Raw genomic sequence first — 45366 nt, forward strand, 5'->3', positions numbered from 1 at the left:
TTTGACAACTATATATTGATAAAAAGAAACCCCGATTGTCCGCGGGGCTTCTAAGGGTAAGTGCCAAGTAATGACGTACTCGACTAATTAACCATATCATGAATTTTTTGGTAAAAATACTGGTAATTGTGTCCAAATGGGTAAGGTCATTATTTTAAACCAAAACGCTATTTTATAAAAAAAGAACCCGCTAACTGCAACGAGTTCTAAAAAAGAGTTTAACTCTCTGTGAGTGTTTCTTTTCTATAATTGTACAGGCCAGATATTGATCCCAAAAGAAGTGAGATGGAGATTATCATGATGAGATACTGTCTGAAATAGATAGTATTTGTAGGCATCCACAGAATAAAGATGGCTAATAAGACAAGTAGTGAAGTACACATTGTATAAGATATTTGGAGCTTGATTCTAAGCCTTTCTGTGTCGTTGGTACCTATTTTCTTAAATGTTATAGAGAATAAGATGACAGATGCTAGAGTAAGAAAGGTTGTTATACCTACAAATGAATTAAAATGAAGAATGTCACTAGATAACCAGGATTCTAACCATTGAAAAATAACCATTTTATCATCCTTTCTTAAATGTCTAAATGATAAATGTTGTTAATCTATGTATATATTAACATATTTTGGGTTTTGAGAGGAAGTATAACAAAAACTTCATTTGGCACAACAAAGTAGCTAGCTTAATTAGCTAACCACTTGTTGTACAAAAGAAAATTAGGCCCTACAAGTAAATGCTATGTAACTGTAAGTTACAGCTATAGTATTAAACGGAATTGGAAATGTTATGCGGGAATGAAGGAAGCTTAATAAAAATTTCATTTTAATAAGAAGGACAGATTTCTTTATTAAGAAACCTGTCCAAAAGTAAAAGATGCAGATTAAGTTATGATAAATTCAACTGTAACTGGAATTGCTGGATCGAATGCATTTCCACCAGGAATTGTGATAGCTCCAGTTGGGCCAGTAGTAACACTGGAGTCTCCGCCTGGCTGAAGTACACCGTTTAGGTAGAAATTATAATACGTGAAGGTTGGGAACGCTGTAGCAGCAACTCCAGCATCATTCAAACAAGCTGTAGCAGCAATTGCAAACGTAGCACCTGTACCTGTACCCGCACCTAGTGTAGAAGTAAATCTTCTAGAAGCTATAAATGGAGGTATGATCGCCATTGATATTCACCTCCTATTCATTTTTATTAGGACTATTTTAAAAGAAAGTTTGTCCTATATTGTATTCTATGACGTTTTTTTATACTAGAAACGGCGTATGGACTAGTATATGAGCATAAATTTTAATTCTATTTTATGGATGTTGGAAGGTAAGAAAGTTTTTAATAAAAATTTCATTTTGTAGAGAAATGAGGTGGTTCGATGAAAGGCTCCACAAAGTATCAATTATTGAAGGATGACTTTAATTTTGCAGTCAGAGAATTAAAAAATAGAAGAAAACGTATTGAAGAGCTCGAGAAAGAATTATACGAATTGAAAAACGATGTCACTCAAGAAGATATCAAACGAGTAGAAGCTATCTTAGATCGAGCTGAAGATTTATGTGAAGAACATGCAGATGATAAAGAATGGTTAATTAATAAATTCAAACAAAGAGCAGCTAGCAAAAGCTAACTGCTCACCCAAGAAAAACAGAGGAAAGATAACCATGTGACTTTAGTATTTACGGAATATTGAGTTTTATTCAGGGTCAGATATATATTGTAAAAAAATTCAAGGCTAAACCCAATAAAAAATAAGCATTGCAGTAAAACAAGATAGAGTCGTCAACAAGGTAAACTTTGCTGCAACTTTCCATTGTTCACTTTTAATATTTGAAGAGGAAAAAATATATTTTCTAGCGCCAAAACCTAATAAACAACCTCCGCATACTAAAGTTAACAGTCCAATGAGAAATCTTGAAGTTGGAAAGCCAGTAGTAGGATCCATAGCGGTTAAAATCAACATTTTAAATGATAAATGGAGAACGAGTGTTAAAACAAAAAAGTAGCTAATAGCTAGTACCCATTTATTCATACTTTTCATAAAAGTCACCTCATTTCTTTGGGGTTAATAAAGTGAATTTTTTCTAATTGACTATATTATATCATCTGGGAACACTCGGCTTTGGGTATGTTTAAAACTTAATAAAATAATCCTTTGAAAAGTAAGCAGATCGAACGGAGGGGAACCGTATCGTATGAATTAAAAGGAAATTCCAGATAAGGAAATAAGCATTATGTATGAGCGTAGCTTTACCTATGTTGGAAAACCCAAGAAGAAGTGGGTATGTGAAGGGAAATGGGAAGGTCCAACTAATATGAGAGAAATCTATGATTATAGAAAATAACTGGCATGGTGAATGGGTAGGAATAACTAAATAATAATGGATAAAAAAGAATCCTAGATATCTAGGACCTTTTTTGGACCTTTAACAACAACTGTCGTATTCGTAACAAATAAGAATTATAGACAGTAAATTTAAACGATTTATCTTGGTATTAAAAACAATTTCAATTATATTTTCGCCTAATTATTGAATATTTGGATTTAATGATATTTTATCAAAAAGTGCTTTAACGTTTCAGTAGAATCGATAGGTTTATTATTATCAGTAGGGATAGTATAAATCGACCAATAGAGCCAGTAGGACCAGTAGGTAATGAGAATGGCCGAAGAGGTGGAAATGTTGGACCAATAGCATTAGGTTCAAGTGCAGCAGAGTATAAGAAATCACTAGTTGAAGAATTCTCAGAATTTTTTTCGTTAAGCATATATTCACCTCCTAAAAACTTGTATTAGCTACAGTAAATGCATTGATTTTTATTAAGCAATTTGCGCAACTGTTAACGCTGCAGCAAGAATGTCTACTGTACCAATTAATTCAACTGGTACAATTTGAATTAAATCACCAGGGTTTAAGTTAATAAGAATAACACCGCTGGATACATCTACTTCACCAGTTTTTATACAAAATTTCATTTTATAGGACATGAAAAAGAGCACCATTATATGGTACTCTTCTATGAATCAGTACACCATTCATATATTGTTAATGTTTGTGAGTCATGAACAATTAAATGGTTTGACAAGTAAGGATTCAAGATAATCTATGTAAGATGAGTATAAATTGTTACAAAAAATAAAAATTAGTCAGCAAAAGCAAAATGATTAGCTCTCAATGGAAAATACAATGCATTATTAGAAACCCATGATACAAACAACTATGTTATGAGGATTAAACTTTTTCAAAAAACTTCATTTGATATTACTCTAGAATGGAATTATTGAACTTATAAATTAATATGTTTTTCGTTTATTGATAAAATAAACACGTTGATAGGAGTAATAGCGTATTCCTTTAAAAATATGCGTTTTTATTAGTAAATTAATCTAAGCACTATATAAATAGATGCGTATACTTATATTATGTGAGTTGTGAATGTAATTAAACTAAATTTTTATAGTTTAATTATTTGTAACTATTTTTATACTAAGAAAAATGAATATTTAAAAATATTCAACACCATTACAATTGAGTGTTTCTTAGTATAAGAGTATTCTCTCAAAATTATTAAATAAGGAGGAAATAAATGAAACATAATGATTGTTTTGGTCATAATAACTGCAATCCGATTGTTTTTTCAGCTGATTGTTGTAAAAATCCACAGTCAGTTCCTATTACTAGCCAACAATTAAGTCAATTAATTACTTTACTAAATTCATTAATACCAGCTATTTCAGCATTTTTTGCAAATCCAAGTGATGCAAACAGAGTAGCGTTACTCAATTTATTTAATCAATTTTTAATTTTCTTAAATTCCTTACTATCTTCCCCAGAAGTTAATTTTTTGAAACAATTAACTCAAAGTATTATAATTTTATTACAATCTCCAGCACCTAATTTAGGACAATTGTCAACATTATTGCAACAATTTTATAGCGCCCTTGCACAATTCTTCTTCGCTTTAGATCTTATCCCTGTATCCTGTAACTCAAATATCGATTCTGCAACTTTACAAGTTCTTTTTAATTTATTAATTCAATTAATCAACGCTACTCCAGGAGCGACAGGTCCAACGGGAGCAACAGGTCCAACGGGAGCGACAGGTCCAACAGGAGCAACAGGTCCAACGGGAGCGACAGGTCCAACGGGAGCAACAGGTCCAACGGGAGCAACAGGTCCAACGGGAGCAACAGGTCCAACGGGAGCAACAGGTCCAACAGGAGCAACAGGAGGCGGAGCTGTTATTCCGTATGCATCAGGTACACCAGTAGCATTAACAACTGTTTTAGGTGGGTTGGCAAACACAGGGGCACTTGTTGGATTTGGAAGTTCATTCTTCCCTGTAATTGTCCCACCTGGTGGCCCAATTACTATAGGTCCTGTACCTCCAGTATTAGATTTCGCATTTGTAGCTCCTCGCGCAGGTACAATTACTTCGTTAGCAGGATTCTTTAGTGTAACGGTAGCGGTTGCTTTAGCATTAGGAAGCATACAAATTCAAATGCAGTTGTACAGTGCACCAGCAGCAAGTAATACTTTCACTCCAGTAGGTACACCGTTACTATTAACACCAGCATTTAGTGGTCTTATTGCTATCGGTGCTAATTCAAGTGGTATTAGTGCACAAGCAATTGCGGTCGCTCCACAAGATAAGATATTACTTGTTGTTTCATCAACTACACCTGGTTTTGATATAGCTACTGCTATTACAGGCTTCGCAAGTGCAGGTATAACATTCGTATAATCACTTGTAAGTTTTGTAGTTGAAAATTTTGATATAAGAAAAGAGATTGTCAAAAAAGTATCCACAGATTAACTTTTGAAGGCAGTCTCTTTTCTTTAATTGTTTTTATACTTTATGCCTGGTGAAAACCATTAAATATGCTTAGAGAATCTGGTGAGATTTTGTTAAGTTAAATGATCACTGCTAGTAAATTACATAATAATAGACGTAAAAAAATAAAGGTTTATAGCCGATTGTGGATTACGAACTAATTTCATACACATATAAAGGTATATATCTAAAATATTTAAAGTTTTAGCCTTATATATGTAAGGATTGAGACGTGGGAGGATTATATTTGGACCAATTATCATTTTTCAAGCATATAGAGGAGAAAGAAATACGCCCTTTCGTGATAGAAGAGTTACAAGAATACCGCGTATTGAAAGTGAAGTTTAAAAATATTGAAGAGCAAGCGGCGTTCGGTGTTGAATTGTTATTTCCAGAACTCAAGAAGTGTACGGAAGATGAAATTAGATACAGACAATTAAAAAGAGCATTTGAAGAAGCGCTTGACGAGAACGAGCAACAAATACTCAAAATGAAATATATGAATCGTAAAGAGTTAAATGATGAATATATTTATACGGTACTTGGGATGAAGAGAGGGAAGTATTATAGAAAGAGGAAATCGGGTGTTTTTGCAAACGTTTGGGATCAAACAGAAAAGCGTATTAAATGGTATTTCAAAGCTATGCATTTTAATCAATCAACAGGAATTTACACTGGATGTTATGAGGGACAAAAGTATTAATATGGAACATTAATAAAGAAGCGTGTTCAATTAATTGAGCACGCTTCTATTTTTGTGACGCTTTATATTGATGATAAAAAGATTATTATACATTACTAAAATGGATTGTTTAGGAAGATAAGTAACAGCAGACCTTGTAGCTGAGCTATAGCAGCTTCAATCAAAGATGTTGTCATTAAGAAAGAAACGCTTAAAGGAGTGAGATAAATGGATTAAATTAACCAAACAAGAACAAGCGGTTGCAATCGGTACATTCATTTCAATGTTAGGACAGGACCTTGTAAATGAGCGTATTGATAAACAGAAATTAGAAAGTGTGCTTCCTATCTTTAATGAAATGCAAGATAACACAACACCAAAGCAAAAGAGAGAAGCAATGATTAGTTTGCTTGGTAAAACGGTGGATGAATTCCTAAAACAATAGCCATAAAAAAGGAAAAGCAACTCGCATGGGGGCGAATTACTTTTCCAGATGGCAATGTTAATTCTATTATATTAACTTGGACATATTTGTAAAATGTTTATTTGAATTTTCTGTTAAACAATTCAGGAATTACCGCGAGGTGGTGAGTAGCGTGGAGAAATTAAAACAAGCATTAAATGAAATTCGCAAAGTGAATGAAGTCCATAAGATAGGGATGACTAAAGAAGAAATTTATGCTGTTATAAAAGTATTTGATAGCAAACACTTTAGAGAATTACTTTTTAAATATCTCGGAGCATTGTGTTTACAATTTAATATCAACATAGATGAAGTTGGACGAGATGTAGAAAAGGTGATTATGCGTTCTGAAACAGATGACGAAATGGTTATGTGTGATTTCCGGATTATAATAACTAAAATGTGTTATAAACGAAAAGATAACACATCTTACTCACAAGTAAAGGCAGATGTTTATGATGTAATGAAGAAACTAAGTAAACCAGAGAAGGTTTCCTTTGCTCATAAGCTTGTAGGTGGACATTGTTATTACGTGTTGCTCTACTTAATGGATGAATATGAGAAAGAGCAGTTAGTGTCAGAATAAGTTTTATTATTTATTTTATAAAGAGATTATCGTGAGGTGGTGATTGTGGCACGACAACGTAGCCCAGACAGAGATAAAGCATTCGAAATATATAAAGCAAGCAATGGTGAGAAGCCGCTTGTTGAGATTGCGAAAGAATTAAACTTAAAGCCATCTCAAATCAGAAAGTGGAAATCACAAGACAAATGGGATGAACAATTAAAAGGTAACGTTACTATTGCGAAAAGGAGCGTTACCAATGTTAAAAATCCCAAGACAAAAGCCAAGTTAAAAAAGATGCTAGATGATGAAGAGCTAACGGAACAAGAACGGCTCTTTTGTTTGTATTACGTGAAGTATTTCAATGGTACGCAAGCTGCATTGAAAGCCGGCTATGCCAAGAGTAGCTCGCATGTTACAAGTAGCCGTTTACTGAGAAGAGAACGTATAGCAACATATATTCGAGAGATTAAAGGTGAAATGGTTGAGAATATCTTTGTGGAAGCGATGGATGTATTGAATGAGTACATCAAAATTGCTTTTGCTAATACGAAAAAAGGTCCTGTTGTTTCCAACAGGACCTTTCCTAAAATGGCAAAGAGTAACTCTTACCTTACTCTTCTCGTATATAATACCTGAAAAAGATAGATGTGTATACAACAAGAAATTCCAATATAATTATTTGAATATAGTGTTTAAAAATAAAGAGGCAGAATTTAAAATAAGGAATTAAATTACAAACGTTGGTTTATCAATTAGTTTTAATGTTTTTTCTATCAACTTGTAGTAAATAAAGTGATATTGAGATAATAAGATATGTAATTTTGCATACCGAATTGTAAAAGCTGAATAAGGGTGTAAATGACTTAAATGATACGGAAGTTGAAGGAGAGTAATACTAAAATTTCCGTTTATCTGTTTGCTGGATGAAATAAATTCATTTGAATAGAAGTAAAAATAGAGGTTTGCCTTAGACATTTATGAAGGTTAAGAATATTTATAACGAAAGGAGTAAATACACAGGTCTAATTTTTGTAATGATGGAGGGAATTGATGTGGACATAACTGAAAGTATGGCAAGAATAGTGGTTAATGGGAATGATCTACCTTTTAATTCAGTTAGAACTTCTGTATGGAGTCAAGGACCTGTAAATGATTTAATTGTTTCGACAAACCTGAGAGTCGAGGAGCTTTATCAGTTTATGTGGTCGCAAGTGCCAGTAATGCTTGTGATGTATTTTCTTCAAGGGGCGGACTTAATGAGGTTTGCTAGAATTACTGGGATTAATCAAAGTGTAACGGGGGAATATATTTATCATTTGTCTTGGGGATAAAATGAATGTAAAGTAGCTTAACAGATTTTTCAAATGATATGGAAGTGGGTGGGGAGAATGTTTTATTCATATTTTGCTTCTCAAGCGGGTATGCGACCAGCATATGGTACATCTATAACGTATAGCGGAGCACAAAGTACAGTTCAAGCTGTTCAACAAGCGTTACAAATGCAACAACAAATGCAAATGCAGCAACAAGGTATCCAGCCGTACTATTCATCCATGGAGTATTTTTATCCAGTGCATCCTATTACACCGTACGGAAGTTCTTTTCTTACGATCCCATATGGAACTGTATTTAATCTATAAAGAAAAATTTTTATTAGTTGGGGGCAGGTTCAAAACCGATTATTAACTCTTACCAAATGGTCAACAGGGCCCCCACCTAACTTTCGCGTATGTGCCGAATTTTGAGGTGTGAGTCTTATTGCTTACAAATGGCGGGCACAATTGAGGGGGATGAAATTGTGTTTATGTAAGCGTCAAATAGTCCCCACATATAATTTGTAAATAATCCATGAGATAATCCCTGTACATACTACAAGTGAAGTTTTTTTGTGAGAAGGAGACGGTTAAAGAAAAAATAGGAACTATCTTATCATGACAAATGATGGTTAGTGGCTTTGTACAGAAGGATACATGAACATTTACTTACGTGAACCAGGTCGAGATGCAACACCGAAGTCCTATCTGTGTTTATATCGTATAGGACTATTTTCTTATGACTATGAGCCTACAAGAATAGAAGAAGATCCGAACCGTCTTTTAACTGGTTTTGAAGGATATTTACAGACATAACATCACATATTTTGTTTATAATTGTAAATAGTTATTAAAATGTATAAATTTTTTCTTTTTAATAAATAAAAAAAGGAAAAATAATGAAACTTTTTGATTTGTTTATTCGTGTTATATATGAAAGGAGGAGGGGATGGAGATTGAAGAAATATATAAGGTTTATATAAACGACGTGTACAGGTATTTATTTTCCCTTTCCCGTAGCCATCACGTAGCGGAGGACTTGATGCAGGAGACTTTTTATCGGGCGTATCTTTATCTAGAAGACTATGAAAAACCAAAAGGTAAAATCACGGCTTTTTAAAGTGGCATATCATACGTTTATTGATTTTGTTAGAAAAGAGAAAAAAGTAATTTTTGTAGGAACGGAGGAATTAGAGGCAATACAAGCAGGAGAATCTACAGAAGAGTATGTAGTCGCAAAAAATAGTTACGAAAAGTTAATTCAGATTATTCATACTTTACCTATGGTAGAGGCACAAGCTATTTTATTATGTGACGTACATCAATTAACGTACGAAGAAGGTGCGTCTGTATTAGATTTAAAGTTAAACACGTATAAAAGTCACATATTTCGCGGGAGAAAGAGATTAAAAGAATTGTTAAAGGAGGAAAAGAGTCATAATGACAAATGATAAACCTCATTCTGAACAAGAAGATTATAAAGAATTGTTACAAGAAGCTCTTCATCAAAGACCGGATTCACTTCCTGATGAAAAACAGGAGCAAGTGTTGAAAACAGGAAAAAAAAGAGCGCGTATTACGAATGTTTTAATTGTATTTACTTTTTTATTACTTGTTCAACCTATTATATATATATCTACACTTGCATACTATATATTTGCACCTACAAACGCAATGGAGATACGGAATGTAGTAAACCAAACGTTAAGTGTAACGGAACCAAATGTATATATGAAAGAAAGAGACATGGAGCAAACATTGTTACCGCTTAGTTTACAATTGCATTTCGATTTGTATAAAAGGGTAGGAAAGAAAGATATTCGAATAGGTGAAGAGAAAACATATTATTTATTAAGTAAAGTAGCAAAAGTAAGCCGTGAATACACAACAGATGAAAAAATTCTAGAAATCCCATATATAGATAATGAGGTATTGTTTCATCCTAATAATTATAATACGTCCTATAGTAGTAGTGAAGAAGCACAGGTATTAAAAGGTCTTCCACAAGAATCTGTTGTAGAAGCATTTGTATCTTTTAGAGAATTATTAAGTGTACAAGAGGTAACGAATATGTTTCCTACTATTGATATTGTTTGGTACGCCGTGAATACAGGATTTGAGGAAAAGCAGAAAAATGATGAGGGTCTGTATGTTGCCCCGATTGGTTTTCCAGCAGATACGATTTCAAGTCTAAGTGGTCCTTTTGTAAGTGATTCACCTCATGAGGAACAATTTATCAGGGTGTTAAAGTCATTACAGAAGCATGAAAATTTAGCAGTGAAGCTATCGAGAGCGAAAACATTAGAGTTGTCAAAGCGTATTTCTTTTCTTGAAAAAAAAGGGATAAAAACATATGGGGCAGTTGTAACTGGACCTAAAGGTGAAGTCGAAAAATTGATGAATCATGAAAAAGTTAGAAAATTGAAAGTAGGTGAAGCGAGATTATGGAACTGGCATTCTTAAAAAAAAGAAAGAATCATATTTATAAACAGGAAACATGGATGGGGACTATTTCATTAATTATTGCTTTTCTAGCGTTATTGTATTTGAACATTATATTGCTTATTCCAGAAACATTTATAGGCGAAGGTTTTCTTCAAATAGTTGGTGCTGGGTTGCTCTGTTCAGTCGTAGGCATGATCACAAAAAGTAAAAGTCGAAAATATGCATTGTGGGCATGTAGTTTATTTGTTTTTATGCAACTGTTTGCTATATTTGGATTTATGTTAGGTTGGATGATAAGCTTTGGGCCATAAATATGTGTGAAAGAGCGAATGTAGATTCGTTCTTTTTTTATGCATAAAAAGTAAAATAGATAAGGGAAGAATCTATCAAAATTGAATAGAGAGCACTATACATCTAGGTTGTGGTTTTATGGATATATTTTCTGTTCACGTGTATATAAATAGGCGACAAGTATAGGGCTAAAACAATAGCTCGTCCAAACATTACGAATCCCCCTTACATAATATGTAGTAATAAGCATGAAAGGGGAACTGTTATGTCTTGCTATTACTATTGTAAGTATTGTAAAGAGTGTAAAAAGAAACAGCATAACTGTTGTAAGAACACCAGTAAGTGTAATGACAACAAGGATAGTCTTGTTAGGGCATCAGCATTTAGAGCTAGAAATACGGTGAATCAACCTGTTCCTGCCAATACTTTTGTAAAAGTATTGTTCCAAAATGAACAATTTGATTTAGCAAATGAGTATAATCCAGCAACTTCTATTTTTACTCCAAAGACTAGAGGGGTTTACTCTATAATTGGAACGATTGGTTTTTTTTCGAACGATCCTAACTTAAATTATAGAGCTCGTGTAGAAATTCGTGTGAATGGAAACGCAGCAATAGCTATAGATAATGACTTTTTTGGTCCAATAAGTTTTGGAAATGTAGTAAGTGTTTCGACGATCGTTCAATTGGATGAAGGAGACCAAGTTGAGGTTTATGCACAAAGTAGCATAGACGGAGTTTTAAGTTCTTCGGAAGATGGCTCACATTTTGAAGCTGCAAGATTCCCTTCTCCAACTGAATAATGAAGACAATAAAGTACTTTTCAGCAGGTTTAGTTAATCCCTTTCACCAAATGGTGGGGGATTATTATTGCTTTTCTAAAATATATAAGTAAATAGGTTGAATGTAGTTTATTTTAGGAGCATTTCGCATGCTAGGATGTAGTGATGAAAGTGGAAATAAAAACGTCAATGAAGTACAACATAAAAATGAAAGAAGAAGTTTCAAAATTAGTTTTTGCAGTTTTGGGGTGGAAAGAGGATATCTTATTTTAAGTATTAGATCTTCTACAGGAAATAAAAAGAGTGTAATGAAACAAGTAACATGGTGGTGAAAGTTTTTTGGGATTACATTTGCTAGTCGTCTTATGGAATAGAAAAACATCATAATTTGGGAATACATAAAAGTCCATATAAATACGGGCTTTTTCTTTACTATATAGAAATTACATATTTAACATATGTTTGTGTAGGTATTGCTTAATGTACTGAAAGGAATAGCATTAAGGCGATTATGCTATATAAAAATAAAATAAATCCTAAGATAAGTAGTATTGGATGTAACTTGAACATATTTGACCTCCTTGAGTATATAAAGAATTTTAATACATCTTTGGCTAATTTAGAAGGAGAATTTCAATTTCTCAAAAATTGAAAGAAACTGCAAGGATTATAGTGAATGTATAATAAATAAAGGAGTGTTGTTGAGTACACATTGATTAGGTTGTTTATAAGCACCAGATGGGTTTACCACTCATGAAATATAATAGTGAACAGGTTTATTTGTACAGAATAAGGGGTAAATAAAAAAAGAGCATACATAAAAAGTACGCTCTAAAGAAAGATAGGTTTTATGAGTGGATAATCTCCATACGATAATATATGCTCGGTTAATAAAAACGTGTAAAAAATCAATAGATTATCAATGGAATCTCATGAAATGAGTAATTTTAGTCTATTACCGAAGTCGTCTAGCTAACTAAATTGTAAGGATTGTGAATAGAACAGATTAACAATTGGATAATGATCGCACTTCAGTTTCGTATTTTTTATAGTTTGGATATTGTGTAATAGTTTGACATTTAGGTGTGGAAAGTTGATTAATTATAGAAACATTTGTAATTACCTCGTTACAAGGACCGAAAAATGTAACTTTTAGCTTTGAATTTGGTGGAACTTTGAATACGATAGGTTTTTTTTCCATGAAATCAGCTCCTAATATGCAGTATCGTATACTGCGCTTTTTCGTTCAGATTATAAAGGCGTATTAATATAATATGAAATTTTAGTTGAGTTGATAATGATATGGAATTTTATGGCGTGGTAAGAATGTGGAAAATACAGTGGAACCTGAGAATATTCTATAAAATGTTTCATTGATATAATAGGCAAAAATAAGTAACTTATCTAATATACTTTTTTCCTTGGTACATATTATAATAGTAAGAATTGTATTAGGAGGTAATGAAAGAGTGCAAGAAAATGTACAAGCTCAGCTTTCCCCACCGTGGATCACATATTTCAATGAGTTGAAAAATTTAATTGGTGCTGATCCAACTGTTTCAGTTGGTCCGTTAATTCCAGTCGGCGGGAATTATATTATTTTAGTGCACGCGTTAAGTAATGAAAAAGCGATAGCGTTAGCGACGTTTCTAAAAAATGTAAAATTGGAAATTTAAGTGTAACAGTTATTGTAACTAATAATGAAAATGACATTGTAAACCCACTTCCATGTTCACTAGATGCATTTGAAATTGCTCATTTATTTCAAGTGGAGTTAGAAAATAATCCTTATTTTGAGCAAGTTGTTGTACAGCCTCAGCTTCCTGGTGGGCCAAATGTTATCTTTCCGGTTTTTGCTGCGCAAGTAATTCAATTTTTTAACGATGATATTTCAAATTTATGTCAAACTTTTGAAAAATAATTTAGATTCTCTTTATTTATATTATAGATCGCTAGTATTAGGCATAAGGAGCTTTCAATAAAACTAGCTTTGAATATGATAATAAAAAGTATATTGGGAAATGTGATTTGAATCAATTAATTAGAAATAAGCCGCTTTCTTGGTTTATAAGTTCGGATCAAGTAAATCAATCTATTCAATTTAACAAAGAAGATACACAGCGATTAAATGGTATCGGTATTGCAGTTTCAAAATATCCTGATGGATATGCTATAAACTTATATGAAAATCCTGCGAATCCTCAGTTTACAGGTACAATCACTCAAAAAACTCCATATTTAGTCTTACATGGTTATTGGGGAGGGGCAGATAAAGATATGATTTGCTTAGGTAACGATAAACAGTGGGTATATGTGAAATGGTTTTATGCATCCTCAAAATATCCTGTTGGGTATGGAGTTAACTGCTATGCGGAGCCTGAATGTATAAATTATAAAGGTAATATTGATGGATCAAAATCTTTTCGTGTGTGGGGCAGAGCCAAAAATGCGATAGATATCGTGCAAAATAATTGGATACCCGAAGAACATGTAACTATTAAGTATCTATAAGTAGTTACATGCTTTTAGGGATACGTAAAGGGTCATATTACTGATACATAGTAAGATGACCTTTAATATTTGAACAAAAAGAATATGCTGCATAGTTTTTTCAAATGAAATGAATTACATTACATGTAGAAAACACATTGTATACACAAGTACATTGTATAGTTATTCTTGTATAATAATAAAAGTGAGGTATTTTGAATTGAAAAAGAAAAAGCTATTTTTAGGAACAATTATTTCATGCGTAGTACTGGCATTATCTGCATGTGGTTCCTCAGACAACGTAGTAACATCGAAAGTAGGAAATGTTACAGAGAAAGAGTTAAGTAAAGAATTAAGACAAAAATATGGGGAAAGTACTTTATACCAAATGGTGTTAAGTAAGGCATTGCTAGATAAATATAAAGTTTCAGATGAGGAAGCAAAAAAACAAGTAGAAGAAGCAAAAGATAAAATGGGTGACAACTTCAAATCGACTTTAGACCAAGTTGGGTTGAAAAATGAAGATGAATTAAAAGAAAAAATGAAACCAGAAATTGCATTTGAGAAAGCGATTAAAGCGACTGTCACAGAAAAAGATGTAAAAGATAACTATAAACCAGAAATGAAGGTAAGTCACATTTTAGTGAAAGATGAAAAGACTGCTAAAGAAGTGAAAGAGAAAGTAAATAATGGTGAAGATTTTGCGGCTTTAGCGAAGCAATACTCAGAGGATACTGGTTCAAAGGAACAAGGCGGGCAAATAACTGGTTTTGCTCCAGGGCAAACGGTGAAAGAATTTGAGGAAGCTGCATATAAATTAGCTGCAGGACAAGTAAGTGAGCCAGTAAAAACAACTTACGGTTACCATATTATTAAAGTGACGGATAAAAAAGAATTAAAGCCATTTGATGAAGTAAAAGATCAAATCCGTAAAGACTTAGAACAGCAAAGACTACAAGATACGACAGGCAAATGGAAACAGCAAGTAGTCAATGATTTATTGAAAGATGCTGATATTAAGGTGAATGATAAAAACTTTAAAAATACATTTGAATTTCTAGAAAAGAAATAATGACTGTAATTAGAAAAGGGAACCTATATAGGTTCCCTTTTCTAGTTAGTGTGTGAGTTATAAATAGATAGTAAGACAATACAATATTACATTTAAATATTAAGAATTACAATGGGAATTTATGTAATTTTTTTAAGGTGGAATAATCATTACTTCATAAAATGTTGATATTATAATGTTTTGTTTGTTTAATTTCATTAAATATAAAACGAATTTATTAACTTTATCCCGTAAAAGCCCGATTGGTGTGGATTAATTATTAGTGGGGATGAACAAAAGCCTAATTGATTTAAGTTTTACTTTATTGAAGTGGATAAACATAATTCGTAGAATGAAACATACAATAATATTGAAAAAATATTGACGCTAAATGAAGTGGAAAATAGAGCATTCTATTAAAATGGATGTTCTTTTTAGTATGAAATTTTAAGGAGAAGAATGAATACTTTGAAATGAATTATTGAATAGATAAATAAATTATGCAGGGAGGAAAAAATGTGAAAGTAATTTTTCAAAGAGAAGGCGGAGCGAAAATTTTTGAATCGTATGATGAAGATATAAGTAATTTATTAGCTATTTTAAAAGAAACGAAAGGGATTAAGATCGGGATGGTAGATTATGCAGTATTAAAATACGAATTAGAGTATTTTCGTCACCCAAAAAAAGCAGTAACAGAGAGGGAATTACATATAATAGTACAACCAAAATACATTTAATAATAAGGATTAATTATTTGTTAATAGTGTTATATAGTATGTACGAAAAGAGAGTGTTTAAATTGTTCCCTTTTCATAGAAATTCATAAGGAACGAATTGTGGTTCATTATAAGTCTCTAAAATTTTGTGAGTTCATTCTTAATAATATATGCTTTCATTTATAGATGGCTAATGAATTCGAAAAATTTAAAAAACAGTTTAGGCAGGGATTTTATATTTGAGTAGATAAATGTTCATGTGAAGTATTTTTTTACGAATATTTGAGGAGTAAAAATGAGTTTAGCAAGTTATATAGGGTGCAATGTAGAAGTTCCGTTAACGGATCCAGATTCTAATGATGTAATTGTTTTTGGACCGTGTTTTTTAGATGAAAGTATGCTTGAAATTGTACAAGAGTTTCAATTTCAAACAAGTTACACGTATGAAGTTTCAACGAATTGGGGCATTGAACTTGTTGAGTGGCAAAATACAAAGGAGAAGAAAGAAGCTAAAAAAAGCTATTAGCTTTATGCTCGATTATGGAAGGGTATTTAAATGAAGGGGACTATTTTGAATTATTCAGTTGTTGGGTTGGTGATGAAGATAAGGAACGAGTGGGAGAATTAAAATTAAAAATAAATCATTTTCATATAGATGAAATTTGTATTCCAGGAAGAACACTTGTCAGGATAGAAAAATAAATATAGAAATTTATGTTATTAGAAAAAAAGCGACTTCACTTTGTATGAAGTCGCTTTTTTTGTTGATATGTGAACGTCGTCCTACTAAATAGAAAGTGAAAAGCGTATTTGATGAAGAAAGAATAAATGGTGGATAAATGTATAGTGAAATGATTTAAATTATATTTTATTAATAATATAAATATATCTCTTCTCAAAGGAACATAAGTTCGTGTATAATTAGAACGGATGTTCCTTTAGGAGCATATAGTATACGATTTAGAAATAAAGTGAAACTTTAATTAGTAAGGAGTATTCATTCCCCACTGGTTATTAGTCTTCACCAATGCCGCTTTTACGAGCAACCTGCCTTCTATGAATTTCGAGGTGGGAGTCATACTACACATTAATGCGGTACAAATATGAGTGTAACAATTATTAAAGAATAATCGAGTAACAATATGTGTGGAATAGAATGGATAAATAATCAAGGAGATAAAGAAATGAATGATGTAAAGGTGCAAAAAGAAGAAAGAGAATGGGTTCCATTTACAGTAATGTCTGAACAGTTGTTAAGTATGCGAAAAGTTATTGGAGAGAAATTTAAAGTGCAAAAACCGCTCTTAACAAAAGAAGCAAAAGAGAGAATTTCTGATAAATTATTAATGTCATTGTTGACTGAGAAAGAAATATTGGTGACATATTTTGAAGATGGCTACATACTTACTAGCTACATGACAGTGGTGCATATAAATCCGCTAAAACATATTATAATGTGCACTGACGCATTTTATAAAACTTACGTATTTAATACTACGGATATTATTGAAATAACGTAAAGTAAGCTAAAATTTAACTTTTAGCTTACTTTACGTTATGTTAGATGTGGAACAGAAAACATGAAACGAAAAAGCAGCTAGCTTCATACTAGCTGCTGAGCCCCAGGGAAAGGGAGAAAAAGATAGGGTACTCCAAAAATCAACACTAGCTGTGTAACAGCCTGATTATAGTATAGACAAATTTAAAATTCTTAAACAGAACGATGAAAAAATAGGATTAGGCTGTACCAACTTGATTTTGATCTGCAAGGTCAGAATCAAACGTATTAGTCGCACTAACACCGTTAAAAGTATTAACAACAAAACCAACGTTTGAAGCACCAGATCCATTATAAGCCTTCGTATTTTCTTTCGGAGAAACGTTGTAGAAATCACCTAAGTTAAATGAACCGTTACTATTTTGTACAACTAAATTCCCTACAACTGAGGGCATAGTTTTCACCCGCTTTACAATAATTTGTTAACACCAATATATGGTGTTATAGTCCAAATGGTTCATGTAACAAAAATTGTGGAATAGTAAAACGTTTGAAGTGTAGCTGAATCCCATAATAAAAGTGTGTTAAACTGAATGTAAGGTTTAGTAATTAAAAAACAATTGTATAATTATTATATATGAAAACAAGGGAGGCAAAATGTAATGAATAAGATTATAAAAAAAGTAGATTTAACAGATGCAAAATCAAGTAATCTTGTTGCACTTATTTATAGCAATGAAGTTATATTGGTTGAAGAAGCATTTTGTCCAAATGAAATAAAATTAAAGTTTAATGAAATTGCAATTTTATCATCTATTAAAACAGCTCATATAACGAAAGTATCCATCAGAAAAGAACTTGAAGCAATTTTTCATGACACTGGGGTTTTATTGGTGAAGCATAGTATTGAGTATGGAAATAGTCAATCTATCACCATGCATTTTGAACAATTTAAAAAGTTGCAACATGAGATTGAGAATTTAAATAAAAGTATGTAATAACGCTAGATGAAGATTTTTTCATAGAGGTGAACTGTTCTATGTTGAAAAAATGGTTCGAAAAAATTTTTGATGAATCTCACTGTAAACATAAATTTAGATTTATAAAGACACAGGATAATGAAGATTTTAAAAGAGGTGAGCTAGGTGTAGTTTATATGTATCGATGTGAGAAGTGTGGGAAAGAGAAGCTGAAATTTAAAAGCAATAACGAAATAAATAATGATTTTTTGGATATATAAGTAAGAGTAACTGTTATGGTTACTCTTTTTGTTTACATAAAAACTCCTTCTAAAGTATGAGATGAGTTGATACTTTAGTAAATGGATGAATGAAAAGGAAGAGTGTAAAATGTTGTAAAGGAGGAGAGATATTTGAAGCGAAACAACATTGGGAAAATAGTATTTATTACAGGAGTGACGCAAGGGTTAGGACGTGCAATGGTTGATCGATTTCATGAATTGGGATGGAGTATATTTGGCTGTGGACGTTCAAAAGATAAAATTGAAGAATTAAAAAAATATTATGGTAATACACATGATTTTCAAATCATTGATGTTTCAGATTCTCAGCAAGTAAGTAATTGGGCAAATGATATACTTAATAGACATAGAGCACCGGATTTGTTAATAAATAATGCATCGATTGTTAATAAAAATGCGCCACTGTGGAAAGTAACCGTTCAAGAATTCGAAAATGTAATGAATATAAACGTAAATGGTGTAGTAAATGTAATAAGAGCATTTATCCCAGCGATGGTAGCTAGGAAAGAAGGAATGATTATTAATATGAGTTCTAGTTGGGGGAGAGAGGGGGAAGCTGAGCTTGCGCCATATTGTGCCTCAAAGTTTGCAATTGAAGGTATCACGAAATCTATGGCACTGGAATTGCCCTATGGTATGGCAGTTGTTGCTTTAGATCCGGGCGGAAGTATTAGCACCCCAATGCTGTATTCATGTGCACCACAGTACGTAAATGAATCACCCACACCTGAAATGTGGTCACATCATGCGATTCAATATATATTGAATATAACAATAGATAAAAATGAAGATTCATTGACATGCCCAGAATGTATGTAAATATATATTGAATTGTATAAGTATCTTTTTAATTAGCATATTTTCAGTGATACACACTTTGTTTAAAAAGTACCTTTTAGGTGCTTTTTTGTATGATTAACACATTATAGAATGCACAAAATTACATATGGAAAATAAATATGGGATTAAGGATGACATTTGTTTATTGCAAATGCATTTGAAAAATTCTAAATAGGTGATGAGAATGGACCGAAGCGGTTTAAAAGTGACAGGGGCATGGTTTCAAGTAGGAGGCAATCTTACAGCGGCTATTGGGACGACAAGAGGATTTATTGGAGAAGAGAAAGTGGAATCGAAGATTGTAATTGTAGGAAGCTCATTACAAGCCCTCGGGTATATATTACAAATTATAGCGAGTAATGATACCGAAGATGAAGGCGAAAGAGAAAATCAAAATATGTGTTTGGAGAATAAAAGTGAAATGCTCGATAAAATGGGCATTGAGTTATTAGCATTAGGGAATATATCAAATGTAATAGGAACATATTTTAATATAAATGAACAATTGAAAGAGAATGATTATCTCATAATTGTCGGGAACAGTTTACAATCGATTGGAGCTTTTTTAGGAGTAGAAGCAGCTTTGCTTCAGATGAAAGCAATACAAAGAATTATTATACTAGGTAATTCTCTGCAAAGTCTAGGCGCTGGACTTCAAGCATATCAAGGTATTGTTAATGTACCGAAAAATGGAATAGAAAAGGAAGATAGTTTAGGTGATAAGAAAAATGAGAGAATAATAGCACTCATTGGTGTTTGGATACAAGCGATAGGAACTGCTATTTCTGCGATTGGATTAACTATAATAGAGAAAGAAGAAAGATTAGAAAAAATAATATGAAATTGTTCATGTAAAGGAGGTATGTAAAATTTAAATTTTACTACATAAGTAGAAAAGTTGGAGTGGCAGGTTTTTTGGCATTGGGATAGAATATATAACAGTAGAAAAGTTATTAATGGTTAATAAAAATATAGGAAATGCAAAAAAATGGTTTAAATAGCGTATGAAGAGAGATAAAAAATACAAAACAAGGAGTTTTCAAGAGATGATGTATTTACTGGCAATTCTTCTTCCGCCTGTAGCCGTATTATTTTGCGGAAAGCCATTTCAAGCAATAATTAACTTCATATTAACATTAATATTTTGGGTTCCAGGAGTTATACATGCGATATTAGTTGTACATGATAAAAAAGCAGATCGGCGTTTAAAAAAACAAATTCGAGCATATGATGAAATTAATAAGAGGAATAGAAGATAGTTGAATCGTGAAATTATTTTAAAAAGAAAGGCGGACTACCTCCTTTCTTTTTTTATTTTGTTTAAGTTTAAATTTTAGTGTAGCGGTAAGAATTTTTAATATAAGTATTGTGATAATTAGTTTTAGAGTGAGCGTTCAATAAACCGGTGTAAATGTTTTCAGGTACGTTAAAGAAATCATACATTCCATGCTTTAATTGAATGCGTAAAATCATAGAAAAAGGATTATAGCCAACAGCAACTATATTTTTTGAAATGACGGGAGATAGTTTCATCATTACGCAACTCCTCACTTTGCATTTTTAATAATTTCTTGTAGATGTTGAGGTTGTGGTGTTGAAATTCTTATAATTAAAGAGGTATTATACTTATATGTAATATATTAAATGTTCGTTATACGTAATTATAAGGAAGTTCACACGAAGTACATATCGTTGTGCTATTTTTATTTCACCTTTGATTTATAAATAAGAAAATATTGACCATTTGAAAAAAAGGTATATTATTTATACGAGGTATTAAAAATTCACTTTTTACATTCTATGCTTAAAGGGGCAGCATTATTAGGAAAAATAGAAGTGAAAATAGTTTGTATAAGAAGTATTTTAAAATTTATAATCTGTGAATTAGGAAAATATTGAATGCTCCAGGTCAATATACTTTCTTAATTAAATTCATTTTAGAAAGTGACCTCAATATTTTTAAGTAAATCAACGGGAGAATTGAAAGGCAGGAGAAAGTAACATGTCAGAAAATTATCGTTCTCGAGAGGAGCGACGACAAGTTAAAAAGAAAAAACAGCCAGCTTCTAAAACACAAAAACCAAAAGGTAAAACATCATTCTTTCGCAAGTTTTTAATTACTTGTTTATTACTTGGTATTGTAGGCTTAGTGGCAGGGGTTGCTACCTTTTTCGTAATGATTAAGGATGCACCAAAACTTGAGAAAGCAAAACTTGTTAATCCGTTATCCTCAAAAATTTATGATAAAAATGGCGATTTGGTATATGAATACGGGAAAGAAAAACGGACGAATGTTACGTATGATCAAATTCCTAAATTAGTAGAAAATGCATTTTTAGCAACAGAAGATGCACGTTTTTATGAGCATAGCGGAGTAGACTTTAAAGGTACTGCCCGTGCTGTTTTGGTAAGTCTTAAAGGAGATTACGGTTCACAAGGTGGAAGTACAATAACGCAGCAGGTTATTAAAAACTACTTCTTATCGATGGAAAAAACATCAAAACGTAAGGTTCAGGAAATATATTTAGCGTATAAGCTAGAACAACAGTATTCAAAACATGAAATTTTAGAAATGTATTTAAATAAAATTAACTTAGGAAACCGTTCATATGGTATCGCAACAGCAGCACAAAACTATTATGGTAAAGAATTGAAAGATTTAACATTACCAGAAGTTGCGATGCTTGCAGGTTTACCGAAAGCACCGAATAACTATGATCCATCGAAACCAGAAAATGTTCAAAGGGCAACAGAAAGAAGAAATGTTGTACTAGGGTTAATGAATCGACATGGTTATATTACAAAGGCAGAAATGGAAGAAGCATCGAAAGTACCAGTGGATAAAGATATTAAGAGTGCAGCTGAGCTCCAGGCAATGCCATATCCTGCATTTATGGATGCGGTTGTGAAAGAAGTAGAAAAAGAATTGCCAGATGCTAATATTGGATCTGACGGTTTAGAAATTTATACAACATTGGATCCAAATGCACAGAAATTAGCTGATAATATTTTGAATACAAATATTATTAATTATCCAAATGATAAATTCCAAGGTGCTTTCACATTTATGGATACGAAAACAGGTGAGGTTCGTGCTATAGGTAGTGGGCGCGGTGAAAATAAAGCAGTATTTAAAGGGCATAATATGGCAATTGAATTAGATCGTGCAGCTGGTTCAACTATGAAGCCAATCTTTGATTACGGTCCTGCAATTGAATACCTAAAATGGGCTACGTATCATCAAATTGATGATTCTCCATTTAAATATTCAACTGGACAAGAACTTCGAAATGCGGATAGAAGTCATTTAGGCCCAATTACTATGCGTGAAGCGTTAAAAATGTCACGTAACGTTCCAGCAGTTAAAACTGCAAAAGAAGTAGGCCTTAATAAATCGAAGGAATTCTCTGAGAAATTAGGTATTACATTTAATAAAGCGCCGGCAGAATCTACAGCTATTGGTACAAACGAAGTATCACCAACTGAAATGGCGGGTGCTTATGCGACATTTGGTAATGGTGGTAAATATACGAAACCGCATTTTGTTAAGAAAGTAGTTTATCCAGACGGCAAGTCACAAAGTTTTGGGCAAAAACCAAAACAAGTTATAGCTGACTCTACAGCATATATGATTACTGATATGCTTCGCTCAGTAGTGACATCAGGTACTGGTACAGCGGCAAATATTAGTTCTTTAGATGTAGCTGGTAAAACGGGTACAACAAACTATGATTCAAAACAATTGGCGAAATTTAACATTCCAGAAAGTGCAACTCGTGATAGTTGGTTTGCAGGTTATACACCACAATATACGATGGCGGTATGGACTGGATATATGAAAGATGGTAAAGACGAGTATATTAGTAGTAAAAATACGAAAATTGCACAGTTGATCTTTAAAGGAATGATGAGTGAGTTGGCTACTGACAAATCACGCTTTAAAATGCCAAGTAGTGTTATTCAAGAAGGTAGCGAGCTACGTATAAAAGGTGAAAAACGTGATTCTTCTCCAAACACGAGCGTACCGGACACAACGGAACAACCAAAACAAGATCAGCAGCAAAAAACTGAAGAAGAGAAAAAGCAAGAAGAATTAAAGAAACAAGAAGAACTGAAAAAACAAGAAGAACAAAAGCAACAAGAGGAACTTAAGAAACAAGAAGAACAAAAGAAACTAGAAGAGCAAAAGCAACAAGAAGAACAAAAGAAACAAAATGAACAAAATAATGGTAATGGCCAAGGAGCCACGCCTCCAGCGAATAATGGAGGAGGCCAAGGAAATACGACACCTCCAGCGAATAATGGAGGAGGTCAAGGAAATACGACACCTCCAGCGAATAACGGAGGAGGCCAAGGAAACACCACACCTCCAGCGAATAACGGAGGAGGCCAAGGAAATACGACACCTCCAGCGAATAATGGAGGAGGTCAAGGTAATACAACTCCACCAGCGACAACACAACCAGATACTGGTGGTAATGCAGGGGAGGCCCCTGCTAATAATGGGCAATAAGAAAATTTCATAAAAATATTAAAAAGCACTTAAGGTTTGTAAAAATTACAATCTTAAGTGCTTTTTTCGTTGAGATGCAGTAGCTATGAGAAGATGTAATTTAAATATTAAAAGTACCATAGAAGTTTTGAAAATAAATTGAAGGGAAATGATAAAAAACTTGAGACTGAGGTAGTGGAGGATAACTGTGGCTATGAAAGATGGTACTACTTGGATGAGTTCCATGATGCCAAAATGAGGGAGTAACTTGACCAGGAATTTGATATTGTTGCCAAGTTGCGGGAAGTTCTATTCCTACATCGGAACTCGCTGTATGAACTGCAGGAACGTGTATCCCAGGAGTCGAAGGAACTACGGCAGTTACTCTTGAAGGTACCCACATAAAATATTCACTCCTAAGTTGTGATAATAAAGTAGTATATTCTTTTCACACATATAAAGGTACATATAGATAGGACTTTAGGCTAAAACATACGTATAAAGTTGTAAGACCAATTTAAATTGAAGGTAAATCATTTATTATAAAAAGATACGTCTATTTATGGAAGGAAAAGGAACGCGGAAATTGTAAAATGGAGGTGTTAATTGCAAGATTTTACGTTTTTATGGAGGAATATTAATGGAACGATTATGGACGAAATCATTTATTCAAATGACAATTGCAATAGTTGTATTAGCCATTTCAAATAGTTTAATGGGTGTAGTTATCGCAGCTGCGTTATATGGTGTTGGATTCGGTTCAGCACAGCCGGCATTGCAAGTAGCGATTAAGTAAAAAAGAATTTGCGTAAACTTGGAGGAACAAAGATGAAAATTTCAATTGATCATAAAGCTCTACAATGGTTAAGGAAGAATTACGTATAAAGCATGGTGAATCTATACGGTTTAATGTAAGATACGGAGGAGATAGCTCCATTCAGCCTGACTATTCTTTAGGGATTGTTGCTGAGAAACCAGATGGGAAAATCGTGTCAGTTGAGAAAGAAGGCATTCTATTTTTTGTGGATATTGATGATCTTTGGTACTTTCAAAACTATGATTTAGTAGTAGGGTATCATGAGGAAACGGAAGAAATTCAATTTAATTACGTAAAATAATAACTTTATTAAAAATAAATAAATTTTATATGGAAATTATATTTAGAGAATAGTGAAATAAATATAATGCAAAAAAACGAGCTGTATATGTATACAGCTCGTTTTTTTATTTAGTAAAAGGAATTATAAAATAGATATATTTAACGGGATTATATGAATTAACTTTATATTTTGATTTAAAGATAAGACTGTCCTTTCTTTATAAAATATAAAAATTATTTTTAAAAAATTGTATTGTTACATCGGTAAAAGTATAGGAAACTTATCATTATAAAATAAATTGAAATCTTCTAAAAACTCTGATACATTGAAATAGAAATGTAGTTTCACAATATTGTAAAGGCTTACAGTTATGTGCACGAAGATCTATTAGGATTGGAGGAAATAATGATGAAAGCTGAAGAAAAATTTTCCCCGGGATTAGATGGTATAGTGGCAGCGGAGACGAAAATCTCGTTTCTTGACACAGTAAAAGGTGAAATTGTAATTCAAGGGTATGACTTAATCGAACTCTCAAAAACAAAAGAGTATTTAGACATTGTGCACCTTTTATTGGAGGAACACCTACCGAATGAAGATGAAAAAGCAACACTTGAAAAGAAATTAAAAGAAGAATATGCAGTACCAGAAGGTGTATTTAACGTACTAAAGGTATTGCCTAAAGAGACGCATCCCATGGATGGATTACGTACAGGTGTGTCAGCGTTAGCTGGTTACGATAATGATATCGAAAACCGCTCGTTAGAAGTGAATAAAAGCCGAGGGTACAAGCTGTTAAGTAAAGTGCCAAACATTGTAGCGAATAGCTATCATATTTTAAATAATGAGGAGCCAATTGAACCTCTTAAAGAATTATCTTATAGTGCGAATTTCTTCTATATGTTAACTGGAAAAAAACCAACTGAACTTGAGGAAAAGATCTTTGATCGTTCCCTTGTTTTATATAGTGAGCATGAAATGCCAAACTCTACATTTACAGCTCGCGTTATTGCATCAACACAATCAGATTTATACGGTGCTTTAACAGGTGCAGTTGCATCTTTAAAAGGAAGTTTACATGGCGGTGCAAATGAAGCGGTTATGTACATGCTTTTAGAAGCTGGTAATGTTGAAAAGTTTGAAGAGTTATTACAGAAGAAACTATATAACAAAGAAAAAATTATGGGCTTTGGACATCGTGTATACATGAAGAAGATGGATCCAAGAGCATTGATGATGAAGGAAGCTTTAAAGCAGTTATGTGATGTGAAAGGTGATTATACACTATATGAAATGTGTGAAGCTGGAGAAAAGATTATGGAGAAGGAAAAAGGAATTTATCCAAATCTTGATTATTACGCAGCTCCAGTATATTGGATGCTTGGTATTCCAATTCAACTGTACACACCAATTTTCTTTAGCTCTAGAACAGTAGGACTTTGTGCGCACGTTATTGAGCAACACGCGAACAATCGTTTGTTCCGTCCACGTGTAAATTATATTGGCGAGCGACATGTGCTTAGTAAATAAGAACAACTGGGGAGTTGTTAGCACCGCCCGCCAGATGGGTGTTTGACCGACACCCATCATTAATAATAACGAATTTTCGACAGAAAGGGAAGAATTGCATGATTAAAACAAATGAAATTAAACAAAAAGATGCGTTATTAGAAGAAATTACGGATTATGTATTAAATAAAGAGGTAACAAGTGCAGAAGCATTCAGTACTGCTCGTTACGTCTTACTTGATACGCTTGGATGTGGAATTTTAGCACTACAATATCCAGAATGTACGAAATTATTAGGACCAGTTGTTCCAGGAACAATCGTGCCAAATGGTACACGTGTACCAGGTACGTCATATGTACTTGATCCAGTGAAAGGTGCATTTAATATCGGATGTATGATCCGTTGGTTAGACTATAACGATACTTGGCTTGCAGCAGAGTGGGGACATCCATCTGATAACTTAGGCGGAATTTTAGCAGTTGCAGATTATATTAGCCGTGTTCGTATTTCAGAAGGAAAAGAACCATTAAAAGTACGTGAAGTACTAGAGATGATGATTAAAGCACATGAAATTCAAGGTGTACTTGCTTTAGAAAACAGCTTAAACAGAGTTGGTCTTGACCACGTATTATATGTAAAAGTAGCAACAACTGCAGTAGTTGCAAAAATGCTTGGCGGAACACGTGAAGAAATCTTTAATGCATTATCACATGCATGGATTGATAATTCTAGTCTTCGTACATATCGTCATGCTCCAAATACGGGTTCACGTAAATCATGGGCAGCAGGTGATGCAACGAGCCGCGGTGTTCATCTTGCAATGACTGCTCTAAAAGGTGAAATGGGTTATCCAACAGCATTATCTGCGCCAGGATGGGGATTCCAAGATGTATTATTCAATAAACAAGAATTAAAATTAGCAAGACCATTAGAGTCATATGTAATGGAAAATGTATTATTTAAAGTTTCATATCCAGCAGAATTCCATGCACAAACAGCTGCAGAATGTGCTGTGAAACTACATCCAGAAATTAAAGAAAGATTAGATGAAATTGACCGTATTACAATTACAACTCATGAATCAGCAATTCGTATTATTGATAAAGAAGGTCCATTAAATAACCCAGCTGATCGTGATCATTGCTTACAATACATTACGGCAATTGGCTTATTAAAAGGAGATATCGTTGCAGACGATTATGAAGATGCAGTAGCAAATAATCCACGTGTAGACGAATTACGTGATAAGATGGTTGTTGTTGAAAACAAGCAGTACAGTTTAGATTACCTTGACCCGAACAAGCGCTCAATCGCCAACGCTGTTCAAGTTCACTTTAAAGATGGCACAGTAACAGAAAATGTGGAATGTGAATATCCACTTGGTCATCGTTTCCGTAGAGATGAAGCAATTCCAAAAGTTGTTCAAAAATTCACTGCAAATATGGCAGGTCATTATTCTAGTAAGCAACAAGAACAAATTCATGAAGTTTGTTTAAATGAAGAAAAACTAGAAAATATGAATGTAAACGAATTTGTAGATCTATTCTTAATTTAATAATAGGGGGAATTTAGAATGGCTTGGGTTGTGAAAAAGCAGTCAACACAAGAGGAGCTTGCGAATCGATTCCGAGCTTTAGTAGAAGCAAATGAAATTTTGCAAATTCCAGGTGCTCATGATGCAATGGCGGCTTTAGTTGCAAAAAATACAGGTTTTTCAGCTCTTTATTTATCCGGAGCTGCTTATACTGCAAGTAAAGGTTTACCCGATTTAGGTATCGTGACGTCTACTGAAGTGGCTGAGAGAGCAAGAGATTTAGTAAGAGCTACAGACTTGCCTGTTCTTGTTGACATTGATACAGGATTTGGTGGTGTACTAAATGTAGCGAGAACAGCTGTAGAAATGGTGGAAGTGAAAGTGGCAGCTGTCCAAATTGAAGATCAGCAATTACCAAAAAAATGTGGACATTTAAATGGTAAGAAACTTGTTACTACAGAAGAATTGGTTCAAAAAATTAAAGCGATTAAAGAAGTTGCACCGAGCTTATACATTGTAGCACGTACAGATGCTCGCGGAGTAGAAGGCTTGGATGAAGCGATCGAAAGAGCGAACGCCTATGTAAAAGCAGGTGCAGATGCGATATTCCCTGAAGCGCTTCAATCAGAAGAGGAGTTCCGTCTATTTAATAGTAAAGTAAATGCACCTTTACTTGCGAATATGACTGAGTTCGGGAAAACGCCGTATTATAGTGCAGAGGAATTTGCGAATATGGGCTTCCAAATGGTTATTTATCCTGTAACTTCACTTCGTGTTGCAGCGAAAGCGTATGAGAATGTGTTTACTTTAATTAAGGAAACAGGTTCTCAAAAAGATGCACTTTCTAGTATGCAAACGAGAAGTGAATTATATGAAACAATTTCATATCATGACTTTGAAGAACTCGATACTGGAATTGCAAAAACAGTATTATCAGAGGATCAATAGATAAAACAACTAAGGCGATGAGGATACATCTTTGGCAAAACGAACTGCTTGATGTGAAAATTCATCGTCTTCTGTTTTCAAAAATAAGATATTCCACTCATCGTAGACGTGCATAAGTAGTAGCAAGTAAGGCCGAAATGATAGGGGGATTCAGATGGAGAAAACGAAGTTACCATGGGATGAATTTTTTTCACTTAATAAAGATGTGCATCATACTTTCTTTACGCCAGAAGATTTTTCAGGAGATGAAGATTTAATCGCAAAAACAACAGAACAATTTGTTAAACAAGAAATTGTTCCACAAATGGAGAATATTGAACAACATAACTATAAAGTTTCTCGTCAATTATTTGAAAAAGCTGGAGAACTTGGATTATTAAGTATCGAGGTCCCAGAAGAGTACGGCGGTTTTGAGTTAGGAAAGGCAGTTTCAGGGCTTGTAGCAGAAAAAATGGGATACGCTGGTGCATTTAGCGTTTCATTTAATATACACGCAGGTGTAGGTACATTGCCTTACATATATTACGGAACGAAAGAACAAAAAGAAAAATATTTGCCGAAAATTGCGTCTGGAGAATGGATTGGGGCTTATGCTCTAACTGAGCCAAATGCTGGATCGGATGCTTTAAGTGCAAAAACGAGTGCTGTATTAAATGAAGATGGTACTGCTTGGAAGTTGAATGGTGAGAAGCAGTGGATTACAAATGCTCATATGGCAGATGTATACGTTGTTTTTGCGAAAACAAATGAAGGAATGACAGCGTTTATTGTCGAAAGAACATGTGAAGGTGTATCCATTGGACTAGAAGAAAAGAAAATGGGGATTAAAGGTTCTTCAACGGCTACGCTTATTTTAGAAGATGTTGTCATCCCTGTTGAAAATGTTTTAGGGGAAGTTGGGAAAGGGCATCACGTAGCTCTTAATATTCTTAATTTCGCTAGACTAAAGCTTGCTTTTGGAAATATTGGAACAGCAAAACAAGCAATTGGTTTGTCGGTTCAATATGGAAAAGAGCGAAAACAGTTCCAAACGGAATTAGTAGACTTTACGATGATTCAAGAGAAAATTGCAAATATGATCATTGCTACATATGGAGCAGAAAGTGCAGCCTACCGTACAGCAGGTGTAATTGATGAAGCAATTAATGAGAGCGATGAAGATCTTATGAAGAAAATGTCTCAATTTGCCATTGAATGTGCACTTAATAAAGTAAATGCTTCTGAAACACTTGGCCATATCGTAGATGAAGCTGTACAAATTCATGGTGGTTATGGTTATATGCAAGAGTACGAGGTAGAACGATTATATCGTGATGCTAGAATTAGTCGTATTTTTGAAGGAACGAACGAAATTAATAGATTAACAGTTGCCAAAATGTTAATGAAGCAAATGGAACAAATTGAAGATACTGAAGTAGAGATTGATGTAGCAAATGTCGAAAGAAACCATCGTTACATTTTATTAGCGAAAAAATTGTTGAAACAATCTTTGAAAACGCTCTCTAAAACTCCAGGGTTAAAAATTGATCAAGAGCAAGAATATTCACGTGTAATATCAAATATGTTGACGGATGTGTACGTCATGGAAGCAGCGTTTTTACGTACGAGAAAAGCGGTAAGTAAAAATGGTGAGGAAAAAGAACGTACAAAGCAACAAATAACGGATGTTATTTGTGAAGAAGGATATCGTAAAGTAGAAGAAGCGGCGATTTCTGTACTTTCAGCGGCTGTTACAGAAGAACAAGATAGACACGTAATTTTAGCTGAAATTCGTCAATTATTAGTGCCTTTATACACGAACGTATTTACAAAAAAGAGAGAAGTTGCGAAAGCTATTATAAATCGTGGAAAGTATATTGTGTAAATAGGAGGAAAGCGATATGAAAAAGATTGGTTTTATCGGTTTAGGTAACATGGGTCTTCCGATGTCTAAAAATTTAGTTAAATCGAGTTACACAGTATATGGTGTGGATTTAAATAAAAATGCTGAAGCTTCCTTTGAAAAAGAAGGAGGAATTATCGGTCTATCAATCTCAAAACTAGCAGAAACATGCGATGTGATTTTTACAAGTTTACCTTCACCTCGCGCTGTTGAAGCAGTATATTTTGGGCAAGAAGGATTATTTGAAAATAGTCACGCGAATGTAGTTTTAATTGATACAAGTACTGTATCTCCACAGTTAAACAAACAGTTAGAGGAAGCTGCAAAGGAAAAGAAAGTGGACTTTTTAGCAGCACCTGTTAGTGGTGGGGTAATTGGAGCTGAAAACCGTACATTAACGTTTATGGTTGGTGGATCAAAAGAGGTATATGAAAAAACGGAATCTATCATGGGCGTATTAGGCGCGAACATTTTCCATGTTAGTGAGCAAATTGATAGTGGTACGACTGTTAAATTAATTAACAATCTATTAATTGGTTTTTATACAGCTGGTGTGAGTGAAGCTTTAACATTAGCGAAAAAGAACAATATGGATTTGGATAAAATGTTTGATATTTTGAATGTAAGTTACGGTCAAAGTAGAATTTATGAGCGCAATTATAAAAGTTTCATTGCATCAGAAAACTACGAGCCAGGTTTTACTGTGAATTTATTGAAGAAAGATTTAGGGTTTGCAGTTGATTTAGCGAAAGAAAGCGAACTGCACTTACCGGTAAGCGAAATGCTATTAAACGTATATGAAGAAGCAAGTGAAGCTGGGTATGGTGAAAACGATATGGCCGCTTTATATAAGAAAGTTAGTGAACAATTAATTTCTAATCAGAAATAATAGACTTATATACATCATAAAAAAGGAGAGAATATAATGATTACAACTGAAATTAAACGAGTAAAAAATCATATTAATGGTGAGTGGGTAGAATCTACTGGTATAGAAGTAGAGGCAGTTCCGAATCCAGCGACTGGAAAAATTATCGCTTACGTTCCGCTATCTCCGAAAGAAGATGTTGAAAAAGCTGTTGAAGCAGCAAAAGCAGCATACGAAACATGGTCTAAAGTACCAGTTCCGAATCGTTCAAGACAATTGTATAAATATTTACAGCTTTTACAAGAAAACAAAGAAGAACTTGCAAAAATCATTACGCTAGAAAATGGTAAAACATTAACGGATGCAACTGGTGAAGTGCAGCGTGGTATTGAAGCAGTAGAACTTGCAACATCAGCACCAAATTTAATGATGGGACAAGCACTTCCGAATATTGCTAGCGGAATTGATGGATCAATTTGGCGCTACCCAATTGGAGTTGTTGCTGGTATTACACCGTTTAACTTCCCAATGATGATTCCATTATGGATGTTCCCACTTGCAATTGCTTGCGGTAATACATTCGTATTAAAAACATCGGAAAGAACGCCACTTTTAGCGGAGCGACTTGTAGAATTATTCTATGAAGCAGGTTTCCCAAAAGGCGTATTAAATTTAGTGCAAGGCGGAAAAGATGTTGTAAATAGCATTTTAGAAAATAAAGATATTCAAGCTGTTTCGTTCGTTGGCTCTGAGCCGGTAGCTCGTTACGTATATGAAACAGGTACGAAACACGGAAAACGTGTACAAGCGTTGGCAGGTGCGAAAAACCATGCGATTGTAATGCCAGATTGCAATCTTGAGAAAACTGTACAAGGTGTAATTGGATCTGCATTCGCAAGTAGCGGAGAGCGCTGCATGGCATGTTCAGTAGTAGCGGTAGTAGATGAAATTGCTGATGAATTCATCGACGTACTAGTAGCAGAAACGAAGAAGCTAAAAGTAGGTGACGGTTTCCACGAAGATAACTATGTTGGACCATTAATTCGTGAATCTCATAAAGAGCGCGTATTAGGCTATATTAATAGTGGCGTAGCAGATGGCGCAACTTTATTAGTAGATGGCCGCAAAATTAAGGAAGAAGTTGGAGAAGGTTACTTTGTAGGTGCGACAATTTTTGATGGTGTAAATCAAGAAATGAAAATTTGGCAAGATGAGATTTTTGCTCCAGTATTAAGCATCGTAAGAGTTAAAGATTTAGAAGAAGGTATTAAATTAACAAATCAATCTAAATTTGCAAACGGTGCGGTTATTTATACGTCAAATGGTAAACATGCACAAACATTCCGTGATAACATCGATGCTGGCATGATCGGTGTAAACGTAAACGTTCCAGCACCAATGGCATTCTTCGCATTTGCAGGAAACAAAGCTTCATTCTTTGGTGATTTAGGTACAAATGGTACAGATGGCGTTCAATTCTATACACGTAAAAAAGTTGTAACTGAGCGCTGGTTTTAATAAAGAGTAGACAGCGAAATCAGTTGTTAAATGAAAAACACCACTCTGAAGATGTGGTGTTTTTCATCTTGTTAATTACTTTTTTCAAAAGCTAGTTTAATACCAAAACCAATTAAGACAATTCCTGTTAATCCTTGAATATAACGTTGCGTCCTTGTTTTTTTCATAAAAGCACTAATTTTATCAATTAAAAATATATAAAAAGCGAACCATATAACTGTTAAAACGAGGTAAGTAAGGCCCATTACGAGAAGTTGGATAAACGTATTATGATTTGGATTTAAAAATTGCGGTAAAAAGGTTAAAAAGAAGACTGCGACTTTAGGGTTTAATAAATTCGTAAGAAACCCTTGGCGAAAGCAAGACGTGTGTTCGTTTTCATTATTCAAAGCTATATTATTCGTATCAACGCTTTCTTTGTTTCTTACTGCTAAAAGGGCTTTAATACCGATATAAATTAAATATAGGGCTCCAACGTACTTGAAAATAGAAAATAAAAGAGCTGACTTTACAATAAGTGCGGAAAGTCCGATTACTGCTGCTAAAGTATGAATCAACAGTGCAACACATGTACCGAACACTGTTTTCACGCCACCCACCTTACCAGCAACCAATGTATTTTTCGTAGTCATTGCAGTATCAGGACCGGGTAAAATAATAAGACAAATAGACATAATAATGAAAAGAAAATAATTTTCAATCATAGTCGCTCCTCCTTTTTTATTTTTAGAATATTAAATTAAAATTAGTGTAGCACAAAAATGGATTTAATAAAATTAAAATTTATTAAAAATTATTAAATGAAAAAAGGCCATATAGTAGCTGTAATTACACTACTATATAGCCTCGATTTTATCCCGCTATTTGCAGGTAGTAAGATTTCCACCGCACAAGATTTAGCTGAAGAAAAGAAGTGAGGTGGGGGGATGAACAAAACAACCACTTATTAAAGTTTCACTTTATGCATTAAGTAAGTTAAAGAACCGATTTACATCTTCTTCTGAAACATCACTTAACTGCGTATATTTATAATTCGGATTTTGATCTTTATCAACGACAACAGAGCGTACTCCTTCGAAGAAATCCGCATGTCTCATGAAATTTTTAGCAAGTACAAGGTCGGTAGCGAAACATTCTTCAACGGACTTATCTTGGCCATCGATAAACTGTTTTAATGTTACTTTTAACGAAATAGGGGATTTTGATAATAGTGTTTCTTTCGTTTTTATAGCAAAGGAACTTGGGTCTTTCTCCAATGAATGGATGATCTCTTCAATTGTATCGAAAGCAAAATGTGAATTAATTTCTTCTAATGAAGGAGCAAGCTCGCTTTCTAAGTTTGGAGCAGTTGCAAATGTACGAATGACTTCTTTTAAATTAGTATGTACATCATCTTCTTTATGCCAATTTATACTTTCCAGTTCAGTAAGGAAATTTGGTAATGAATCAGATGTCATAAAGTAATCGGCAGCGTTTATAAATAAAACGTCAGCAGCTTTTAAAATAGATGCCGTTAAAGCAACATAGCGGCCAGCAAACCCTGGAGCTTTATTTAAGAAATAAGCAGCACCGACATCTGGGAAGAAGCCGATATTCATCTCTGGCATTGCCCATTTCGTACGCTCAGTTACAATTCGATATTTCGCACCATTTGTAAGACCGACACCACCACCCATTACAATTCCATCTAAACAAGCGATGATTGGTTTTTTATATTGATAAATATATGTATCAATTTCATACTCTTCTTCAAAAAAATGTTCCGCATGCTGTAATGCAGCTTCATTTGAACGTGCTTCATAAAGAGTTTTAATGTCGCCGCCTGCACAAAAACCTTTTGTGCCAGCTCCTTTTAATACGATAAGCGCGATTTGCTCGTCATTTTCCCATTCTTTCAGTTTTTGCCCAATTGGTTGTAACATGTCGTAAGATAAAGAATTAAGTGCTTTTGGGCGGTTTAAAGTAATTGATGCAACTCCGTTTTCACTAACAGAAAATAAAACGTGTTCAGTCATAATTCATCCTCCCTTATATATCTTCTTATTCTTAATTCTTGATACGTACTGAAATGTCCTTTATAAAATTTGTCTAAAGTTGGCGATACATGTTAATTTGCCCAATGCATATTTTGACGAGTTATATTTGCAGGATTTTGGAGGTTGAAAATGAATATTACAACATTACTGTAATTGTAATTATTTGAAGTTATCATGATAAACACGCTATTATATAGGTATAAATTGTACATAATCACCTTAAAAAGGGTATTTGAAATGATTATGATAAAAGAAAAATTGCTTTTCATTAGAAATAGAGAAAGGAGAAATCGGAATGCCAGGACCTTTACTGTTGTCGGTGATTATTTTGTCTTCTTTAATGATAGGGATAACTCAATTTTTTCATCATACAGATACGACAGAGGAAGTGAAGGATAAAGTACGTCTCGTATTTCCGATTTTTATCATATCTATTTCTCTTTGTATTTTATTAAATAAGGATGGGTACATTGTTGCTGTATTTTCATTTTTTGTAGCGATCGTTTTAATTACAGTTTTATATTATGTAATGAAAGATTTTATACAAAAATAAAGATGTCACATGAGACATTTTTATTTTTGTATAAAATAAAATTTCACATACCGTATTATATGTAAAAAATAAAAAACATATAGCGATAGAAAAGTATGTACTTTACTGTGTATTTACTTGTCAATCTTGCATAGCCAATATACTATTAATAGTGTAGAGATTAGAAAAAGGGGTTGTATCTATCATGAAATTTGAGATGCACACAAAAATTATTTCAAATGAAAAAGAAGTAAGGTTACATATAGAAGAAAACATATTTCAATTAAAATTGGATGGTTATCACTTATTTACAGTTCAAGAAATATTACCTTTATATAAATCAAATGAAGAAAGAATTGGTAGTGCAATGATACAAAAGTTAGAGTGGGAGAACGGAAAAACTACTATAAACTATCAACTCGTATCACTAAATTCAGTAAATTAAAAGGAGCAGGAAAATATGAAGCTATTTCATACAGCAGATTGGCATTTAGGAAAGCTTGTTCATGGCGTGTATATGACTGAAGATCAAAAGATTGTATTAGATCAGTTTGTGCAAGCTGTTGAGGAAGAAAAACCAGATGCCGTAATTATTGCAGGGGATTTATACGACCGAGCAATTCCACCTACAGAAGCAGTAGACTTATTAAATGATGTTTTACAAAAAATAGTCATTGATTTACAAACGCCAGTTATTGCAGTCGCAGGAAACCATGATAGTCCAGATCGTATTCATTTTGGTAGTAGTTTAATGAAGAAACAAGGATTATTTATTGTGGGACAATTTCAATTCCCATATGAGCCAATTATATTAAATGATGAATATGGCGAGGTTCATTTCCATCTCGTTCCATATGCGGATCCAAGTATAGTGAGACATGTATTGAAAAATGAAGACGTACGTTCTCATGATGATGCGATGCGTATTTTTATGAATGAGCTTTCTGAAACGATGGATAAAGAAGCTAGACATGTCTTTGTTGGTCATGCATTTGTAACTTCTGCGGGCGAAGCGGAGGAGAATACAAGTGATGCAGAACGACCACTTTCAATTGGTGGTGCTGAATACGTAAATAGTCATTATTTTGATAAGTTTCATTACACAGCGCTTGGACATTTACATCAAGCGCATTTCGTACGTAATGAGACGATTCGATATTCAGGTTCGCCAATTGCATATTCTATTTCTGAAGAAAAACATAAAAAGGGATATTATATTGTGGAACTGGACAAGCAAGGTGAAGTAACAATTGAAAAAAGGTTACTTATACCACGCCGGAAAATGCGAACAGTAGAAGCGAAAATAGATGAATTATTACAACATCCAGTAAGTGAAGACTACGTATTTGTAAAACTATTAGATGAAAATCCTGTCTTGCAGCCAATGGAGAAAATACGTTCTGTATATCCAAATGCAATGCATGTTGAAAGATCTATTCAAAGACGAGAATTCACAGAGTCAAATGAAGTAACTGTTTCAAGACATAAAATGGATGATTTATCACTATTAAAGGCTTTTTATAAAGAAATGAAAGGCTTAGAGTTATCAGAAGAGAAAGAACGTCTATTTGTAGAAGTATTACAAACAGTGCAAGAACGGGAAGGTGAACGAGGATGAGACCGATTCAGCTTATTATGACGGCATTTGGCCCATATAAACAGAAAGAAGTAATCGATTTTAACGATCTTGGAGATCATCGTATTTTCGCCATTTCTGGGAATACAGGAGCTGGAAAGACAACGATTTTTGATGCGATTTGTTATGTATTATATGGTGAGGCAAGCGGAGAAGAACGTAGTGATACGAGCATGCTGCGCAGTCAATTTGCTGATGATAATATGTATACTAGTGTAGAACTAACCTTTCAGCTAAAAGGGAAACGTTATGAAATAAAACGACAACTTGGACATAAGAAACAAGGGAACAAGACGATTACGGGACATGCAGTAGAATTATATGAAGTGATTGATGAAGAGAAGGTTCCAGCTGTTGATCGTTTCCATGTAACGGATGTAAATAAAAAAGTGGAAGATTTAATTGGTTTAAGTAAACATCAATTTAGCCAAATTGTTATGTTACCGCAAGGGGAATTCCGTAAACTATTAACATCTGAGACAGAAAACAAAGAAGAAATTTTGCGTCGTATTTTCAAAACAGATCGTTATAAGTTAATGCGTGAGTTACTTGATCAAAAACGAAAACAATGGAAAGACGTCTTACAAGAAAAGCAAAAAGAGCGAGAGTTATTTTTCCGTAATGTTTTTAAATTACCAATACGAGATGGATCATTATTAGAGACATTAGTGGAACAAGAACATGTAAATACCCATCAAGTAGTTGAGGCATTAGAACAAGAGACAGCTGCGTATAAGGCAGAGGTGGAGCAATTACAAGTAGAACAAGATGTTCAAACGAAGCAATTAAAGGATGCTGAAATACGTTTTCATGCAGCGAAATCTGTAAATGAGAAATTTATAGATTTACAACAAAAGAATGAGAAATATAATACTTTAGAAGAAAACCATACAGTGATTGAAATGAAAGAAAAATCTTTTAAACGTGCGGAACAAGCGAAGCGCTTATTACCATTTGAACAATGGTACGAAGAAGCAATGCAAAATGAGCAGAAGGTTGAAAGTTTGTTGAAACAAATAATCGCCAGAAAAGAAGTTATAACGAATAGCTTTGAATTAGCTCAGGAGAAATATGAAGCAGTAAAGAATAAAGAACCTGAGAGAGAAGATGCAAAAAAACTTGTTCAAAGGTTAGAAGAGTTACAACCGATTATTGCATCATTAGCTGAGAAACAGTTGAATTTACAAAATGCAGAACTTCAGGTAGGGAAACTAAAAGAAAGTATGCAAAACTTAGATCGACAATTAGAAGAGCATACAAATCAAAAACAGCTAATGTCTGGTGAATTACAACAGTTAGAACGTGCGCTTGAGCAATATGTAGCTAAAGTAGAAGAACTAACGAATATGCGAGAAGATGCAAAAGTTTTAAACCAAGCATATGATGTTTGGCAAGAAAAACAAAAATTCGAGCAAGAAAAAGAAGCGGCATACAATAAGATGCAATTGGCAGTTAATGCATATGAAAATATGGAACGCCGCTGGTTAAGTGAGCAAGCTGGTATATTAGCTCTTCATCTACATGATGGCGAATCTTGTCCAGTATGTGGTAGTACGAACCATCCGAAAAAAGCTACAGAGCAAAGTAATGCAATCGATGAAAAAGAGTTAAATGATTTAAGAGATAAGAAGAATGTTGCTGAAAAATTACATGTTCAATTAGAGGAGAAATGGAATTTCTATCAACTTCAATATGAGCAAGTAATAGAAGAGGTTAAGAAGCGAGGCTATCGCTCGGAAGAATTAGCTGAAACATATAGTGAGCTTGTTCAAAAGGGAAAACAATTAGCAAGTGAAGTGAATACGTTAAAAGCAAGCGAAGAAACGCGTAAGCAAATTGCTGTGAATATAAAAAGCGTAGAAGAAAAAGTAGATGCACTTCAGAAGCAAAAGCGTGAGGTAGAAGCAGAGCAGCACCGTATAGAAATGGAGGGTATGCAGCTTCGTACGTCATATGAACATGATAAGAAAAACATTCCTGAAAATTTACAAACGGTCCAAGCTTGGAAAGTACAGTTTGACCAAGCCATGCATGAACTCAGATTAATGGAGGACGAATGGAAGAAGGTACAGGAAGCGTATCAACATTGGCAAAATGAAAATATACGTATTCAAGCAGAACAGGAAAGTGCTTCTAATCAATTTGAAAGTACAAAATTGAAGAAAGAAGAGACGTATACGCGCTTTATGAAAGAGCTTGAGCAGAGCGGATTTACAGATCAATCCACGTATAAAGAGGCCAAATTAAATGATATCGCGATGGAGATGTTACAAAAAGAAATTCAAAGCTATTATTCATCTCTTGAAGTACTTGCAAAACAAATTGAAGAGTTACGTGCTGAATTAAAAGATAAAGAGTATATGGATATTACAGCGTTAGGTGAACATATAAAAGATTTAGAAATAAATCTCGATATCATTAAAGAAAAACGTCAACGTGCACAAAATGCGGTAACATATATTTCAGATTTACATGAAAATATTAGACGTATTGATGAGCAAATTCATGAGGAAGAAAAAGCGTTCCAAGAACTTGTTGATTTATATGAAGTAATGAAAGGTGATAACGAAAGCCGTATATCATTTGAACGTTACATTTTAATTGAGTATTTAGAACAAATTGTTCAAATTGCAAACGAACGATTACGTAAATTATCAAATGGACAATTTTATTTAAAACGAAGTGAACGAGTTGAAAAGAGAAATCGTCAAAGTGGATTAGGTTTAGATGTATACGATGCATACACTGGCCAAACACGCGATGTAAAAACATTATCTGGCGGCGAGAAATTTAATGCATCGCTTTGCTTAGCGCTTGGAATGGCAGACGTCATTCAAGCATATGAAGGTGGTATTTCCATCGAAACGATGTTTATCGACGAAGGATTCGGTTCATTGGATGAAGAGTCATTAACAAAAGCGGTTGACGCCTTAATTGACTTACAAAAATCAGGCCGATTTATCGGTGTCATCTCACACGTTCAAGAGCTGAAAAACGCAATGCCAGCTGTATTAGAAGTAACGAAGCAGAAGGATGGGTGTAGTCAGACTCGGTTTGTAGTGAAGTAAGTTCAATTGTAATTTATGTTCAAAGTATTGTTTACGATTTTCCAGTATAGAACTTATGATAAAATAAATGCCTCCTCTGTATTGAGGAGGCATTTATTTGTTATTGAGAATTATATAATTCACTTATGAGTTATCTGTAGAAGGCGGCGTATTCTCCAAACGATTATAAGTTTTAAAGGCCGAAATTGCGGATATAACGCCACCTACTAAAAATAAAACCGATCCGCCGACTAAAATGATACGACTGACATACGTTTCGCGCGCTTCTTCAATTTCTTCTTGTAACATTGTAGGCATTTGAATTCCCCCTAAACAACAATTATTTTGTAGATAGTATATACAAATGCCTAAAATATGTTAAAATCACTGGATAGTGTTATGAGGAAGTATATAGTTAGAGGTGAATTGTTTGAAAAATCTTCATTACAAATTTATGCTAACTTCACATAGAGCACATATTAACATTGTATTATGTATATGTACCAAATAAATAAAGTGAATTGAATTTATTTCTGTTTTTAAAAATTTAAAATTCTATTATTTTTATATAAAGGTTTCACATCGGAGTTTTAAATATTTTGGAAATAGATCTAAATAAAAGGAATTCATATAAAAGGGGAATGTCTTATGACAACATATACGAGTGAAATGAGAAAAAGTTTAGTTTCAGAAGAAGATGTAGATATTTTAAAAATTATGGCGCACCCAATCCGCTTACAAATTGTAAATGAATTAAGTACGAGAAAAACTTGTAATGTAACACAATTAACAGAATTACTAAATATTCCACAATCGACTGTTTCGCAACATTTATCCAAAATGAAAGGTAAAGTGTTACGAGCTGAAAGAAAAGGTTTAGAAATTTATTATCACATTAACAATTTAAAAGCGAGTAAGATTGTAAGTGTTTTAGGATATATAAACTAATGAAGTATTTTCATATAAAATAGCCGCTGCTGGTGAGCAGCGGCTATTTTGTGTTGTTTTATTCCGTATTAGTTGTCTGTAAACGCCGATTAAAACTTAACTTTATGTATTCGCATTCAAAATTTTATAGTTTTTATGATTTACAATTGTTCGATCAAATTCAAAAGTACCACCGCTTACATTTGTAATTTCAACTAAGACCGATTCAGTATAAAGTTTTAGTACAGACCCTGTAATCTTTAAATTATTTCGTTGAAAAAGTATAGTATCCCCTACGTTTGCTTTCATAGTACCTCCTCATTAAAGACAGAAATATTTTTTTATTATATATATTAAACCACGTATAGATATATTAGTGAATATTTAGTTTTATTTATCAATAAAATATTTTTTATTTTATAAAAAATAAAGTGCATCGTAGTGTAAAAATAGTTTTTTTGGTTGTATAGGAAAATCAAAATTTTGTAATCTAGCCATGATATAACTTGAGACATAATTTTTATAAAAGAAGATGATAAAACAGCGGTAAGTGGTATGGATGCAAAACATGATAATAGCTATTTACGTATTTAATAATTCGTTTTTTGTATTTCGTCCTGCGTTTTCTGTAACTGATTCCATGTTTTTGACGCTTTATATTGTAATCGCTTACATAAAAAGAAACATCTTATACAATGAAAGTGTTAAATCAAAAGAGGTGACCAAAATGAACATGAAAAAAGAAAATTTAGCGAATTGCATGGAAATAGAAATAGGAGGCGGAAAGGTATGAAAAAATCAACCGTTAATCCATGGCTTGTTGTCCTTGGCACAGTCATCGTACAAATGGGGCTTGGGACGATATATACATGGAGTTTATTCAATCAGCCTTTAGTTAGTAAATACGGATGGAGTCTTAATGCAGTTGCTATAACTTTCTCAATTACTAGTCTTTCCTTAGCATTTTCAACTTTATTTGCGAGTAAATTGCAAGAAAAATGGGGACTTCGTAAACTTATTATGATAGCTGGACTAGCATTAGGACTAGGATTAATACTTAGTTCACAAGCCTCCTCATTAATATTGCTTTATGTACTAGCAGGAGTTATTGTAGGGTATGCAGATGGTACAGCATATATCACTTCATTATCCAATTTAATAAAGTGGTTTCCAAAGCGTAAAGGTTTAATTGCTGGAATTTCTGTCTCTGCATATGGTTCAGGTAGCTTAATCTTTAAATACATTAACGCACAGTTAATTGAATCAGTTGGTGTATCGCAAGCATTTATATACTGGGGTTTAATTGTTACAGCTATGATTGTAATTGGCGCTTGTTTAATTCATCAAGCTGCAGATCAAGGAGCAGTTCATGAAACAAAAACTAAGGAATATACAACGAAAGAAATGTTAGGCACAAAACAAGTATACTTATTATTTATTATGTTATTTACATCATGTATGAGTGGCTTATACTTAATCGGTATGGTAAAAGACATTGGTGTTCAACTTGTAGGGCTTAGCGCAGCGACAGCAGCTAATGCGGTCGCTATGGTTGCAATCTTCAATACATTAGGTCGTATTATTCTAGGACCGCTATCAGATAAAATCGGCCGTTTAAAAATCGTTACTGGTACTTTTGTTGTTATGGCGAGTTCAGTCTTAGTTCTAAGTTTCGTAGATTTAAATTACGGTATCTACTTCGTATGTGTAGCAAGTGTAGCGTTTTGCTTCGGTGGAAATATCACTATTTTCCCAGCTATTGTTGGTGATTTCTTCGGTATGAAAAACCATAGTAAGAACTACGGAATTGTGTATCAAGGATTTGGATTTGGAGCGCTTGCAGGTTCCTTTATCGGTGCACTTCTAGGTGGATTCAAACCAACGTTCATGGTAATCGGCGTATTATGTGTTGTATCATTTATTATCGCAATTTTAATTCAAGCACCTAAGCAGAAAAAAGAACAAGAAGAAGAGTATCGCAGCGTAGCATAAGTATATAAATCTTCTATAACACTATAATTATGAAAAAGCATCCTATTAAATAGGGTGCTTTTTTATGAATTACAACTTGTGGAATTTTCTTGAGGAAAAAAAGTGAGTAAAACATCCATTTGGATTATATTGGAATATAATAAATTGACACATTATATTCAAAATACGTATTAAATCTTAAATTATAAATCCGACATACATCGGTAATTGCAAGGAGTATTTTATCGGTATTTTCAGAAAAATGTTGAGAAAATATATACTTGAGTTTTTGGTAAGGCTTTGTAAATGAAGGCATCTACAGTTAATCTTCTTCAATTTTAAAAAGAGGAGTATGAATTAAATTTTTAATGTAAGTACTTATTAATGCTTTTGGATGTAATTGTATTGAGAAGCACTAAAATATTTTATCTGAAAAATAAAAATAGGTTGACAAGTTCATTGAGAAAGATTATCATTTCAGTGTAAGAACATTAAATGAAAAACATTATCAATGAATAATATTTTGATGAAAAGTACACTTGACCAATTAGTTTAGTAAGTGTATTATTTTTAAATCAATAATGATAATCATTATCATTATTGATTTGGTTAGATTAATTTTTAAATGAAAGGATAGAGGAAATGAACTTAGGGGAATTTGATGGGAAAACGGTTTTAGTAACAGGTGCAGCCCAAGGTATAGGTAGTGTTGTTGCTAAAATGTTTTTAGAAAGAGGAGCTACAGTTATTGCGGTTGATCAAAATGAAGAGGGATTAAACATACTCTTAAATGAAACACGTATGAAAACGTTTCGTTTAGATGTGAGTAATAGTGCCGCTGTTGAAGATATAGTAAACCGTATTGAAAATGATATAGCACCAATAGATATATTAGTAAATGTTGCAGGGGTTTTACGTATGGGAGCAATTCAATCTTTAAGTGACGAAGATTGGAATAAAACATTCTCTGTAAATTCTACAGGAGTTTTCTACATGTCCCGTGCAGTAAGTAAATATATGGTGCAAAGAAAGTCAGGGGCAATTGTTACAGTTGGTTCAAATGCAGCAAATACCCCGAGAATGGAGATGGCTGCGTATGCTGCATCAAAAGCTGCAACGACGATGTTTATGAAGTGTTTAGGATTAGAACTTGCAGCGTACAACATTCGCTGTAACTTAGTTTCTCCAGGTTCTACTGAAACTGAAATGCAAAGATTACTATGGGCTGATGAGAATGGAGCAAAAAATATAATTGCTGGTTCTCAAAGTACATATAGACTCGGTATACCGTTACAAAAAATTGCACAGCCGTCAGAAATTGCTGAAGCGGTATTGTTTTTAGCTTCAGATAAAGCGAGTCATATTACAATGCACAATTTATGTGTCGATGGCGGAGCTACATTAGGAGTTTAATAAAAAAACCAGGGGGTTACTATACTATGAATGAATTTACGGCTGTAAAGGAACTGTCGGAAAAATTATTAGATGATTATAAGACTGAATCTTCATTCTTTTTCGCCTCGCCAACTCGAACAATATTGACAGAAGGAGAGTTTACTACAGTAAAACATCGTGAAATTGAAAGTTTTCCAGAGCTTGTGCAAGCAGTATTAAGTAATGCAAAACAAGCAGGAAATCCGAACCCTATTGTTGTTGGTGCTTTACCATTTGATCGTAGAAAAGAAGTTCAACTTATCGTACCAGAATATAGCAGAATTTCTGAGCGTTTACAATTAGATACAAAAAATCAGCTTGAAACAAATGAGAACTTAACATTTGAAATGACGCCCGTACCAGATCCTGAAGTTTATATGAATGGTGTGAAGCAAGGGATTGAAAAAATACAGGACGGAGATTTAAAGAAAATTGTTCTATCAAGATTGTTAGATGTTAAATCTTCCGAAAAAATTGATAAGCAAAAACTTCTTCGAGAATTAGCAGAGCATAATAAGCATGGTTATACATTTGCTGTGAATTTACCGAAAGATGAAAACGAGAATAGTAAGACATTAATTGGAGCAAGTCCTGAATTACTCGTTTCACGTAATGGTATGCAGGTTATTTCTAATCCGTTAGCTGGTTCAAGACCACGTAGTGATGATCCGGTAGAAGATAAAAGAAGAGCAGAGGAATTGC

At 33.5% G+C, this 45366-nt stretch carries 48 protein-coding genes and 6 pseudogenes; 42 read left to right on the forward strand and 12 right to left on the reverse strand.

Annotated elements, in window-relative coordinates:
- Positions 1 to 883: 883 nt before the first annotated feature.
- A complete protein-coding gene (locus CO726_RS26340; RefSeq protein ID WP_099686216.1) occupies positions 884 to 1174 on the reverse strand; it encodes a DUF4183 domain-containing protein in 291 nt (96 codons plus the stop codon).
- Positions 1175 to 1375: 201 nt separating this feature from the next.
- On the opposite strand from CO726_RS26340, the gene CO726_RS26345 reads away from it, so the two are divergent.
- Entirely contained in the window at positions 1376 to 1627 is a 252-nt protein-coding gene (locus tag CO726_RS26345) for a hypothetical protein (RefSeq protein WP_099686217.1), read from the forward strand.
- A 105-nt stretch (positions 1628 to 1732) separates the two neighbouring features.
- Here the strand turns inward: CO726_RS26345 and CO726_RS26350 are convergent, their stop codons facing one another.
- The 3 genes and pseudogenes from CO726_RS26350 to exsF form a co-directional block, all read right to left on the reverse strand.
- A complete protein-coding gene (locus CO726_RS26350) occupies positions 1733 to 2038 on the reverse strand; it encodes a hypothetical protein (protein ID WP_099686218.1) in 306 nt (101 codons plus the stop codon).
- A gap of 530 nt (positions 2039 to 2568) precedes the next feature.
- The gene (locus CO726_RS33065; protein WP_099686219.1) at positions 2569 to 2766 is read right to left on the reverse strand and encodes an exosporium leader peptide-containing protein; all 198 of its coding nucleotides are present in this window, start codon (positions 2764 to 2766) and stop codon (positions 2569 to 2571) included.
- A 52-nt stretch (positions 2767 to 2818) separates the two neighbouring features.
- A pseudogene (gene exsF / locus CO726_RS31970) lies at positions 2819 to 2962 on the reverse strand (exosporium protein ExsF); the annotation flags it as partial.
- Between the two features lie 623 nt (positions 2963 to 3585).
- Here exsF and CO726_RS26365 point away from each other — a divergent pair.
- The 13 genes and pseudogenes from CO726_RS26365 to CO726_RS26420 all read left to right on the forward strand — a co-directional run bounded on the left by CO726_RS26365 (position 3586) and on the right by CO726_RS26420 (position 11708).
- Entirely contained in the window at positions 3586 to 4743 is a 1158-nt protein-coding gene (locus tag CO726_RS26365; protein WP_136699860.1) for an exosporium glycoprotein BclB-related protein, read from the forward strand.
- 337 nt (positions 4744 to 5080) lie between these two features.
- Positions 5081 to 5536 carry an LCI fold-containing protein gene (locus tag CO726_RS26370; RefSeq protein WP_099686220.1) on the forward strand — a complete coding sequence of 152 codons (456 nt, stop codon included), beginning with the start codon at positions 5081 to 5083 and terminating at the stop codon, positions 5534 to 5536.
- Positions 5537 to 5747: 211 nt separating this feature from the next.
- Positions 5748 to 5960 (forward strand): hypothetical protein, encoded by a 213-nt coding sequence (locus CO726_RS26375; protein WP_099686221.1) that lies wholly within the window; start codon positions 5748 to 5750, stop codon positions 5958 to 5960.
- 151 nt (positions 5961 to 6111) lie between these two features.
- Positions 6112 to 6564, forward strand: coding sequence for a hypothetical protein (locus CO726_RS26380; RefSeq protein WP_181950582.1), 453 nt, complete (start codon positions 6112 to 6114; stop codon positions 6562 to 6564).
- A 45-nt stretch (positions 6565 to 6609) separates the two neighbouring features.
- Positions 6610 to 7092, forward strand: a pseudogene (locus CO726_RS26385) (terminase small subunit); the annotation flags it as partial.
- A 431-nt stretch (positions 7093 to 7523) separates the two neighbouring features.
- Positions 7524 to 7877 (forward strand): hypothetical protein, encoded by a 354-nt coding sequence (locus CO726_RS26390; protein WP_099686223.1) that lies wholly within the window; start codon positions 7524 to 7526, stop codon positions 7875 to 7877.
- A gap of 57 nt (positions 7878 to 7934) precedes the next feature.
- The gene (locus tag CO726_RS26395) at positions 7935 to 8186 is read left to right on the forward strand and encodes a DUF3947 family protein (RefSeq protein WP_099686224.1); all 252 of its coding nucleotides are present in this window, start codon (positions 7935 to 7937) and stop codon (positions 8184 to 8186) included.
- 330 nt (positions 8187 to 8516) lie between these two features.
- On the forward strand, positions 8517 to 8675 hold the full coding sequence (locus CO726_RS31975; protein WP_169513089.1) for a hypothetical protein: 159 nt from the start codon (positions 8517 to 8519) through the stop codon (positions 8673 to 8675).
- Positions 8676 to 8808: 133 nt separating this feature from the next.
- A pseudogene (locus CO726_RS26400) lies at positions 8809 to 9310 on the forward strand (sigma-70 family RNA polymerase sigma factor).
- Positions 9300 to 10322: an anti-sigma factor gene (locus CO726_RS26405; RefSeq protein ID WP_099686225.1), complete on the forward strand. Its 1023-nt coding sequence runs from the start codon at positions 9300 to 9302 to the stop codon at positions 10320 to 10322. Before CO726_RS26400 ends, CO726_RS26405 begins: the two are co-directional and overlap by 11 nt.
- Entirely contained in the window at positions 10304 to 10615 is a 312-nt protein-coding gene (locus tag CO726_RS26410) for a hypothetical protein (protein WP_099686226.1), read from the forward strand. The genes CO726_RS26405 and CO726_RS26410 overlap by 19 nt, the downstream gene beginning before the upstream one ends.
- Positions 10616 to 10860: 245 nt before the next feature.
- Positions 10861 to 11397: a C1q-like domain-containing protein gene (locus CO726_RS26415; protein ID WP_099686227.1), complete on the forward strand. Its 537-nt coding sequence runs from the start codon at positions 10861 to 10863 to the stop codon at positions 11395 to 11397.
- Positions 11398 to 11525: 128 nt separating this feature from the next.
- Positions 11526 to 11708, forward strand: coding sequence for a hypothetical protein (locus tag CO726_RS26420; protein ID WP_099686228.1), 183 nt, complete (start codon positions 11526 to 11528; stop codon positions 11706 to 11708).
- Positions 11709 to 12382: 674 nt separating this feature from the next.
- Here the strand turns inward: CO726_RS26420 and CO726_RS26425 are convergent.
- Complete coding sequence (locus tag CO726_RS26425; RefSeq protein ID WP_099686229.1) at positions 12383 to 12577, reverse strand: hypothetical protein; 195 nt, start codon at positions 12575 to 12577, stop codon at positions 12383 to 12385.
- A 268-nt stretch (positions 12578 to 12845) separates the two neighbouring features.
- On the opposite strand from CO726_RS26425, the pseudogene CO726_RS26430 reads away from it, so the two are divergent.
- The 6 genes and pseudogenes from CO726_RS26430 to CO726_RS26455 form a co-directional block, all read left to right on the forward strand.
- A pseudogene (locus CO726_RS26430) lies at positions 12846 to 13288 on the forward strand (hypothetical protein); the annotation flags it as partial.
- A gap of 101 nt (positions 13289 to 13389) precedes the next feature.
- A pseudogene (locus tag CO726_RS26435) lies at positions 13390 to 13887 on the forward strand (N-acetylmuramoyl-L-alanine amidase); the annotation flags it as partial.
- Between the two features lie 199 nt (positions 13888 to 14086).
- Complete coding sequence (locus tag CO726_RS26440; protein WP_099686230.1) at positions 14087 to 14938, forward strand: peptidylprolyl isomerase PrsA; 852 nt, start codon at positions 14087 to 14089, stop codon at positions 14936 to 14938.
- 497 nt (positions 14939 to 15435) lie between these two features.
- A complete protein-coding gene (locus CO726_RS26445) occupies positions 15436 to 15654 on the forward strand; it encodes a hypothetical protein (protein WP_099686231.1) in 219 nt (72 codons plus the stop codon).
- Positions 15655 to 15928: 274 nt separating this feature from the next.
- The gene (locus tag CO726_RS32645) at positions 15929 to 16159 is read left to right on the forward strand and encodes a KH domain-containing protein (protein ID WP_245916766.1); all 231 of its coding nucleotides are present in this window, start codon (positions 15929 to 15931) and stop codon (positions 16157 to 16159) included.
- 658 nt (positions 16160 to 16817) lie between these two features.
- Positions 16818 to 17153, forward strand: a complete 336-nt coding sequence (locus tag CO726_RS26455; RefSeq protein WP_098760767.1) for a YolD-like family protein — start codon at positions 16818 to 16820, stop codon at positions 17151 to 17153.
- Between the two features lie 217 nt (positions 17154 to 17370).
- Here CO726_RS26455 and gerPF read toward each other — a convergent pair whose 3' ends face one another.
- Positions 17371 to 17586, reverse strand: coding sequence for a spore germination protein GerPF (gene gerPF, locus CO726_RS26460; protein WP_001141565.1), 216 nt, complete (start codon positions 17584 to 17586; stop codon positions 17371 to 17373).
- A 207-nt stretch (positions 17587 to 17793) separates the two neighbouring features.
- On the opposite strand from gerPF, the gene CO726_RS26465 reads away from it, so the two are divergent.
- The 5 genes from CO726_RS26465 (at position 17794) to CO726_RS26485 (ending at position 20491) form a co-directional block, all read left to right on the forward strand.
- The gene (locus CO726_RS26465) at positions 17794 to 18129 is read left to right on the forward strand and encodes a hypothetical protein (protein ID WP_098760766.1); all 336 of its coding nucleotides are present in this window, start codon (positions 17794 to 17796) and stop codon (positions 18127 to 18129) included.
- Positions 18130 to 18170: 41 nt separating this feature from the next.
- A complete protein-coding gene (locus CO726_RS26470; protein ID WP_099686232.1) occupies positions 18171 to 18371 on the forward strand; it encodes a hypothetical protein in 201 nt (66 codons plus the stop codon).
- A gap of 132 nt (positions 18372 to 18503) precedes the next feature.
- Entirely contained in the window at positions 18504 to 19211 is a 708-nt protein-coding gene (locus tag CO726_RS26475; protein WP_099686233.1) for an SDR family oxidoreductase, read from the forward strand.
- Positions 19212 to 19416: 205 nt separating this feature from the next.
- Positions 19417 to 20073, forward strand: a complete 657-nt coding sequence (locus CO726_RS26480; protein ID WP_099686234.1) for a DUF6944 family repetitive protein — start codon at positions 19417 to 19419, stop codon at positions 20071 to 20073.
- A gap of 205 nt (positions 20074 to 20278) precedes the next feature.
- Positions 20279 to 20491, forward strand: coding sequence for a YqaE/Pmp3 family membrane protein (locus CO726_RS26485; RefSeq protein ID WP_099686235.1), 213 nt, complete (start codon positions 20279 to 20281; stop codon positions 20489 to 20491).
- Between the two features lie 67 nt (positions 20492 to 20558).
- On the opposite strand, the gene CO726_RS26490 is transcribed toward CO726_RS26485, so the two are convergent.
- Positions 20559 to 20768, reverse strand: coding sequence for a KTSC domain-containing protein (locus tag CO726_RS26490; protein ID WP_136699861.1), 210 nt, complete (start codon positions 20766 to 20768; stop codon positions 20559 to 20561).
- A 466-nt stretch (positions 20769 to 21234) separates the two neighbouring features.
- On the opposite strand from CO726_RS26490, the gene CO726_RS26495 reads away from it, so the two are divergent.
- Positions 21235 to 23745, forward strand: a complete 2511-nt coding sequence (locus tag CO726_RS26495; RefSeq protein ID WP_099686236.1) for a PBP1A family penicillin-binding protein — start codon at positions 21235 to 21237, stop codon at positions 23743 to 23745.
- Positions 23746 to 23845: 100 nt separating this feature from the next.
- Here the strand turns inward: CO726_RS26495 and CO726_RS26500 are convergent, their stop codons facing one another.
- Positions 23846 to 24127 (reverse strand): hypothetical protein, encoded by a 282-nt coding sequence (locus CO726_RS26500; RefSeq protein ID WP_099686237.1) that lies wholly within the window; start codon positions 24125 to 24127, stop codon positions 23846 to 23848.
- Between the two features lie 237 nt (positions 24128 to 24364).
- Here CO726_RS26500 and CO726_RS31565 point away from each other — a divergent pair, with 237 nt between their 5' ends.
- The 8 genes and pseudogenes from CO726_RS31565 to CO726_RS26535 all read left to right on the forward strand — a co-directional run bounded on the left by CO726_RS31565 (position 24365) and on the right by CO726_RS26535 (position 33081).
- Positions 24365 to 24520, forward strand: coding sequence for a hypothetical protein (locus CO726_RS31565; RefSeq protein ID WP_220389088.1), 156 nt, complete (start codon positions 24365 to 24367; stop codon positions 24518 to 24520).
- Positions 24521 to 24552: 32 nt separating this feature from the next.
- Positions 24553 to 24842: pseudogene (locus CO726_RS26505) on the forward strand (HesB/YadR/YfhF family protein).
- A gap of 387 nt (positions 24843 to 25229) precedes the next feature.
- Positions 25230 to 26351 carry a citrate synthase gene (gene mmgD / locus CO726_RS26510; protein ID WP_136699862.1) on the forward strand — a complete coding sequence of 374 codons (1122 nt, stop codon included), beginning with the start codon at positions 25230 to 25232 and terminating at the stop codon, positions 26349 to 26351.
- 98 nt (positions 26352 to 26449) lie between these two features.
- Positions 26450 to 27886 carry a 2-methylcitrate dehydratase gene (gene prpD, locus CO726_RS26515; protein ID WP_099686239.1) on the forward strand — a complete coding sequence of 479 codons (1437 nt, stop codon included), beginning with the start codon at positions 26450 to 26452 and terminating at the stop codon, positions 27884 to 27886.
- An 18-nt stretch (positions 27887 to 27904) separates the two neighbouring features.
- Entirely contained in the window at positions 27905 to 28813 is a 909-nt protein-coding gene (gene prpB, locus CO726_RS26520; RefSeq protein ID WP_099686240.1) for a methylisocitrate lyase, read from the forward strand.
- Positions 28814 to 28967: 154 nt separating this feature from the next.
- A complete protein-coding gene (locus CO726_RS26525; RefSeq protein ID WP_099686241.1) occupies positions 28968 to 30677 on the forward strand; it encodes an acyl-CoA dehydrogenase family protein in 1710 nt (569 codons plus the stop codon).
- A 16-nt stretch (positions 30678 to 30693) separates the two neighbouring features.
- Positions 30694 to 31584, forward strand: a complete 891-nt coding sequence (locus CO726_RS26530; protein ID WP_099686242.1) for an NAD(P)-dependent oxidoreductase — start codon at positions 30694 to 30696, stop codon at positions 31582 to 31584.
- Positions 31585 to 31620: 36 nt separating this feature from the next.
- Complete coding sequence (locus tag CO726_RS26535; protein ID WP_099686243.1) at positions 31621 to 33081, forward strand: CoA-acylating methylmalonate-semialdehyde dehydrogenase; 1461 nt, start codon at positions 31621 to 31623, stop codon at positions 33079 to 33081.
- Between the two features lie 71 nt (positions 33082 to 33152).
- Here CO726_RS26535 and CO726_RS26540 read toward each other — a convergent pair whose 3' ends face one another.
- Together CO726_RS26540 and CO726_RS26545 are read right to left on the reverse strand one after the other, a co-directional pair.
- The gene (locus tag CO726_RS26540; RefSeq protein WP_099686244.1) at positions 33153 to 33785 is read right to left on the reverse strand and encodes a LysE family translocator; all 633 of its coding nucleotides are present in this window, start codon (positions 33783 to 33785) and stop codon (positions 33153 to 33155) included.
- A gap of 255 nt (positions 33786 to 34040) precedes the next feature.
- Positions 34041 to 35096, reverse strand: a complete 1056-nt coding sequence (locus CO726_RS26545) for an enoyl-CoA hydratase/isomerase family protein (protein ID WP_099686245.1) — start codon at positions 35094 to 35096, stop codon at positions 34041 to 34043.
- 316 nt (positions 35097 to 35412) lie between these two features.
- On the opposite strand from CO726_RS26545, the gene CO726_RS26550 reads away from it, so the two are divergent.
- The 4 genes from CO726_RS26550 (at position 35413) to CO726_RS26565 (ending at position 40353) form a co-directional block, all read left to right on the forward strand.
- Positions 35413 to 35670: a hypothetical protein gene (locus CO726_RS26550; protein WP_099686246.1), complete on the forward strand. Its 258-nt coding sequence runs from the start codon at positions 35413 to 35415 to the stop codon at positions 35668 to 35670.
- Between the two features lie 184 nt (positions 35671 to 35854).
- Positions 35855 to 36094, forward strand: a complete 240-nt coding sequence (locus CO726_RS26555; protein ID WP_000667348.1) for a DUF2584 domain-containing protein — start codon at positions 35855 to 35857, stop codon at positions 36092 to 36094.
- Between the two features lie 15 nt (positions 36095 to 36109).
- Positions 36110 to 37267: an exonuclease SbcCD subunit D gene (locus CO726_RS26560; protein ID WP_099686247.1), complete on the forward strand. Its 1158-nt coding sequence runs from the start codon at positions 36110 to 36112 to the stop codon at positions 37265 to 37267.
- Positions 37264 to 40353, forward strand: a complete 3090-nt coding sequence (locus CO726_RS26565; RefSeq protein WP_099686248.1) for an SbcC/MukB-like Walker B domain-containing protein — start codon at positions 37264 to 37266, stop codon at positions 40351 to 40353. Before CO726_RS26560 ends, CO726_RS26565 begins: the two co-directional genes overlap by 4 nt.
- A 123-nt stretch (positions 40354 to 40476) precedes the next feature.
- On the opposite strand, the gene CO726_RS31980 is transcribed toward CO726_RS26565, so the two are convergent.
- On the reverse strand, positions 40477 to 40650 hold the full coding sequence (locus CO726_RS31980) for a hypothetical protein (RefSeq protein WP_099686249.1): 174 nt from the start codon (positions 40648 to 40650) through the stop codon (positions 40477 to 40479).
- A gap of 330 nt (positions 40651 to 40980) precedes the next feature.
- Between CO726_RS31980 and CO726_RS26575 the strand changes: the two genes are divergently transcribed.
- Entirely contained in the window at positions 40981 to 41280 is a 300-nt protein-coding gene (locus CO726_RS26575; protein WP_098760748.1) for an ArsR/SmtB family transcription factor, read from the forward strand.
- A 102-nt stretch (positions 41281 to 41382) separates the two neighbouring features.
- On the opposite strand, the gene CO726_RS26580 is transcribed toward CO726_RS26575, so the two are convergent.
- Positions 41383 to 41568 (reverse strand): YkvS family protein, encoded by a 186-nt coding sequence (locus CO726_RS26580; protein ID WP_000646789.1) that lies wholly within the window; start codon positions 41566 to 41568, stop codon positions 41383 to 41385.
- A gap of 480 nt (positions 41569 to 42048) precedes the next feature.
- Between CO726_RS26580 and CO726_RS26590 the strand changes: the two genes are divergently transcribed.
- From CO726_RS26590 to CO726_RS26605, 3 genes are all read left to right on the forward strand, one after another.
- A complete protein-coding gene (locus CO726_RS26590; protein WP_099686250.1) occupies positions 42049 to 43251 on the forward strand; it encodes an L-lactate MFS transporter in 1203 nt (400 codons plus the stop codon).
- Between the two features lie 621 nt (positions 43252 to 43872).
- A complete protein-coding gene (gene dhbA, locus CO726_RS26600) occupies positions 43873 to 44643 on the forward strand; it encodes a 2,3-dihydro-2,3-dihydroxybenzoate dehydrogenase (protein WP_099686251.1) in 771 nt (256 codons plus the stop codon).
- Between the two features lie 26 nt (positions 44644 to 44669).
- On the forward strand, positions 44670 to 45366 hold a 697-nt coding region (locus CO726_RS26605), incomplete at its 3' end, for a chorismate-binding protein (RefSeq protein WP_169513090.1).

Source organism: Bacillus fungorum (assembly GCF_002746455.1).
In the GTDB taxonomy this organism is placed as follows: domain Bacteria; phylum Bacillota; class Bacilli; order Bacillales; family Bacillaceae_G; genus Bacillus_A; species Bacillus_A fungorum.

Excerpts from the sequence above, each read along its gene's own strand:
- CO726_RS26340 (WP_099686216.1), bottom strand. The coding sequence starts at position 1,174 with ATGGCGATCATACCTCCATTTATAGCTTCTAGAAGATTTACTTCTACA.
- CO726_RS26345 (WP_099686217.1), top strand. The coding sequence starts at position 1,376 with ATGAAAGGCTCCACAAAGTATCAATTATTGAAGGATGACTTTAATTTT.
- CO726_RS26350 (WP_099686218.1), bottom strand. The coding sequence starts at position 2,038 with ATGAAAAGTATGAATAAATGGGTACTAGCTATTAGCTACTTTTTTGTT.
- CO726_RS33065 (WP_099686219.1), bottom strand. The coding sequence starts at position 2,766 with ATGCTTAACGAAAAAAATTCTGAGAATTCTTCAACTAGTGATTTCTTA.
- CO726_RS26365 (WP_136699860.1), top strand. The coding sequence starts at position 3,586 with ATGAAACATAATGATTGTTTTGGTCATAATAACTGCAATCCGATTGTT.
- CO726_RS26390 (WP_099686223.1), top strand. The coding sequence starts at position 7,524 with ATGAAGGTTAAGAATATTTATAACGAAAGGAGTAAATACACAGGTCTA.
- CO726_RS26395 (WP_099686224.1), top strand. The coding sequence starts at position 7,935 with ATGTTTTATTCATATTTTGCTTCTCAAGCGGGTATGCGACCAGCATAT.
- CO726_RS31975 (WP_169513089.1), top strand. The coding sequence starts at position 8,517 with ATGAACATTTACTTACGTGAACCAGGTCGAGATGCAACACCGAAGTCC.
- CO726_RS26405 (WP_099686225.1), top strand. The coding sequence starts at position 9,300 with ATGACAAATGATAAACCTCATTCTGAACAAGAAGATTATAAAGAATTG.
- CO726_RS26410 (WP_099686226.1), top strand. The coding sequence starts at position 10,304 with ATGGAACTGGCATTCTTAAAAAAAAGAAAGAATCATATTTATAAACAG.
- CO726_RS26415 (WP_099686227.1), top strand. The coding sequence starts at position 10,861 with ATGTCTTGCTATTACTATTGTAAGTATTGTAAAGAGTGTAAAAAGAAA.
- CO726_RS26420 (WP_099686228.1), top strand. The coding sequence starts at position 11,526 with ATGCTAGGATGTAGTGATGAAAGTGGAAATAAAAACGTCAATGAAGTA.
- CO726_RS26425 (WP_099686229.1), bottom strand. The coding sequence starts at position 12,577 with ATGGAAAAAAAACCTATCGTATTCAAAGTTCCACCAAATTCAAAGCTA.
- CO726_RS32645 (WP_245916766.1), top strand. The coding sequence starts at position 15,929 with ATGAGTTTAGCAAGTTATATAGGGTGCAATGTAGAAGTTCCGTTAACG.
- CO726_RS26455 (WP_098760767.1), top strand. The coding sequence starts at position 16,818 with ATGAATGATGTAAAGGTGCAAAAAGAAGAAAGAGAATGGGTTCCATTT.
- gerPF (WP_001141565.1), bottom strand. The coding sequence starts at position 17,586 with ATGCCCTCAGTTGTAGGGAATTTAGTTGTACAAAATAGTAACGGTTCA.
- CO726_RS26465 (WP_098760766.1), top strand. The coding sequence starts at position 17,794 with ATGAATAAGATTATAAAAAAAGTAGATTTAACAGATGCAAAATCAAGT.
- CO726_RS26470 (WP_099686232.1), top strand. The coding sequence starts at position 18,171 with ATGTTGAAAAAATGGTTCGAAAAAATTTTTGATGAATCTCACTGTAAA.
- CO726_RS26480 (WP_099686234.1), top strand. The coding sequence starts at position 19,417 with ATGGACCGAAGCGGTTTAAAAGTGACAGGGGCATGGTTTCAAGTAGGA.
- CO726_RS26485 (WP_099686235.1), top strand. The coding sequence starts at position 20,279 with ATGATGTATTTACTGGCAATTCTTCTTCCGCCTGTAGCCGTATTATTT.
- CO726_RS26490 (WP_136699861.1), bottom strand. The coding sequence starts at position 20,768 with ATGATGAAACTATCTCCCGTCATTTCAAAAAATATAGTTGCTGTTGGC.
- CO726_RS26495 (WP_099686236.1), top strand. The coding sequence starts at position 21,235 with ATGTCAGAAAATTATCGTTCTCGAGAGGAGCGACGACAAGTTAAAAAG.
- CO726_RS26500 (WP_099686237.1), bottom strand. The coding sequence starts at position 24,127 with ATGTGGGTACCTTCAAGAGTAACTGCCGTAGTTCCTTCGACTCCTGGG.
- CO726_RS31565 (WP_220389088.1), top strand. The coding sequence starts at position 24,365 with ATGGAACGATTATGGACGAAATCATTTATTCAAATGACAATTGCAATA.
- mmgD (WP_136699862.1), top strand. The coding sequence starts at position 25,230 with ATGATGAAAGCTGAAGAAAAATTTTCCCCGGGATTAGATGGTATAGTG.
- prpD (WP_099686239.1), top strand. The coding sequence starts at position 26,450 with ATGATTAAAACAAATGAAATTAAACAAAAAGATGCGTTATTAGAAGAA.
- prpB (WP_099686240.1), top strand. The coding sequence starts at position 27,905 with ATGGCTTGGGTTGTGAAAAAGCAGTCAACACAAGAGGAGCTTGCGAAT.
- CO726_RS26525 (WP_099686241.1), top strand. The coding sequence starts at position 28,968 with ATGGAGAAAACGAAGTTACCATGGGATGAATTTTTTTCACTTAATAAA.
- CO726_RS26530 (WP_099686242.1), top strand. The coding sequence starts at position 30,694 with ATGAAAAAGATTGGTTTTATCGGTTTAGGTAACATGGGTCTTCCGATG.
- CO726_RS26535 (WP_099686243.1), top strand. The coding sequence starts at position 31,621 with ATGATTACAACTGAAATTAAACGAGTAAAAAATCATATTAATGGTGAG.
- CO726_RS26540 (WP_099686244.1), bottom strand. The coding sequence starts at position 33,785 with ATGATTGAAAATTATTTTCTTTTCATTATTATGTCTATTTGTCTTATT.
- CO726_RS26545 (WP_099686245.1), bottom strand. The coding sequence starts at position 35,096 with ATGACTGAACACGTTTTATTTTCTGTTAGTGAAAACGGAGTTGCATCA.
- CO726_RS26550 (WP_099686246.1), top strand. The coding sequence starts at position 35,413 with ATGCCAGGACCTTTACTGTTGTCGGTGATTATTTTGTCTTCTTTAATG.
- CO726_RS26555 (WP_000667348.1), top strand. The coding sequence starts at position 35,855 with ATGAAATTTGAGATGCACACAAAAATTATTTCAAATGAAAAAGAAGTA.
- CO726_RS26560 (WP_099686247.1), top strand. The coding sequence starts at position 36,110 with ATGAAGCTATTTCATACAGCAGATTGGCATTTAGGAAAGCTTGTTCAT.
- CO726_RS26565 (WP_099686248.1), top strand. The coding sequence starts at position 37,264 with ATGAGACCGATTCAGCTTATTATGACGGCATTTGGCCCATATAAACAG.
- CO726_RS31980 (WP_099686249.1), bottom strand. The coding sequence starts at position 40,650 with ATGCCTACAATGTTACAAGAAGAAATTGAAGAAGCGCGCGAAACGTAT.
- CO726_RS26575 (WP_098760748.1), top strand. The coding sequence starts at position 40,981 with ATGACAACATATACGAGTGAAATGAGAAAAAGTTTAGTTTCAGAAGAA.
- CO726_RS26580 (WP_000646789.1), bottom strand. The coding sequence starts at position 41,568 with ATGAAAGCAAACGTAGGGGATACTATACTTTTTCAACGAAATAATTTA.
- CO726_RS26590 (WP_099686250.1), top strand. The coding sequence starts at position 42,049 with ATGAAAAAATCAACCGTTAATCCATGGCTTGTTGTCCTTGGCACAGTC.
- dhbA (WP_099686251.1), top strand. The coding sequence starts at position 43,873 with ATGAACTTAGGGGAATTTGATGGGAAAACGGTTTTAGTAACAGGTGCA.